Consider the following 57,671-nt stretch of genomic DNA (forward strand, 5'->3'; position numbering starts at 1 on the left):
CGTGCGGACACAAGCGGACGCTTGCGCCATGGCTCTTTATAGATAGTAGAACTAGCGCCATGACTATGGCTGACTAGGAGTAATTGCTTGGAGTCTGGAGACTCCAAGCATCCATAGACACGAGTCATAAGACTCGCGCCATATAAAAGAGGTAATTACTGCTCTGGGCTAAACTGACTCATGTCCAAATTAGGCGAGGAAATGACTTTTCCGCCATCCGTAATCATGATGCAACTGTATTGCGGGTATTTTTTCAAGAGCTTCAGGCCTTTCTTTTGCCCCAGCACCATGATGGAGGTACTGAAGCCGTTGGCCATCTCAGCGCTGGGTCCGAAGACCGTCACGCTGGTCAGGCCGGTAGACGGATAGCCGGTGGCAGGATTGATGATGTGGGAATAGCGCTTTCCGTCAAACTCTACAAACTTTTCATAGCTCCCAGACGTCACTACAGCGCTTTGCTTCAGCGGGACCACGGCAAACAGACTGTCTTTCTGGACGGGATTGGTGATGCCAATTATCCAGTCGGTACCATCTGGTTGCTTGCCCCAGGTGCTCATATCTCCTGAGCCGTTCACAATGCCTGCTGGTATGTCACGGGCCAGCATTAAGTCGCGGCAACGGTCAGTGGCGTAGCCTTCGCCCAGCGCCCCGAAGCCAATCTTCATGCCCTTCTTTTTCAGGAAAATGGTGGAGTTTTTCTTGTCTAACACAATGTTTTTGTAGCCTACCTTCTCTACAGATTTCTTCACGGCCTCGGGTGTGGGCATTTCTTCCATGGAGCCGTCAAACTTCCAGATGCGGTCCATGGCGGCAAAGCTGATGTCAAAGCCGCCTTTGGTTAATTTAGACAGGCACAAAGCACGTTGGGCTAAGGCGAAAACTTCTGGGTCTACTTTGACGGGCGCAATGCCGGCCATGCGGTTCACCTCTGAAATCTGCGTTTCTTCCTTCCAGTCTGAGATGAGGTATTCAATGCGGGTCACCTCTCCTATCACCGCGTCAATGCTTTTTTCTGCCGTCAGAGAATCCTTCGCCACGATGGTAATGTCAAACCGACTCCCCATTAACTTGACGGTTCGCTTTCTTAACACCTGGGCATTGACGGTGAAACTGAACACTACTAGAAATAGGAGGACAACTCTTTTCATGCTACAAATTTCGGCATTTTAAAAGAAGCCGACACGATTAGGCGGATGGAATGTATTACCACCCTTATAAATTGTAACGCTTCTCGTTTTTGGCTTATTTTCTGGAAATCAGATTAAAAACAATGTCCTTTTCGGGGGCTTTCAGCTTCTACCCACTGCTACTGCTTTTGTGCACGCAGTTGGTTATTCCTGAGAAGGTTCTTCCTTCCGGTGCCCTTATGCCGCGTTGTTTCATTTTTACCGCCAAGCGCTCGCGGCCGCGGGGCCCCGTCTTCCCGCCTCGCGCTGTACCAGTTTGCCTCCTTTGTATGGTCACCACCTTGCCGGTTTAACCAGTATAGCCTTGTCGTGACCGCTGTCAGGACAGAGGCGGCAACCTGCTTAGGCGGCTCGCCGGAAAGACTGGATTGGTTGCGTTTGGCAAGGACTGTTACCAATCGCTTCCATGTTCTGGGATTTATCTTCTTGTGACCTTCTAAGACACCTCTGCTTTCCAAAACTTTAACCATTCGCAGATTCCCCCCTTGAGGGTTGCCCAAACGAGAGTTTGAGGCACCGAGCGTAGCTCTAAGGGGGTGTCTATACCATCAGATGAAAAAGCTCCCCTCTCTATTGGAGAGGGGCTGGGGTGAGGTTTAACCTTATTCCCGCACAACACGCCAAAACAAAGTCCCTTGCCAATTGAACTTGACAAGGGACTTTACTAGAGTTGAAAATTATAGACTATCGCCTTTAGCTAACCAAGACTACTTCTTTGCCTTACTGCTCATGTAAAAGGTGAGTTTGCCGCCATTGGCCAAGTCAGCGTGATTCAGGAAGGGTTGCGTAAGGGCCTTGCCATTCAACTCTACTTTCTGCACGAAGACGTTTTTGTCGCTTTGGTTTTTGGCTTCAATAGTGAAGGTTTTTCCATTCTCCAAGGCTATGGTGGCTTCTTTCACGGAGGGGCTTCCTAACGCATATTGCGTAGAGCCGGGGGCTACGGGGTAGAACCCGAGGGAGCTGAACAAGTACCAGGCACTCATCTGGCCGCAGTCATCGTTTCCGCCCAGGCCGTCTACGGTGGCTTGGTACTGTTTCTTGAGGATCATGCGCACGCGTTCCTGGGTTTTCCAGGGCTGGTCGGTCCAGTTGTAGAGGTAGGCTACGTGGTGGGCAGGTTCGTTGCCGTGCACGTAGTTGCCAATGATGCCTTCGCGGGTAATATCCTCGGTGTCGGCAAAAAACTCATCTGGAAGGTGCATGGTGAAGAGCGAATCCAAGTGCGGTACAAATTTCTTGTTTCCGCCCATTACTTGAATCATCTCGGCGGGCGCATGCGGCACATACAAACTATAGTTCCAAGCGTTGCCTTCAATAAAGCCCTGGTTGTGGGTGCTCAAGACATCAAACTCCTTCTTGAAGGTGCCATCGCTCAGCTTAGGACGCATGTACCCAATGCGGGTGTCATACACGTTCTTCCAGTTCTGGGCGCGCTTGCTGAACTCCTGGTACACCTCTTGACGGCCTAGTTTTTGAGCTACCTGGGCAATGCACCAATCGTCATAGGCATATTCCAGCGTCTTGGACACCGAGGAGCCATTCTTGTCTTCGGGCACGTAGCCTAGTTGCATGTAGTATTGCAGGCCGTCATAATAGCCTTGGCGGGCCGTGGCCGCGCAGGCGTCCAGGGCGCGGTTGGCATCGCCAGTGTACGTGCCTTTCATAATAGCATCTGCAATCACCGACACACTGTGGTAGCCAATCATGCACCAGTTTTCATTGGCGTGGTGCGACCAAACCGGCAACATGTTGTGTACGCTCTGGTCATAGTGTGCCAGCATGGAGCTAACCATATCGGCGTTGCGTTTGGGCTGAACAATGTTAAACCACGGATGCAGGGCGCGATACGTATCCCAAAGCGAGAAGGTAGTATAGTTGGTGAAGCCGTTGGCTACGTGGTTGTTCTGGTCCAGGCCGCGGTACTGGTTGTCTACGTCCATGTAGGTGGTTGGCCCCAGAAAGGTGTGGTACAGCGCAGTGTAGAAGTTGATGTAGTCGTCCTTGGTTGGCAACACGGCGCGCACTTTCCCAAGCTCCCTATTCCATAGCGCTTGGCTTTCATTCTTCACGCGGTCAAAATCCCAATGCGGAATCTCAGCACGCATGTTCGCCAAAGCCCCTGCCGTACTCACCGGCGACAGCGCGAATTTGATTTTCAGCTTCTCTCCTTCCTCTGTCTTGAAATCGAAGTAAGCGCGCAACTGTTTGCCCGCCATCTCCGGGAAGTTCTTGGTCTGGTCAAACTTGCGCCAGAAGCCTTTGTACACCTGCGCTTTGCTGTAGTCTTTGTTGCCGTAGCTGGTGAAGGGCTTGGAGAAAGACATGGCAAAATACACGGTGCGCGTTCTGGCCCAGCCGTTGGTCATGCGGTAACCGGTAATCAAAGTATCATTTTCAATTCGCAAAAAGGTCCAGGTGTTCTTATCCTCATAGTTGTAAATGCCGTGCATCAAATCCAGGATGATGTGCGCCTCGTCTGACTTCGGGAAGGTGTATTGGTGCATGCCCACGCGGTTGGTGGCCGTGAGCTCTGCCTGAATGTTGTGGTCGTCCAGCTTAACGCTGTAATAGGCCGCCTCTGCGCGCTCATTGTTATGCGAGAACTTGGACCGAAAACCGCTCCCTGGTTTAGCCTCCGTGCCGGGATTCAATTGCAGTTTGCCGGTGGTGGGCATGATCAGGAAATCGCCTAAGTCTGAGTGGCCAGTCCCAGAAAAGTGCGTGTGGCTGAAGCCCACAATGGTAGGGTCATCATACTGGTAGCCGGCGCAGTATTTGTACACGTCCTTGTTGTACTTGCCGCCCATCTCATAGGGTATGGTATCTGTGTCTGGTGACAGTTGGACCATACCAAACGGGGCCGTGGCGCCGGGGTAGGTATGGCCCATTTTAGCGGTACCAATCATAGGATTCACCCAGCGCACCAAGTCAAAAGGCGGCTTCTGGGCAAAGGCTGAGAACTGCAAGAACAAGAAAGCGAGGAAGAAGAGTTTTCTCATGGCGGGGAAAATATGATGCAGGAAAAGTCCCGCCTAAAGATAGAAGGATGCCGCTAAAAAAAGGATTCGTTTTTAGCCTGATTTCTAGGAAAGAGGCCAAAAACGAATCCGTCTGTAGTTTACTCTAAGTAAGCGCATTCTCTGCGTTTGATTTCAGCTAAGGCACAATCACAATCTTACCGGTGGTATGATGGGTTTCTATCTGGCGCATGGCCTCGGCGGCTTGGTCCAAGGTGTAAGTACCGCTCACATGGACCTTGAGTTCCCCTGCTTCGGCTAGCTGGCACAAATGCTCCAATTGAGTGGAGTTGGGCTCCACAAACACGTACTGGAAGTTGAGGCTCTTGTCCAGGTCCTGGCCTTGGTTTAAAATGGAGACTAGCTTTCCCCTGGGCTTGAGCGCTTCCAGACTTTGGGTGAGGGTTTCGCCGCTGGCCGCGTCAAAAATCAGGTCCACGCCTTCTGGGCAGATCGCTTTCACGGCCTGGCCCACTTGGTTGTCTTTGTAATCAAGGGTATGGTCGGCGCCCAGGTCTTGCATGAATTTGTGGTTTTTCTGGCTGGCCACACCAATGACGGTGGCGCCTTTGTCTTTGGCCAACTGGATGCCCAGACTACCCACGCCGCCTGAGGCGCCCAGAATCAAGACCGTCTGCCCAGCTTGTAGATGGCCTGCATCAAACAGAGACTGGTACGCTGTCAAACCCACCAATGGAATACCGGCGGCTTCCTCAAACCTCAGGTTCTTAGGCTTAAGCGCCAGGTAACTTTCGGGCAGGACGATGTATTCGGCAAAGGTACCGTGTTGTACGGTGGGTCTTCGGGCATAGGCGTACACTTCGTCGCCGGGCTTGAAGCGGCGGGCACTAAAACCACATTCTTCTACCACGCCCGCCATGTCCCAACCCGGTATCACCGGAAAGTTCAGAGGCAGAAAATCCTTGAGCCAACCTTCGCGCACGGCAGCGTCTACGGGGTTGACGCCGGCGGCTTTTATGCGCACCAAGACCTCGCCCTCCAGGACGGCCTGCTGGTTAAGCTCTCCTATTTTTATCTGGCCGGCATCTCCATAGCATTCATAATAAGCGGCTTTATTTTTCTTAGACATAGTATTATTGAGTGAGTGAGTGAGTGAGTGAGTAATTACAATTAGTTGGAGGCCTTGCTATAAAATCCCTCTTGGTTTTACCTCTAATTCTCATGAGGGTTTTGGTTAAAAGCTGCGGACTTGTCTATATGAGCCGGCCGTTTTTGGCCTTATTTCCAGAAAAAAGGCCAAAAACGAGGACTCCATCTAGAGTAAATTGCCTTTTGGAGTCAGAACCGTTTACTACCTTTACCCCCGAAACAGAATCCCTTCTTCCAGAAGAATTTGTCTCTGGGCGGCAGGGCTAACCAAAAGAAACAGTATGAGCAGTCAGATAGAATCTTTAGAACCAAAAGCCCTGTGGCAACATTTTTCGGCCTTGAACGCCGTTCCAAGACCCTCTAAAAAAGAAGAGCGCGTGATCCAGTTCATGCAGGAGTTCGGGAAGAGCCTGGGCCTGGAAACCATCACGGATGAAGTGGGCAACGTCATCATCAAGAAGCCTGCCACCGCCGGCATGGAAGACCGCCCAACCCTGGTATTGCAAAGCCACCTGGACATGGTGCACCAGAAAAACGCCGACACGGAGTTCGATTTCAATACCCAAGGCATACAGATGGAAGTGGACGGTGACTGGGTAAAAGCCAAAGGCACCACCTTGGGCGCCGACAACGGCATTGGCGTAGCCACCATCATGGCTTTACTCTCCTCCACAGACGTTGCGCACCCCGCTTTAGAGGCTTTGTTCACCATTGACGAGGAAACCGGCATGACCGGTGCCATGGGCTTGAAAGGCGGTTTGCTGGACGGCTCCATTCTCTTGAACCTAGACACCGAAAACGACCAGGAACTGACCATTGGCTGTGCGGGTGGTATTGACGTAACAGCCACGGGCAACTACCACTCAGAAAGCATTCCGTTTGACTTCACGGGTTTTAAATTGAGCATTACCGGTTTGACCGGCGGCCACTCGGGCATGGACATTCACCTGGGCCGCGGCAACGCCAACAAGCTCATGAACCGCCTTTTGTACCAAGCTGCTGATAAGTTCAACGTGCGCGTGTACAGCATTGACGGTGGTAGCCTGCGCAACGCCATCCCAAGAGAATCCTTCGCGGAGGTGGCCGTACCCGAAGAGAAAGCTGAGGCGTTTGAGCAATTCATTCAAACGCAGGCTGACATCCTGAAAGCCGAATATGCTATCACCGACGCTCACTTAGAGGTGAAAGGCGAACACATTGACCTGCCATCTCTGGCTATTTCACAGGAGTTCCAGAGCCTACTGTTGCGCGTTTTGTACGCCTGCCCGAACGGCATTTACCGCATGAGCCCGGCTATTGAAGGCTTGGTGCAAACGTCCAACAACCTGGCCCGCGTGCTGGTAAAAGACGGCGAATACTCCTTGCAGTGCCTTACCCGTAGTTCGGTAGACTCTGAAAAATTAGACCTAGCCGATGCCATCAAGTCTACCTTTGAACTGGCCGGCGCCAACGTAACCTTTAAAGGCGCCTACCCGGGCTGGACGCCTAAGCCAGACGCAACCATCGTGAAACTGATGAGCGGCCTGTACCAAGAGTTGTTCAAAAGCGCCCCGCACGTGAATGCCTGCCACGCTGGCTTGGAGTGCGGCATCCTGGGCACCAACTACCCAGACATGGAGATGATCTCCTTCGGACCGAACATCACGGGCGCCCACTCACCAGACGAGAAAGTGCAGATTAGCTCTGTCCAGAAATTCTGGGGCTTCTTGTTAGAGACCTTGCAAAAACTGCCAAAAAAAGCAGCATAAACAATTTATATTATGTAATGGAAGCGCCTTGCTCAACTTGGTAGTTGAGCAAGGCGCTTCCATTTTCAGCCTGTTTTCTGGGAAATAGGTTAAAAATGGAATGAGCCAAGCAATGCGTTAGAGACAAGGCGGTGCCGTTGTCCCTACAATACCGCGCCAGCGCATACAGGCATTGCCACGTCTCCACCAGCAGTCCGCCCGCCGACCGACCTTGCGCAGGGCAGCCCTGGCTGTGCGCCCGGAGCATGGGCAGGGACCGGGCAGTGGCCTATCAACCAGCAAAGGCGTAAGCCCACTATGAAACGAATCACACCAGCCAGGTGCAGAGAGAATGAAGAAAAGACTGTCTGAGCGGCAGCGAGTTTCTTTTCTTCTTGATTCTTTTGGTTACTTTTCTCATCAAGGAGAAAAGTAACAAACGCCAATAGAAAAGTTAAGAGTTGAAAGTTTAGAATTAAGAGTTAGGAGGCAGAGGCTTGGACGGCAATCTTAGTCGTTGGTGAGAACACCAACAACGGCGGGCTGTTAAATGGCGATGAATCGAATTATCTTAGGACTCAGGATTCAGAACTCGTACGTCATCCCCCTACCCCCTCCCGGAACAAGTCCGGGATCTTCGACTTCAAAAGGGGACGAAGCAGATTGAGTTGCTGGTGCTAACACCAACAACACCAGTCCTGATGATAATGCTTCAGCAATTGACAATCAGCCATCAATCAAAACCGTTTTCAGCCTCCTTTCTAGAAAACAGCCTAAAAACGAACCTTACAAACCAGTACCTTTGCATCTCAGTAAACCTAGCAACCACCCAACGCTCTTCCCCCATGGCCAAACGCAAAGCCTCTGCCCCAGAACACTTACCCTCGGTGACGGGTTTGCGCACCAGCGGCGGCACGGCCAAGCAACAAGAGTTCAACCAGTACGTGGCCAGAATCAACTTCTTAAAAGAGCAGTTGGCCAGTCAGCGGGCGGCCTTGTCGCAGGCCAGGGTGCGGGTGCAGAAAGAAGTACAGCCGCTCATTACGCAACTGGTTGAGAAACGCCGCGCCTTCGTGCATCTCCTGGATCGGGCCTATCATCTGGAGTTCTTCCAGAAGCAGGAGAAAGAAAAAATAGCCTTCCTGATCCAGAAACTGGCCTATGACCTGATTGACACCTACGGCGCCGAGGATCTGAAAGACCTGTATGCGCAGTATGCCCCCAACACATTCGCCCCAGACCCGCAGGAAGAACAAGTACCAGAGATCCCAGAAGAAGAACCTGCGCCCGACATAGAAGATTATGAGGCCTGGGAGGCCCAACAGCAACAGCACCGCGAAGCCCAGCAAAAAGCCCGTCAGAAAGCCAAGAAGCAGAAAGAAAAGGCCTCTGAGCTAAAGCTGGAGCTGAGTTCGCTCACCAAGGCCAGCCGTAAGATCTATACCACGCTGGTCAAACTCCTCCACCCCGACAAAGAACTGGACCCCGAGGCCAGAATCTGGAAGGAAGAGGCCATGAAGCGCATCACCATTGCCTATAACCAGGACGACTTTTTTGAGTTGCTCAGGCTGCAGATGGAATTCCTGCACCTGGAGGAAGAACACCTGGACCAGGTACCCGAAGACCAGCTCACCTACTACCTGAAACTGCTCACCGACCAGATCCAGGACCTGGAGCGTGAGTTACAGCATTTCCAGACGGGAACGCAGGCCAATTTCTTTCAGCGGTTTGCTGGCACAGAGCGGCAGATGGACCTCAAATTCAGGAAGGTGAAGAAAGAGTTAAAGGACGAGTTAAGCCAACTGGACCTGGAGCTGAGAGTTTTACAAGAACCCCTGCAACTGCGCGAATTCTTAAAACAAATGCGTAACTTCCAGTAGGCGAACACCTTCTGTTTTCGGTTTAGTACCATGCGCTGAATGGCAAGTAAGAACATGTAGAAACCTCGCAAAAATAAGAGGGTAGTTCTGCCCGCTGTCCTCAACTTCTATAACCGCGCCTGCGTATATTATTACATATCTATATGTAACCTTATAAATAGAGAAGCCATGCACGAACATGAATATAGAGCCCGCGGTAACTGGAACGAAATCAAGGGCAAAATGAAGCAAGCGTACGGGGACTTGTCTGATGACGATCTAACTTATGACGAAGGTCAGGAAGACGAATGGATCGGGAAACTACAGCAGAAGATAGGCAAGGGAAAACACGAAGTTAAATCCTGGATTGATTCTCTGTAAGACAATTCCTCTGGCAGATCCCAAGGCTTGGCCTGTCCGGTAGAGCGGGGATTTCTTCTGGGTCTGTTACGTTCTTATAGTGAGCGTGACTTTGGGACTCGGGATTGCGATGAAGGGCAAAAGCGTCATACCTTTTGCAGTTGTTAATTCAAAAAAAGGAAAGGCTCTCTTTACCAAGAGAGCCTTTCCTTTTTTTATGGACTGTTGGGTAGCTGTTTCTTATTTGGCCGGGCTGGTTTGTGCAACATCCACCAGGGTCTTCATGCCTATAAAGGCCTTCTGCTGGTTGGGCGTCAATATTTCTAAGACAGAGGCAGAGAAGGCAGACTCAATGGTCGTTAGCTGGGCTACCAGTTCCTGACCAGTCAACGCGGTTTCAGCGGCTTTGATGGCCTCTAGCTTCTTGGTTTCAAACCCTTTTAGTTTTAGGTACTGCAACTCGTTCAACTGCAAGGTGTTGGCCAGCTCGCGGGCCAAAGTACCGGCAGACGCGCTAGATACCGCCGTAGGCAGCGTGCCCGCCATAGAAGAAGTAGCTATAGAAAGGGTCAAAACAAGGGCAAGAGCAAGGCTATTCATAAAGCAGAAGATAGTTTGTTGGTGTATCTGCTGCAAAGATGCACGTATATAGCACTTGCCTATTATTTATTAGGCGAACAGTCTCCTTTGCCAGATGAACACCCTTAAATCTCCGCTCAGTTATATGCTTTTCTAAAGGGAGTACTACTAGAACGCTATTTGCTCGGCTAGCCTACTTATTAAACGCTAGACCCGTCCTTACTTATTTCCTCTATCTGCTCATACCATGGGCACGTACAAACTCTTCAAAATGCCGTTCTTCCTGCTGTTCTGCTGCGCTAAGTTCTTCCAGATAGAGGTCACTCTGCCCTCTGGGGGAATAGAATGTCCATTTAAACGTGGGCCGATGTTTAATGAACAAATAACTGTCTATGAACTCGTCATGGTGGTACACGCCCAACCAGAGCCTCCCACATAGTCCTATCGCGCTTAGCATCCCTGCCGCCAGTACCTTTCTTTTCATCTGTACCTCCTGCCCTACAGGATGGTCAGCACATTCTGGGGCGGACGGCCAATCACGGCTTTGTCTCCGTTCACCACAATGGGGCGCTCCAGTAAGATGGGGTTTTCTACCAGTACTTGAATCCATTCGTCCTGCGTGAGGTGTTTGCCGGCGTACTGCTCTTTGTAAAGCATCTCTCCTTTCCTGATGATGTCTTCGGGGGCTAGTTGCAGTTTGGCCAATACGTCTTTTAACTCTTGCGCCGTGGGCGGATTAGTCAGGTAAGACACTACTTCAACGTCTTGTCCCGCGTTCTGGAGCAAGTCCAACGTCTCGCGGCTTTTACTGCATCTGTTGTTGTGGTAAATGGTGACCATGGCGGGATGGGTTTGGATGAAGGTCAAAGATAAGGATTGTGTTGGATTCTCGTTTTTGGCGTGTTTTCTGGGAAACAGGCGGAAAACGCCGTTTTGATAGATGGCTGATTGTCAATTGCTGATTGTTAAAGCATTCCCATCAGGACCGCCGTTGTTGGTGTTCTCACCAACTACCCGAACTGCTTCTCCAGTTGCCATTACTCTCTGGAAAAGACTTGGTGCACTTGCTTTGGCTGTTCCCTCGGTAATACCGTTTGTTCCGGTGCGAACTCACAGCTTTGTTGCATGGTCTCCGCTAAGCGCTCACGGCCGCGGGGCCTCGTCCTGGCCCTTCGCACTGCTGTTGTACTCTGGGCCTTTGGCCCCGCCTTTCAGGCGACGAAACAACAGAGGCGCTCAGGACCAAGACTGGTTCTGGTTCCAATGCTGCTTAAGCCTGTTGGTTGGAGGTAAAGTCCGTCCCTGTCGCTGCAGAGTCATTCGTGCTGGCGCACGGCTGTAACTATCTGCTGTCCCGTGGGCATGGTTCAAGTCTTGGACTTGGACCCATGATGCAGGCAGTTTTCAACTGCCGTTGGCCTTCTGCCTAGTGATGCACATTGCTACTTTACCACGCATTGCGTCCCCCTCCGGAGGGGGTAGGGGGAGGACAAGTACTCCTTCAGACTCAGGACTCAGAACTCAGGACTAAACAAGTATCTTCTGCGCCAAGGACGGCTCCAACCGCAGACTACCCCCTTGAGGGTTGCCCAAACGGGAGTTTGAGGCACCGAGCGTAGCTCTAAGGGGGGTGTTTACACCAGCAGATAAAACTGACAGAAAGAGGCAATGGGCCCAAGACAAGGCAGTGCCGTTGTCTCTACAAAAAAGGCTCCCCTCCTGTTTTAGGAGAAGTTGGAGGTGGTAAAATCTCGATGTTGCATGCCAAAGACAAGGCAGCGCTTGGTCTCTACTTACTCAGCAATGCCTACCCCCTCATCCTAACCTTCTCCCTCAGGGAGAAGGGACTTGGGTCATTGCGTTTTTGGCCCGTTTTTCAGAAAATAAGCCAAAAACGTAATAGTAGGCTGTTCATAAGATCCATAACCCAGTACTCAAAACTCAAGACTCAGGACTCAAAACTATTCCACCCGTTTGCTGGTCACGTAGAAGTTGGGGTCAACGGTTAGTTCGGCGGCGTTGCGGGAGACGGTGGCTTTCTTCCAGGTGCCGGCCACGGGTTTGAGCCATTTGGTTTTGCCACTTACTAGCACTTTGACGGGCATAGAGAAGGTGTCCAGGCAGTTGGTCCAGCGATATTCCAGGGTCTTGCCGTTGAGCTTGTATTCCAGCACGGGGATGCGGGTGTCACGTAGGTACTGGTCAAAGAAGCCTTTTAAGTTATGGCCGCTTTTCTGGGCCAGGTAGTTCTCAATCTGGGCGCCGGTCACGGTCTGGTGGTAGAAGTCCTGGTTGAGGCCGCGCAGAATCAGGCGCCATTTCATGTCATTGCCCACCAACTGCCTGATCATGTGGAGCATATTGGCGCCTTTGGGGTACATGTCACCGGAGCCGGCGTAGTTGACATCATATTTGCCTACAATGGGACGGTCGTTTCTGATGCCTTTCCGGACGCCAATAATGTAGGCGCTGCTGGCTTCTTTGCCGTAATGGTAGTCTAAAAACAGGTTCTCTGAGTAAGACGTGAAGGCCTCGTGCACCCACATATCAGCTATGTCTTTATAGGTGATGTTGTTGGCGAACCACTCATGCCCGCTCTCATGGATGATGATGAAGTCAAACTTGAGTCCCCAGCCGGTTCCGCTTAAGTCACGACCCAGGTAGCCGTTCTGGTATTGGTTGCCGTACGTCACCGAACTCTGGTGCTCCATGCCCAGATACGGCACTTCTACCAGCTTGTAACTGTCTTCATAAAACGGATACGGCCCAAACCAATGCTCAAAGGCCTGCAACATGCGCGGCACGTCCTTGAACTGGGCTTTGGCCTTTTCCAGGTTCTCTGGCAAGACGTAGTAAATGCAATCCAAGGGGCCTTTCTCGCCGGGGTAGACTTCAGAGAAGGACACGTAATTGCCAATGTTAAAGTTGACGCCGTAGTTGTTGATGGGGTTGGTGACGGCCCAATGGAAGGTTCTGGTGCTGTCTGCGTGTTCTTCAACCTTGCGCAGCCTTCCGTTAGAGACGTCTACCAGCGGCATGGGCACGTTCACCCGTATCATCATGCTGTCTGGTTCATCATACATGTGGTCTTTGTTGGGCCAGAAGAGGCTGGCGCCGTCGCCCTGCACCGAGGTGGCGATGAACGGATTTCCCTGCGTGTCTTGCTTCCAGGTGACGCCGCCGCTCCAGGGCGGGTTTACGCTCACCTGCGGTCTGCCGCTGTAATATACGTCTATGCAGTGCTGGGCGCCGGCCACCTGCGGCTGTTGCAGTTGAATAAACCAGGCGTTGCTGTCCTGGCGTACCACCAGGTTCTGGCCGTTCTGCGTGACGCGGTCAATGCGCATGGGCGCCTGCAAATCTATCTGCATAGTTTGGTGCGGTTGCAAGACTTTGTAGCTGATCTTGTTTTGGCCCTGCAGGGTGCTGTCCTTAAGACTTACCTTGATGGACAAGTCATAGTGGGTCAAGTCCCACCAGGCGCGCTCTGGCGTGATGGAGCCGCGCAACGTGTCTTGCCGCGTGAAGGTGGGCGTGGTCTGGGCCTGGGCGCTAGGGACGGTGCCTGCCAGAAGCAAGAACAGCGCAAGACCTACGTGCCAAAATTGAGGGGTTTTCATAACAGTGATTTGGTTGAGAATAGAACGCGCGAAGCAGAAAGCGGTTGACGTGGTTTTCCGTTTTCGGGCTGAATTCTGGAAAACTGGCCGAAAACGCATGAACCCCGGTTGTTTAGGCTTCTGGAACCACGGCGGCCTTTCTGGTTTTCTTGGGTTTCTCTTTGGCAAACAGACCGGCGGTGTACTGGGCATACAACTCAAACAGGAACTCCATGCGCTTGGCCTCGCTCACAAACGCCTGCGGACGGTAACACAAATCTACGGCCTTGTCCAGGTCTTGGTGCGCCTTGACCAGTTTGGGCGGCATGGTGAGCGGGTCATACAAGTCTGCCAATGAACTGCCGGTAAACTCTGCCCGTACGTCCAGCACCTTCTGCGCGGCCACTTCTACGGCTTTGACCTGCTTCTCCGAAGGATTTTCTGGCCAAGGGAAGTTGTTGTAGACGATGTCATTTGAATAACGGAAGCGACTTTCTAATCTTCCACAAACATTTTTTACCCAAGCCATATGCATTTTGGATGATAATATTCCAAAATGAAAAAATGAATCAGTTTTAATAAAAGAGCAAAGATTGCTTGGAATCGTTTCTTTGTTTATAAATCCGATTGGAATATATCTTCGATTTTCAGAAGAAACTAAAGGGATAATTATAGCATGCTCTGGATTATGCTTATCCCGAAAGGTAGTAGGAAAATTGGCCAAATTACGAGCCTGTGAATCAGGACTTTTTTCTCTTAGCTCTTTGACTTTTTTTACCCGGTCTAGAACATAAGGTAAATTCTTTAATTTAATTGGGTCTACATCAACTAGCCACAAGCACCATCTCGACTTACCATTTATAAATTCTTCAGAACCTATAAATCTTCTAAAGTAATTTTCAGATAATGGCTCCTTTTGGATAAAATCTTCCTTTTCCTCATCATTAAAAATTAGATTTCCTCCATCTATTGCTTTATTTCCTGCTTGCATTGGAAACACATTGCAAATTGGCTTCCCTCGTTTTGAGATTATAGTATCTTTCCCTTCGGTTAAGTAGGGGGTAATATTCATGGCTACATATTCATGAGGCTCTGAGTTGTAACTTTCATATTCATAAATAAACTTCTCATTCACATCGAAGTTGGCAAAACCAATAATCACCACATGAACCGCGGCATTTCCTTTTGCTTCGTTCTTCCAGTTGAAGGTGCGGTGCGCGAAATGAATTTTAATCTTGTACCGATTAAATAACTCGTTCCAGAGAATACCCACTTGCTCGCCTTGGGCAATAGAATTGGTAGACACAAAAGCAGTTTTAATCTTGGTGTCTTGCATGTACTGCGCGGCTTTTAAATACCAGGCGGCTACATAGTCTAAAACGCCAGCACCGTTCACGCCCGCAAAAACTTTCTCCATATCAGCTTTCTGCCCAGCGTTTTGGTTTGATTTGCCAATAAACGGCGGGTTGCCCAGAATGTAGGTGAGTTGGTTTTTGGGGATGACGGTTTCCCAGTCTAGTTGCAGGGCGTTTCCGTGGGTGATGTTGGCAGATTTCTTGAGCGGTAGGCGCGCAAAATACTGCCCGAACTCCTGACTGATGGCCATGTTCATCTGGTGGTCAATGAGCCACATGGCCACCTCGGCAATGCGCGCCGGAAACTCTTCGTACTCAATGCCATAGACCATGTCCACGTCCAGCCAGATAATTTCGCGCACATCCAGAATCATCTGCCCAGACTTGTTCATGGCCCGTAAAATCTCAATCTCCAGCAAACGGAGTTCGCGGTAGGTGATGATGAGGAAGTTGCCGCACCCGCAGGCCGGGTCCAGGAACTTGAGCGTGCTCAGCTTCTTATGGAATTCGGGGAGGCGGTTCTTATTGGTCTTTACGCTTTCAAACTCGCGCCAGAGCTCATCCAGAAACAGCGGCTTTATGAGCTTGAGGATGTTCTTCTCTGAAGTGTAGTGCGCGCCCAGGTTTCTACGCTCCTTGGGGTTCATGACGCTCTGGAACAGACTACCAAAAATTGCCGGCGAAATCTTGCTCCAGTCCAGGGCACAGCAGTTTAGCAGTTGCGTGCGCATTTTGCTGTCAAAGGCGGCCGGCGGCAAAGGCTCTTCAAACAGCTTTCCGTTCACGTAGGGGAACTGGTTCAGGTGCTCGTCTATGTTCTTGAGGCGCTTGTCTACGGGCGTGTTTAAGATGTAGAACAGCTGACTTAAATGCGCGGCCAGGTCAGAGCCGTCCTCACTGGTTTTCTGCTCAATGTAATCCTGGAAAAGGCGCTTGTCAAAGATGCTGGTGTCTTCAGAGAAGAGGCAGAAGAGAATGCGCACCAGGTACACCTCCAGCACGTGGCCCTCATAGCCAATCTCCTGCAGGCGGTCATGCAGCTTGCCCATGCGTTCGGCGGCCAGAATGTTGACGGGGTCCTCAGACTTATAATGCTTGGTCTGGTAGCCCAGCAAAAACCCGAACAGCTTTACGTTCTTATACAGGTCCTGCAACAGAAACTCCTGCTGAGTGCCGTCCTCCAGATCATACAGCCTGAAGCGCTCAAAGTCACTCACCAGAATGCACTTGGGCAGGTCATATTCCTTGAGTCCGGCAAAATAGTCTTTGGCCTGCGTGTAAGCCTTGTCCAGGTCCTTGCCCTTAGATTTCATCTCTACCAGCAGCACGCCCTTCCAGAGCAGATCAATGAACCCGTCCCGTTCGCCCAGCTTCTTGACCTTGTGCTCAAACGTAGAAACGCGCTTACTGCTTATGCCAAACACGTTGAAGAACTCCACCAGAAAGGGCTTGGCGTCTGCCTCTTCACGGGCGGTGTCTTGCCATTCTTTGGAGAACCTGATGGCGCGGTCCTTTATCTCATTCCAGCTTAAAGCCATGGTGTGTTGCGTCTAGAAAGGGAAGGTAGGAAAATTCTATATACCCCGCCTACGTAGTTCCCGCAAGCCCATCGTTTTTGGCCTGTTTTCTGGATTTCAGGCTGAAAACGGGGGGTATAGTTAAGAGTTAAGAGTTATGAGTTAAGAGTTGGATGATGGTAGAGACCAGGCACTGCCTTGTCTTGGGCGCATTGCCTTCTTCTGCTAGTTTTATCTGCTGGTGTAAACACCCCCCTTAGAGCTACGCTCGGTGCCTCAAACTTCCGTTTGGGCAACCCTCAAGGGGGAAGTCTGCGGTTATGAAAGGCTCATGGCGCAGACGCAACTTGTTTAGTCCTGAGTCATGAGTCATGAGTCTGAAGGCGCTCCTGTCCTCCCCCTACCCCCTCCGAAGGGGGACGGAATGCGTGTTAAAGTAGCAATGCCCGGGCAGTTGCAGACTGCGCTCGTCATGGATCCAAGTCAAAGACTTGAACCATGGCTACGGGAAAGGAGATAGTTACAGCCGTGCGCAGCACGCGTGACTCTGCAGCGACAGAGACCGCCATTATCTTCCATCAGCCAATCAACCATCAAGCCCTTACAGGATTGGGACCAAAACCAGTCTTGGCTCTGAGCGCCTCTGTTGTTTCGTCGCCTGAAAGGCGGGGCCAAAGGCCCAGAGTACAACAGCAGTGCGAAGGGCCAGGACGAGGCCCCGCGGCCTTGAGCGCTTAGCAGACATAATGCAACAAGACTGGTAGTACGCACCGGAAAGAGCGGTCTTACTCAGGGAACTGCCAAATGCGTGCACCAAGGCATTGGCAAAAGTTATAATAGCTAGAGAAGCAGTTTGGGTCGTTGGTGAGAACACCAACAACGGCGTAAGTTGGTCCTATGCAACAACAACAACAACAACAACAACAACAACGGCGACAGACGGTAGCATAGACCATGCATACGCAAGGTGAGGCACATGCCTCAGGGGATTGGAAATCCCCGACAGAGTAGTTCGGGATTAGAAATCCCGAACAGCGTAGATCTCGAACAGCATAGCAGCGTAGCAGCAGAGACCAACCACGGCGGCGCAGCAGAGGCAAGTAGTATAGCAACTGGAGAGGCAATCTTAATCGTTGGTGAGGGCGCCAACCAAGGCAGGCTAGAATTGAGAACAGAGAAGAAGCAGACCCACCAACTGGGATTCAGGCAGAGAGATAGTCAACCTAAATCGGAAGCAACAGAACTAATTTGCTTGCGGACCCAAGCGGACGCTGGCGCCATGTCAAACGCCTCAGGCAAGGCTTCCTCGCTTTTAGCCTGATTCCCAGAAAACAAGCTAAAAACGCAGACGCTAAGCAACTGCCACAAGGGAGGTAGAAGCAGCAACAAGTCCCTCCGGCACCAACGGCACCTCTACAAAGAAACTCACGCCAGAAACAGGGTGGCTTTCAAACCAGATGCGGCCGTTCTGGGCTTCTACAAACTCCCGGCAGAGCACCAAGCCTAAGCCCACGCCCTTCTCTTGTTGGGTGCCATAGGTGGTGCCGCTGTTAAGCAAGAAAATGTCTGGCGAAAGAAGCGCGGGTTGGCCGTTGCCGCTGTCGGTGACGGTTAAGAGCAGAGAGCCGTCCTGCTTTTGGGCGCTCACCTGCACGGTGCCGCCAGAGTTGGTGAACTTAACGGCGTTGTTGACCAGGTTCCTGACAATTAACTGCAGAAACTCTACTTCAGCGATGATGTGGACCGCTTGGTCTAGCGCATACGTCAAGGTAATGTCTTTGCGGCGCGCAATGTCCTTGAACAGCTCCAGGGTAGAAGACAGCGCCTGGTGGACGTTGATAGACGTCAAGGCCTTCTTGCTCCCGTCCATCTGACTTTTAGACCAAGCCAGTACGTTGGTGAGCATGTCCAGGGTGGTCTGGGTATTCTGCAGGAGCTGCGTTTTAATCTGCAGGCGTTGCTCAGGGGGCATTTCGGCCTTGGTCAAGAACTGAAGGTAGCCTTGAATGTTCGCCAAGGGCGCGTGCAGGTCATGTGATATGATGGACAACAGCTTGGTCTTCTCCTGGTTTAGCTTTAGCAAGGCTTTGTTGGCTTGTTCGGTGGCCAGGCGGGCGTTGTTGTAGTGGTTGAGCAAGAAGACGGTACACACCCGTATGAGCACAATTACAATGAGGTAGGTGGTGACCATGTCAATAAAACGGGTCTCCCGGCTGAGGTAGCGCCCAAGGATGACTTCTGGGTACAAGTACTCCACCAAAGCCAGACTTAAAATTAGCCCTACGTTGACGCTGGTCCAAACCCAGTAGCGGCCTTTGGTAGCCACCACCAGAATAGGAAAGAAAAACAAGGACAGCAGCACCAGCGTGGGGCCGGTAATGCCGTCATTGAAAAAGTAATTAATGCCCAAACCCGCATGCACGGACAAAGACAGGATTAAAAAACTGCGGTGGTACCTGCCTTTGAACCTGGACAGATAAAACGCATAGGTCACCAGTCCCAGCAAAAAAATAGTAACGAAGAATGGGCCGTACAGCGCAGAGATGATGTTGAACGGAATGTTATACCCCACGCCTATGATGGTGATGAGACAGAAGGTGTTGTAAACACGTTGCTCCATGGAGAATTCCTTAGCCGAACCCACCAAATGTACCCATGTCTGCTTTATCTTCTCCCGTACTCCCGTCACGCTACGTATCATTCTTAAGCGGCCTTAAACCGGCACAAAGATACTAGGTATAGATATAAGTTAATTGCACTATAAAAAGAATGTAGCAACATGAAATAGCATCGTATAAACAATTTTTAAAGGCTATTTTAAGTCATATACTCAATGTTATCAACCTTAAAAGAATCCCACCCAGGTTAGACTGGTTTAAACAATTGTCTATTTCAAAATTTAACAATATCAATATAGATTAAAATTATCTAGGCTAGATACAAATCATTTATAACCGTGGCAAAAATAACAAGGGCACCTTCTGTGCAGATGGTCTGCCGTAGAAGGTGCCCTTGTTCAATTAGGTTAACAGCGCTCTATTAATCAGAATGCCATTACTGGTTACACTTAATCCAAACCGCCTTTACGGGTGGGTTTGTTCTGCGTAGGCCAAGTGCCCGGCTGCCCTGTTCTAGGGTTTACCGGCAAGACAATGCGCTCTCTGGATGTTTTGGCTGGATCTTCGCTGGCCATGTAGGCTAAGATGGCGGTTAAGATGGCATTGCTGCGCACATCATCAAACACAATCTTGTCATAGGTGTCGCGGTTGGTATGCCAGGTGTAGGTGCCGTATGACCAGTTCAAAGAGCTCAGGGAAAATGCCGGGGCGCCCGCCGCTACAAATGAGGCATGGTCTGACCCGCCCCCGCCCGGCGTACCCGGGAAGTTGGTTTCAATAGGCTGACGGATAGACGCCGGTACCGCAGACAGCCAGCGGCCAATGTAATCATACGAGTGCAGAAAGCCCTGACCCGAGATGTTCACCACGCGGCCCGTACCGTTGTCCTGGTTGAAGACCGCCTGGATGTTCTTCACAATCTCTGGGTGATCTTCTACAAACGCGCGTGAGCCGTTCAAGCCCTGCTCCTCACTGCCCCAGTGGCCTACCAGGATGGTGCGCTTAGGGTTAGGATAGAGTTTCTTTAAGATGCGCATGGCCTCCATCATGACAATGGTACCAGTCCCGTTGTCTGTAGCGCCAGAACCGCCGTCCCAAGAGTCAAAGTGCGCTGACAGGATCACGTACTCATCAGGCTTCTCAGAGCCTTTGATTTCTGCAATGGTGTTGAAGGCCGGCACTACGCCTAATTCCTTCGCATTCACCTTGATGTTGATTTTAGGCTTGTCGCCGGCTTCTACCATGCGGTACAGCATGCCGTAGTCTTCCAGGGCAATGTCTACCGTAGGGATTTTCTTGGTAAAGGCATTGAAAATCTTGTTCACGCCAAACCCCGCTGACCAGTTGGACATGACAATACCTGCGGCGCCGGCTTTCTCCAGCACCGCGGGCAAGGTGCGGGTGGTATAACCAGTTTTGGCCAGTTTGTTGCGCCAGGCTTCGGTTTGCGCCGTGCGTTGGGCTTTCATTTTGTCAAAAGAGGCTGCGGTGGCAAATTCCTGCCAGTTATAGTCTGGTCTACCAGTGGGCTGGTACATAGAGATCATGACCAGTTTGCCTTTCACATTTGGCAACCATTGTAAGAAAGAAACGGAGTCGGTGATTTCTGCCGGCAGGGTAATCAGTTCGGCGGTGACGCCTTTGCCTTTGGTGGCCGGGCTCCAGGCCAGCTGCATGCCCTCTAAGGATTTTACCCTAGGTGCTACCATCTCTATTTGTGACGTGCCTCTTTCCCAGCCACGCCATTCGCCCCATTTCTCGTTGCGGGCCATGATGCCCCAGCCTTTGTACTTCTCAATGGCCCAGTCGTTGGCCTGCTTCATTTGGGGCGAGCCCACCAGACGCGGGCCAATTTTATCCAAAAGTTCATAGGCCAGGCGCTCTAGCTGCGAATTCTCGGTGGCTTCCTTCACAATGGCTTCCACCATCGGGTTTTTAGGTGCTTGCGTCTGCGCGTTGTTGGGCGTTTGGGCCTGCCCTACCTGGGCAGACAAGAGCAAGGCCGCCAGCAGGGCCTTGGGCAGGTGATGGGTATAGCGTTTCATCATAGTTTTCATGTTTGCTAATTTAGGAAAGGATTACCGTCTGGCAACAGATAAATCTTACGCACAGGCGTTTGGCCGCTTTCCTTTATGAAAGCAGCCTCTCTTCCTAGAAACTTATTTGCCTTATATTTACTTTATAGGGTACCCCCATACCATAGACGCACATGCTAGAATATTCTATTTTTAGAAAGCTGCCGCCTTGGATGCAAGTGCAAGAGTTGGCCCAGAAAGGCGCTTTCCTAGCTTTAAGACACCATAAGGACTGGACCGTCCAACTCTATTACATTGACAACCGCTTTGTAGAAGTCTGGGGCCGGGGCGGCTTGCACATCGTCAGTACGTTTTATGAACCTGCTAATGCCTTGCACGTGGTGGAGCCATATTTAGGGACGATGGAGGTGCAGGATTTGTATCTGTAGTTTGGTTTTTTTGTTAGGAATTTCTGAGGTGGAGGGCAAGATTATTTTTAGCTGTTGTTGGTGTTCTCACCAACGACCAAGATTGCCTCTCTAACTGCTGTAGTGCATTTGTGCACTTCCGTTGGCTAATCCCTAGGTAATACCTTGTGCTCCGGTGCGTACTATCTTTCTTGTTGCATTTTGTCCGCTAAGCGCTCACGGCCGCGGGGCCTCGTCTTGGCCCTTCGCACTGCTGTTGTACTCTGGGCCTTTGGCCCCGCCTTTCAGGCGACGAAACAACAGAGGCGCTCAGAACCAAGACTGGTTTCGGTCCCTTTCTGCTGAGACTAGATGATAGATTCAGGTTTTTGCATGTAAGTTCAGCTGCTGTCGCTGCAGAGTCACTCGTGCTGCGCACGGTTTGCTTTATCTTGGTTCACGAGAGCGGCCGACTGCCGGTTGTAGCGTCGCTCCGCGGAACGACGTGGTCCAACGCAGCATTGGCCGCGCTATCCCGGTTGGCACTGTTCTCTGAAACAGAAGATTCATTCATTCCCAGAAAGAGGTTTCTATTCTGCCAGAGGCGTTCCCGTTACATGGGGGCACGTCGTTCCGCGGAACGACGTTACGTTAACAGGTGTCGTTTTTAGCTCCATTCCCGGAAATCAGCCCGAAAATGACTCAAAGGATACAAGCCGTTTTAAGAGAAAGACAATTGTCCTTGGGTACCGGTGTGCAAGCCTGTAAGTTTGTGGCATGGAAGAGCAATTTTTCACTGACTACCGGAGCCGCATCGTGCAGTTCTTGCAGGCAAACGCTATGTTGCTGGCCCAGTACCACAGTACGCAAGTTCAGGTAAATGCCCAAGAAGTGCTTCTACAACAAGGAGCCCATCCCAAAGGCATTTATGTATTGGCTTCGGGTCTGGTAAAGGTTACGCGCACTACCGCCAACGGACAACTTTTTACCTTGGGCGTATTTGGTCCCGGCGAGATGGAGGGTGACGTAGAAGCCATTTTGGGCATGCCTTACATCTGCACAGTGCATACCCTCACACACTGCTCATTCCATTACCTGGAGCAGGCACAATTCCTTCAGATGCTGGCTCAGGAACCTGACTTCAATTTGCTGGTGCACAAGGCCATAGCGTCTAAACTGGCTAATACCTCTTTGCAAACTTCCATCCAGAGCACCAACCGGCTCTACTACACGCTTTTGATAGTTTTGCGCGAACTCTCCCAAGTCCAGGACCTCCACGTCACCAAAAGCCTGCTCACTGAGTTCTTAGGCACCTCGCAGCGCAACCTAAACCGCCTGCTGGGCCAGATGGAGGACGAAGGAATTTTACATGTAAAAGGAAGCCAAATACAGCACATCCATAAACCTCTAGTTGAGAAAAGAATCACCACGTATGACCACGAAATACACTAAACACCCTATCACCGTGCAGGGCTGGGACCGCGAAGAGCAGTTCAATTTTTTCAAAAGCTTCACCCAGCCGTTTTTCAATGTGCACACAGAGATAGACATCACGCCGCTCTATACTTATTGTAAGCGCACCCAGACGTCTGTGTTTATGGCCTATTTGTACGTGACCTTGCAGGCCGCCAGAACCGCTGACAATTTCTTGTACCGCCTGGACAACGGACAACCGGTCAAGTATGAGGGGCTGGACATTTCCACCACGTTGCTTAAAGACAATCAGACCATAGCCTTCGCACATTTTCCTTTCCAGGATTCTTTAGCCGAATTCTGCGCTTCTGCCCAAGCCATTAGTCAGGAGGTAAAATCCAGCCCCAAACTATTTCACGGCTACCAAGGCCCCGACAACCTGCATGTCACCACCCTGCCCTGGTTTCCCTTTAAAGGGATGGAGCACGCGTTTATGATCAATGACCAAGAAGCTGGTATTCCTAAAATAGCGTTCGGGCAGTTGGAAAAGCGTGAGCATGGCGTTTTCCTGCCGTTGAGCATTGCCCTGCACCACGCGCTGGCAGACGGCTTTCACATACACCTGTTCCTTCAGCAAATGAGCGGCTACATCAACGCATTTGACTTTGCTGGTTAAGTGATTGATGTGGAGATTTGGAGATTTGAAAATGTGGAGATGCCTAAATTGAACCTTTCACTTTGTCACCCTGAAAGTGGCACATCCTGCGGGCTTGGTTTGGGAGACTTGTGGGTTGGCTAGACAGTTCATAGTCTCTGATGGCATTCTCTTCCATATTTTGAAAACAATCCCCATGGACACATCTTCAAATTTCCACATCTCCACATAAATCCGTTTTTAGTCTCTTTTGGCCAAAACATGCTAAAAACGCATTCTATCATTCTCCTTCTTCGTCGCATTCCCGTTAAACCAATTTCTAATTTTTAACTTCTAATTTCTAATTACAAAAAGAACATGGTTCAACGCGAAGTAACCGATAAAGACAACCTTACCTGGACGTGCGTGCAAGCCTATGCGGGCCTAGAGGGAGATGCCGCTGAAAAAGCCACTGAGCTCAGTGAGACGGACGCTGGCAAAGTGACCGTAGTCTGCACTCCCAGCGGCCAGGCCCAAACCGTACGGCTAGAAGTTGCCAAAGACTGGCTAGACACTTTATCAGACGATGAACTGGTGCAACAGATTGAGCAGAATAGGTAACAGCATCGTTCCCTGAGATATCCAGCGTAGCTTGCACACTACTCATATGCAGTGGAAACTCCCATAATCGTTTTTGGCCTCTTTTGATTAAAAGAGGCCAAAAACGATTATGGGAGTTTTTTGAATGGTCTAAATCTAAACGGACTTCTATTAAAACCATTCAAAAAAACTGATGTTCCTCCCGAAGGAGATATGCCCTCATCACCTTAACTCATTGCTCAGGCGCCAATCATTGTAATTCCAGGACTGCCACTCTTTTTGCGCTTCTCCCCTCAAATACTCCAGCTCCCATTCCGCCAAAGATTTTTTTTGATTGTCAGTGAAGGCGTGCCTGGATAAGGCAATATCCTCTTTCAAGAGAGAGAGGTTAGAATTAGACAAAGTGAATAGATATGCAAGGTCTGGCGACTTGGCATAGGTCAGGTTGAATCTAGTAAGCACTCTGTCCCAGTTCACGGTAGAGAAGACCACCAGAAGTACGTACACTGCCCAGCCATTCATTCTAAACAGATACCAGTTGGTCTTAACCTTGGACACTTTTATGTAACTAAAGATCAATCCTATTCCAGTTAAGATGAGGTAGGTGTACACCCCAATGCGTTTATAAGTCAGACCAGTACCTGTTATGTAAATGCTATTCTTGGTGAGCGTAAGGAGTACCAACACCATGTTTAGTCCCAGCCACACGTAGGCTAACTTTTTTAAAGATTGGTTCTTGCTGTAGAAGTTCAGGTTTTCTCTGAATAAATATAAAAGAATGGCAATGGCTAAAAGGATAGTGAAGATGAGAGTATATACGCCTTGATGTAAATACTCTGAATAGGGTATGCCCTCAGGAAGGTCACCTATGAAGAGATAATACGCGTCGGACAGTATAAATACAAAAAGGAGTCCATTCAGCAGGGCCAGTAGCAGCACGCCCGTTTTCAATTCATTCTTCAATGCCATGGTATTAAAAACCCTTTGAGCATATTTTTTGACCCGGCAAAGATGATTAGGTGCCAACTCATCCACCTTAGCCAATTTTGTTAGGATCAAGGGCCTGAAAAAACAAACTAACAACCACGCTCCAAACAAAGTAAACCACACCCATGGCCAGGAAATAAAGTCAAAGTTTATAAAACTTAGTACATGCTCAAATCCCATGCTGGAGTTCTTGTAAAGCCACAGGAAAAGAAAGAATATCACCAAAGGAAGCCCAACCACGGAAATCCGATGTTTACTGGTTGGAACAAACGACAAAGTGGCAAGCTGTTGCTCTTGGGTAGAATCCTTAGAAACCATCAATGCTTTAACAGGTGCCGCTATCAAGGACCAGATAGCATATAGGGCCGCATAAAAGATGGAAGCAGAAGGCGCGGTGCTAAACACGGCTAAAAGTGCAAGGGAAATAACATTAGCCAAAATAGACAAGCCAGAATTTACTACAACAACGCTGAAGGCAGAGATAAGGCAGGCAAAAGCAGTGATCAGCCAATTTCTGTTAAGCATTTCCCTCCTTTCCTTCTGGAAAGTGAGTAAGGCAATCAAAAGCACTGTAAACAGCAGGTAATTAACTCCCGCAGTCTGGCTATAGAATAGATAACTGTAGGCAATGGTGGCAACGGGGAGGTTCCAATTTTTCTTTTTCATATAGGTGAGAATAGTAAGGTGCACGACACTATTATATTGCATAGTACTTTGTGTTACAAAGTTAATTTTCATTAAAAAAGGCCATAGTTGACCTTATCTTCTATCACTTTACATAGTACTTTGCGTTACAAAGTTAATCTCACCAAAAAGAAATCAAAACTTTTATCCGTGTTTATTTACAACGCAGTCCTGCTTCGTGAATAAACAATAGCTATCATAGGCCTAATGAAGTCTATACAGCTGACTCTCTAAAAGGATTGTGCAAAGAATTATCCTACCTGAGTTATTATTGGTTGAATTACGCCAACATGCTCATCTTTCCACAAGAAGAGATAGGTGGTTACTAAAGTTATTTTTCTAGATTTAAAGAATGGCTTATAGAAAGCCGGCTGTACTCCAACCTCCACACACCAACCTGACATGAACAAAAAATGTATGGCTTTCCTGCTTTTCTGGTGGGTGAGCTTTTCCTATGGCTACGCGCAGCAACAGAATGGCAACCTGGTCCAGATCACAGACATGCTCAAGATCAAGCAGATGGGATCGGTAGCTTTGTCGCCGGATGGCAAGCAGGTGGCCTTTACCGTGACCAGTATTGAGCCAGACGCTGCCCAGAAAAACGAGTTCAAGTACGTGACGCAGCTGTACCTGCAACCCACCAATGGCAGTGCACCAGCACGTCAGCTTACCTACGGCACCAGCAATTCTACCCAGCCCACCTGGAGCCCAGACGGTAAGCAACTAGCTTTTGTGCGCGTGGCAGAAGGTAAGGCTCAGATCTTTTTGCTTTCCTTTGCCGGTGGCGAGCCTGTCCAGTTGACCAAATTCAAATACGGCGCCAGCCAACCGCGCTGGAGCCCCAACGGACAGCAGATTCTGTTCACCTCGGGCTTTGCGTTAAGGGAGTTGTTGGCAGACTCGCTGTTGAACCCTGGCCGTGATGTGCCAAGATGGTCGTATGAGAAACCGGGTTTCTTTCAGAACGAGCATTTAAAGCCTACTACCTCCAAAGCCAACCCAGACGGATCGCTGGCCGAGATAAGAACCTACTTGGACCAGAACGAAAAGGATAACAAGGCCAAGGTCATCAACCAGTTGTCTTTTCAGGAGGAGTCTACCACGTCCTCATCCATCAACCTGTCGCATGTGTTCATCATGGATGCCAAACCTGGGGCCACACCAAAGGATTTGACGCCCGGCTTCGTGTCCAGTTCCAACGCCCAGTTTGTGAACAACGGCCAGCAGGTGGTCTTTGAAGGCGATGCTTCTGCCGAAGAAAATCCTACCCGGGCACTGGAGAATTCCATCTATATCATTAATGCTAATGGGTCAAATCTAAAGACCCTGGTGTCTAAAAAAGGCTTCTCTTACAACGGTGTGAGTGTATCCCCGTCTGGTAAGATGTTGGCCTTCCAGTACAGCCCGGTCATGCAAGTGGCCAATCCTGTGCTGGCAGTGATGCCCGTGAACGGTTCAGCTGCCAACATGACCTCCATAGCCTATGACCGTACCAAGAGCAACCTTACCTGGGACGAGAAAGACCGCACCGTGTATTTTGTCTCTCCGTCCAATGGCGGGTTTGTCTTGAACCGTGCCGATGTAAAAAGCAAGAAAGTCGCCCAGCTCACTGACTTTAACAGCGGCGTGAACAGCTTTGATGTAGAGAAGGGGCAGTTGGTGTTTGTAAAGACCGAAGTTGCCAACCCTAATGAGTTGTATAGCGCTAACACGGATGCCAAAAATACCAAGCGCCTTACCTCTTTCAACCATGACTGGGTGAAGGACAAGAAACTAAGCCAACCCGAAAAGCACACCTTCACCAACAGCAAAGGCCAGACCGTAGAGTACTGGGTCATGAAGCCCACCAACTACGTAGCTGGTCAGAAATATCCGTTGCTGCTGGAGATTCACGGCGGGCCAACGGCTATGTGGGGACCCGGCGAAGGCAGCATGTGGCACGAGTACCAGTATTTTGCCGCCAAAGGCTACGGCGTAGTCTATGCCAACCCACGCGGTTCTGGGGGTTACGGCGAAGAATTCATGCGCGCCAACATCAAGGACTGGGGCGCTGGTCCGGCCAGTGACGTTTTAACGGCGCTGGACAAAACCGTGGCAGAAGGCTGGGCTGATACGTCCAAACTTGCCATCACGGGTGGCTCATATGGCGGCTACCTGGTGTCCTGGATCTTGGGTCATGACAAACGGTTCAAGGCGGCCTGCTCGCAGCGCGGCGTCTACGACTTGACTACCTTTTTTGGCGAAGGAAATGCCTGGCGCCTAGTACCCAACTATTTTGGCGGCTACCCTTGGGAGGCCGAGCACAAAGCCATCATCCAGAGTGAATCGCCGTTCACCTACGTGCAGAACATCACCACGCCGCTCATCATCTTCCATGGGGAGAATGATCTGCGCACCGGCGTCATCCAAAGTGAAATGCTCTACAAGGCCCTCAAAATCCTGAACCGCCCAGTAGAATATGTTCGGCACCCGGGCGCTACCCATGAGATCACGCGCACGGGCAATAACCGCCAGCGCATTGACCAGATGCTAAGAACTTATGAGTTCTTTGAACGATACCTTAGATAATGATTAATGACTAGTGATGAATGATTAATAAGTAGAGTTAGCAAGGCCGTTCCCATGGGAGCGGCTTTGCTGTTTTTGGCCTATATTCTGAAAAACAGGCCAAAAACGCAAGAGCCCGATCCCTTCTCCCTGAGGGAGAAGGTTAGGATGAGGGGGTTGACGGTAATAATGTAGAGACCAGACACGGCCTTGTCTCCCACGCATTGTCTTTATCTGCTTTCTTCTACTCTTAATGCGTTAATCATTCCGGGCCTTCATAGGGGGACGATATGCGTGATTTAATTGTAGAGACAAGGCACTGCCTTGTCTCACGCGCATTGCTTTCTGCTGCTGACTTTACCATCCCATCTCCTCCTAAATAAGGAGAGATGCTTTTTCATCTTCTGGTGTACCCCCCCTTCGCCCCCCTCAAGGGGAGAATCACCGGCTTGAGGCGTTCTTGGTATAAATACTCTCAGGTTTTCTAGACGCTAAGAGGTCTCTTGAGTAATCGCGGTAGTAAAGGAATACATAGTGTTTTTGGCTTATTTTCTGGAAAACAGCCTAAAAACGGCAAGGCCTGAATCTGGTAGATTCAGGCCTTGCCGTTTTTGTCGTTAGGTTCAGGTATGGGAGCTTATGCAGCTTTGGCCAGGTATCTCAAGTGTGAAATGTGAGAAGCAATGGCCGTTCTTGTTTTTTCGTACTCAATATACGGAATCTTATACTCTGCGCAAGTCTGTTTGATGATTTTGCTAATCTCAGGGTAATGCACGTGTGAGATTTTTGGGAACAGATGGTGCTCAATCTGGAAGTTCAACCCGCCCGTCAACCAAGAAACCACTTTGTTTTTAGTGGCAAAATTGGCCGTGGTGCGCAGTTGGTGAATGGCCCATTCATCTTCAATTTTGTTGGTTTCAACAGTGGCCACCGGGAAATGCGCGTCTTCTACGGTATGCGCCAACTGGAACACAATGCTCAAGACTAAGCCGGTAAACATGCCATACACCAAGAAACCTACCAGCCAAGGCAAGAACCCAACCATGTAAATAGGCACCACCACAAACATGATAAAGTGTTGTACTTTGAACGCCCAAAACGAGATATGGTCGGCGCGCTTCATTTTCTTTAGTGGAATGTCGCCCACTTTCTGAGTAAAGTACTTCACATAGTCTGTGAAGAAGATCCAGTAGATGTACAGCATGGCATACGCACCCCAGAAGTAAAAATGCTGGTATTTGTGGATGCCCAAATGCTTTTGATTCTCACAAAGACGCAAGAACGGACGTGCGTCCAGGTCATCGTCTACGCCGTCAATGTTGGTGTACGTGTGGTGAATGACGTTGTGCTTGGTGGTCCACATGAAAATGTTGGCACCCATCACGTTCAAGGAAAGCCCGGCCAACTCGTTCAGCCATTTCTTCTTGCTGAAGCTACCATGACCACCGTCATGCATCACGTTAAAACCAATGGCGGCCGTTACGCCGCCCAGCAACACGCACTCTAATAGCGCCACCCACACGTTTGGGGTGAAGAACACCAGGTGCACGTACAATAAGATTAAGCTGGAGATGAGGATGATCGCTTTGGTGTAAAGCTTATAGTTACCAGTGGGAGAAGTACCACGATCGGTGAAATACTGGTTAATTCTGTTTTTCAGCTCTGCGTGAAAGCCAGTGGGTTGCAAAAATCTTGGCGTAGCCATAAATAATAATTAGGTGATGGGAAGGCTACAGAATGAATAAAGGCCTTCGGCACAAATTTATATCTATAACTGACTTTAAAGGTAACGCTTTCTACGCAAGTTTTAATTCAACAGCCATTTGAATGGGGTAACTTTTTAATTTAGAAGCGCACCGTTTTTAGCCTATTTCTCTTAAAACAGGCCAAAAACGCCTTTTAATGTCATAGTAGAAATACGGATTATAGAGGCAGTTGGACTTAGCTGAAGCGATGAAATTTTATAAATATTTTTCTTGTAAGTGACTGGTTCAAGAATAAATACGATTCTTCTTGGCGAGTGCTATACATGCATAATCCGTTTTAGGGCTGTTTTCTGGAAAACGGCCCTAAAACGGATCATTGAAAAAGATTTTAGAGATTACCCTTTCTGCACGTCATCTGCGGTGGGGCCGTACATGCCCGGCACCGGAACGTCCAACAGCCTCAAATATACAGACAGCTGCCCCCGGTGATGAATGAGGTGGTTCATGGCTACGCTTCTTATTACGTCGGCTTTGGGCCGCGTGAAGATAGTGTGCATTCCATGGCGCAAGGTCCAGGTTTGGGCAAAGTCATCTGTGCTGGCACTGGTAAGCGCCTGCGTCACGCTGGCCACAACTTGGTCATGGTAGGCCAGCAATTCTTGCGTGGACGAAGGCACAAACGGAGTATACTTTTGCTGGACAAAGTCCATCTCCTGGGTACGCAACACGGTGGCTACAAACATCTCCGGAATCTCTGCCACGTGTGCCGCTAATTTACCCAAGGGCATGCTCTTGGTATGCGGTTTCCAATCAAACTTATCTGCCGGAATCCGTTCCAGCATCCGGCGCGTGCTTTTGGCTTCCTGGGTAAATTCTTTGAGTAGAACCTGGTTTAATTCCATAAGTGCAGAGGTTAGAAATAGGGTAGCTGATAAGTAGTTTTGGTGCGTTTTTAACAAAACCCTCTTGAGCTTCCTGTAATAATTAAGTCTATTTTATTCTTTCATCTAGGTACGCATCATCCCCATTGACGAAGGCTTCTAGAAGTTGTGCTGCCTGTTCTTTGGTCTGGTCAAGTAGTTCTGTGGTGTATTTCTCATCATGCTTTTTGACCAAGCCAAACAGACTCTTCACTATTTTTGGACGTCTGTAAAAGACATAGAATATGGTTTGTCCCTTGTCAATTAATGCAGACAAAAGCATTTCCCTTTTCTGGTCTCTTTGGGATATGTTTAACGTGGGAGAAGAATGGAAATCATCAGTTGCCGCCACTTCCATTTTATGAAGCCATTTTTCCCATGGCCATTCCAAGAACGTCTGTTTTAGTTTATAACCTTCTATGTAGCCCAAATCTACCTCTTCAGGTTGGAATGGATCTGAAAATGCATGGTGGAAAACGGCCATAGTATTTAGATTAAATGACTAGTCTTATAATAAACAAAATTGCTGTTTTAATTCTCTCCTATCATCAACTTGCTCTCTGCTTTCTTTTCTCCCAGCACTTGCTTTATTCCTTCGAGCCCCTCAGAAATGTTCTCCATCTGCGCCAGTACCTGCCCTACCTGGTTGCCCGCTCCGCCAAAACCGTTGAGCTTGTTGTTGCGCACAAAGGTGACTTTGATGTCTTCCCAGCGCTGGATTTCCTCTGGTGTGGCAATGTTAATGAGCTGTTTGAACTTGAGCATGTTGGCCTCGGCGCCGGTGGTCAAGGTCTGGGACTCTGACTGGTAATGGGACAAGATAAGCGTGTGCAGTTCCTGGTCGTTCATGATGGGCATCACCTTCTCGGCGAGCTTGTTCATGTTGCGATACGAGCCCTGCATCTTGAACGGCGGCTCAGTGCGGTACTCGTCTGCCTGGGCGGCAGATTTAATGTACTCCAGGTTCACCTTCAGGATCACGTCCCGTATGGTCAGCAGTTTCTTGAGCACCGACACGTACTCGTTGATTTCTTCGGCGGTGTGGCTGGCTTCCAGTTCCAAGCCTTCGCCGTTGCCCGTTTCCGCTAGCTTCACCAGTGCATACACGTCTTTCTGGCTCTTGGCAGAGAGTTTAGCCAGCACGGTGTTAGACGTCATGGCATTCTCCAGATAGCTTAGCTTGAACACGTCTTCGGTGTCGCCCAGAATGTCACCCAGGTTGTAAATATCGGCGCGGTTGGCCAGCATGTCAGGGATTCTGAACTTGTCGCCGGTCTCAGTGTACGGGTTACCAGCCATGACTACGCACACTTTCTTGCCTCTGAAGTCATACGTCTTGCTTCGGCCTTTGTACACGCCCTCAATCTTGCGCTGGGCATCACACAGGGAGATGAACTTCTGCAAGAACTCAGGATTACAGTGCTGGATGTCGTCCAGGTAAATCATGACATTGTCGCCCATCTCAAAGGACAGGTTCAGCTTTTCCAGCTCCTCGCGGGCGGCGGCATTGGGGGCTTCGGTTGGGTCAAGCGCCGTGACCTGGTGCCCGATAGCCGGTCCGTTGATCTTCATGAAGATGATGCCCAGACGGTTGGCAATGTACTCCATGAGCGTGGTCTTGCCGTATCCCGGAGGCGACAAGAGCAAGAGCATGCCCATGAGGTCGGTGCGCTTGGTTTCGCCGGCTGTGCCCATCTGCTTGGCCAGGTTGGCGCCAATAAGCGGCAGGTACACCTGGTCAATGAGTTTGTTGCGTACAAACGAAGACATGACCCGAGGCTTGAACTCCTGCAGGCGCAGTTCCTCTTCAAACGTGACGGTCATCTGGTGCTTGAGCGCATGGAATTCTTTAAACTGGCTCACCACCTGCGTCTCATACTGGCCCAACTTCTGCTGGAAGCCATGGAAATGCAACGGGTATTGCTGTTCCTGCAACAACGGGTGACTGCCTTGCATGCCTGCTAAGGTCTCGCGCAGATTTGCGTGCACCACTTGCTTGGGCTTTAACTCCTGCAAGAGCAACAACACCGCCGCCTCGGGCACATATTCTTCTGCGTCTGCTTGATTAGTTTGAGTGGCAAAGGCTTTCAGCCAATGTGCCATCAGTTCATATTGCTCTACTTTGTTCTCTTCTAAGGCCCCGGCAGATGCCTCAAACATGGCCCAGGCCTTTTTCTCTGTGAGGTACTGATGGAAGTTCTGCACCAGCTCGGCGGCCAGTGCACTCGTCACAAACTGGTCACCGCGGGTAAGCTCAAAGAAAAGATACTCGCCGGCCGCGGTGGCATTGGCTTCTGGTAATAAACCGGTCTCCTGCTGTAAAGCCTGTAGCTCACGTTGTAAATCTGCCTTGATGTTGTCAAACTGATGCGTTTCTGGGAACACCTGCAAAATGGCGCCCACGCCTTTGAGCTGATGATGGAACAGTTGTTTTTGGCCTTCTTTCATGAAAACAGCCCAAAAACAACGGGCGGCGGCGCGGTCAACGGCTGTGTAGCGGAGCAAGTCTGCGGTTTTAAACAAACGCACCAAGGTACTTAAAATTAGCACCGCGTCATGGTCGTGCACGCCTTTCAAATACCCTTCATTAAAGCGCACGGACATGAATTTCTGCACGTATTCCGTCAGCTCCTCCGCTTTAAGTTTATGCAGTTCATCCAGGGTGAATAGACGTAGACTTCCTTCTGCGGCCTCTCCCGTAGCAGACGAATTTTTAGCTAGTTGCGCGGCTTGCAGAATCTGGAAGGCCAAGTATTCGGCACGATAGACTTGGTTGTTCTCTGAGATAAGCGACTGCTCCCAAACGGGTCTGTAACTCAGGAAACGCTCATCGGTGATTTTCTCAAAGAAGCTGGTGCCGGTGAGGTGGTAGTACATGGCGTCCTCGCGGTGCACAATGCTCAGTTCCAGCGGCTGGGTATTCACCGTGAAATGGTGCGTCCCGAACTTGAGCACGTTCTGCCCGTCCACGAACAGCTCGCTTTTGTCTTTGAGCTGGCGTACGGCGTCTTCGCGTAACGTTTTCAGGCGGCTCTGGATGGCATCTGCCTTCACGGTATCGCCCATGGCCAAGAGCTCGTCTACGGTGGTGCGCACCTTCTCCAGCATTAAGTCAGACGCGAAGTAGCCGTTAATCTCAGCCACGGTGTCTAGCTTGCTGATGCGGCTTTGTACGGCTTTGAGAATGCGGTCGGCGGCTTGTTGCAGGGTGGTGGCGCGTTTGTTGCGGGCTTCCTGCAGGGCTACTTTCTTGCTTTCAAACGCAGAGTAAATCTCTTCGCGCTTGTCTGCAATGATTTCTAAAAAGGCGTCAAACTCAGAGAAGCGCCCTTCCAGCTCCTCCAACTGCACCATGAGCTTGGTCAGGTACTCTTCGCACTTCTGAGGCGTGTCACAGACGTCCAAAAAGTTGATGACGCTCTGACTGATGAGCTTGATTTGGGCATTAAATTCGGCCTGACCTTCAGAGCTCAGCAACTCTTGGCGTTTGCGTTTAAGGGTAGCTTTGGTTTTGTTAAAGGAGGCGTAGATGGTAGAAATGGCGTCTACAATGCGCGTGGTTTGGGTAGCGTCCTCAATCTTGAGGTTGCTTACAATCTCAATGAGCATTTCCAGCTCACTGCTCACGCCCGCAATCTCTTTCTCGGTGGCATCTGCTTCTACCACTTTGGCAATCTTGTCAATGCCCTGCGTGATCTCCCCTACCCGTTTTTCATAGGGCACCAGGGCATCTGGCTTGAGCAAGAAGGCCACCGTCTGGTTGGCAATCTCCTGACTGAAGCCCTGCAACTGCGCCTCATAGTCTTCAATGCGCGTCAAGTCTGCGTAGCGCAGTTCCTTTAAAGAAATGACCTCGCCGCGCACGGCACGCAGATCAGCCAGGGACTTGACAAAGTCATTGATGTGCCCGTTGCTCTGGACCTTCAGCTTGGATATCAAGTCACCAGCCAGGCCCAACACCTGGTCTACCTGCGCTTGTGTGCTTTTGCGTATGCTGATGACTTTCTCAAACTCCTCCACCGCGGCGGTGGCCGTCTGCCGGATGGCACCTACTGGTTCTGCCAAACCGAACGTCTCTTTCTGGTTCAGCCAGTGATACGAGTCCAGCAGGTCTGTAGTAATTTTAATGAGGTCCAGGTACAGGTTGTCATAGGAATCCTCTTTGTTGACCAGCGTCAGAATCTCGGTGCACTCGGCCATGGCCTGCACAATCTCCTTGTTGCCTATCTTATATAGGTAAGAGTCCTTGGTAACTGGTATGCTGAAGTTAGAGCCAATGTACGGCGTCTGCCAGATCTGGAGCGCATGGTGCTTTTTGGGTTCTTCGTCTGCCCTGAAATAGCATAACTCGCCGTTCTCATAAATGGCGTAGCCGTGGCAGATGATGGGGCTTTCAATCTTCTGGGTGATCAGGTTGTAGCTCAACAGCAGGTACACGCCCGAATCCTTGTTGTAGAAGACGTACAGGAAATCTTCGCCGTTGGGCGAGGTTATGCGCTTCTCAAACAACATCTCCTGCAAGCCGTTGTCAAAAGACTTGAACTCGCCGGTTTGCAGGTAATAGCCATACGCGTAAATGATGCCTTGGCTTTCTGGCAAAAACACGCAACAGTCCTGGATGGCGTCAATGCGGCGCGCTTCCTTCAGTTTGGCGTTGTAGACAATGTAGCGGTAGGCATTCTCGCGGTACGGCCTGATCTTGAGCAGAATGAGGTTACCGATGATGGAATAATACAGCTCTGAGTCGTCCAGGGTCTGGTCTTTGTCCTCCACCGGCTCTGAGTAAATGCCCTGGCCCGAGTCAGTGTTGTCCTCTACCTTGATGGTAAGGTCGCCGTTGATGGTTTCTACAAAGACTTTGTCCTCAATGGAGATGTGCGGGTGCTTGCCTTTGCGCTGGGCCTCGCGGGGTACGCGCTTCCAGGCGAAGTCGTGCTGATTGGGGAACTGGTACTCATGGTCTGAGCGGTTGTCCAGATAGGTGAGCGTACCGCCCTGAATGGCCCATTTAAAGGTCTTGATGTCATTAACGCCTTTGCCAATCCTGAACACCATGAACAGGTGCACGCCCATGACGGCAAACTTGACAAACTGCGTGTTCTTGTAGTATTTGTACAGCTTCTGGAATTCGTCCTGAAAGGCGGCGTTCTGGATGAGGTCCAGTGGCTGGTGATGGAACTGGTGCCCTTCATAAGAATAGACACTGAACACGTCGCTCAGCTCTATTTCTGTTTTTAAGCCCAGGTGCACGTTGTAGCCAAACAGCAGGAAATTTCCCACCGGCACCATGTCATAGGGCACGCAGTTGTGCTCCGTAGTGACACGCTCGGTGGCCAGCAACTTGGTCTCAATCGCTCCGAAGACCTCTTTCCGTTCCTGGTTTAGCTGGTCCAGCAGACCGCGCAACTCCCCGCCACTTTTGGCCAGACGGTTACGCAGAATCTCATAGGTGCCGCCTTCTAGTTGAACTGGATTGGTTGTGGAAGAGGTATTATTTTCAGAAGTAATAGTGCTCATGGTGGTAAAGGTTGTACCTCACCCCCAGTCCTCTCTTAGATGAGAGTATACTAATTTATTTGGGTGAAGTAGAATTTGGTACAAGTCCGTTTTTGGCTTGTTTCTGAGAAATCAGGCTAAAAACGACTGTTTAATTAAGAATTCAATATTCAATTTTACTTTATCCTGAGGCTCAATATCGAGTCAATGGAATAAGGCGCGTAGCCTCTACCTACTTTCTCGTTTTATAAGAGATGAGTGAAAATATTTCAGGATTCTGGCTTGAGCATTTTATCGTCACACTATCACCTATTGAGAGGTTTTTATCATTCCAAATTTCCTGATGATACTGTTTTCCAGATAATGTATATTGAAATACTGCGTACTCCCTGCTGTTTCGACCCGTCTTCATGTAAATAGTTTCTACTTTTCCAGATACCACCTCGCCATATTTCTCCAATTGTCCATTTTGGTAAAAGGTAGAAATTGCAAAAAGTGAGAAAAACATTAGGAAAAGGAGTATAACGCCCAACAATACATTACTAATTCTACCCCATCTACTATCAGGAAAAACTTGAAGGCGCCATACACCGAACCCTATAGTACTTATCATCACTAGACCAATGGCCATTTTTGGAAGGACACTGTCGTATGTATGAGAATAAAATACATGTAAGAGAACACCAATAACAAACGCCAAAGCTAATCCCCACGCAATCAATCGGTTTTGAGAAGCCTCGCGGGCTTTTATCATTTCTCTTACTCGCCTAATTTGGTCAGCGGATGGTCGCTTAGTTTGTGGGCTCACTTTAATGATCAGTTTTTAACTTATTGTTTAAAACTTCCTAGCATATGGCTTGAACTAAAAGTTTAATACAGATTATTCTCTTGAGGGAAGACCATAGTAAACAATTCAGGATCTTGACTTGAGCACCTCAATTGGATTCTTTCGCCAATTTTGAGATGGTATTTCTCATTATTCACTTCCTGCACATACCTTTTAGTATTTATATAGTAGTGAATCACAGCTGTTTCAGTGGTGGATTTATAACCTCGTTTCAAATAGATCAAATCTACTTCCCCATTGGCAGAAACACCATATTTCTCTAACTGATAGCTTTCATAAGCATCTTGCCCCTGGATCAACCCAAAGAAAAAAACTGCATAAATCAGAAGACCTATCCAATAATTAGCAAACCTATTCCACTTTGATTTGGGAATGACATAAAACCAAGAGTAATGCACAGCAGCAATACTCCCAATCGGAAACCAAATACCCAAGTCAGTTATATAACTGTCATAATGGTAAGCATGAAAAACAAACAAGTAGACACCAACAAAAAACGATGGAATGGCTACCCACGTGGCAACTACTCGTCCATCTATTGATCTACTTCTGGGTTTGCTTCTCAATCTGTTTAATTACCGTTACTACCTACTGCAACGCCCCCCTTAGTTCTTCAACTGGGCAAGTTGTTGTTTCAGTTCTTCTACCTTATTGGCCTCAGACTGCTGGTCACGTTTAAGTTTGATTTCTTTCTCGCGGGCGGCCTGCTTGTAGTTTTTGAATTCTTCGCTTACTTCTTCAAAGGCGTCTATCTTCTCCTGGGCCTCGGCGTTGCTTTTCTTGTACATGACAGCAAAAACCGCCGCTAATACGCCTAAACCTAGAATGATGCCCAAGCTCAGCCACACGTACACTTGCTTGTCCATGTCAAGGCCCAGCACAGAAAGGCTGGCTACGTCATGGGCGCCTTGCTGAATCTGCTGCTCTTTCTTGGCGTTCTCCTGCTGTAAGGCCACTACCTTCGCTTTCTGGTCGGCTAGCTCTTGTTGCGTTTTGGCCAGGGCCACGGCGGTTTCTTTGCCTGCATTCTTGATGCTCTGTTCCCTTACCCGTAAAGTGTCCTGAACGCTTTTAGATAAGGCATCAAAACTGCTTTCCCGCACTACTCTATAGGCCTGGCCGTTTTCTGAGTAAGAAGAAGACCTGAACTTTAAGGAGTTGAACTGTTGTGGCAAGGTATAGGCGGCCCGGTTTTTGGCCGGCGCGGCAGGTTTGGCTGGAGCTTGCGCCATGGCAGATGTCAAGACCGAAGCACTAAACAAAAGGGAAAGGGTAAGAGCTTTCATGGGGATAAAATCAAAGTCAAAAAATATTACCTCTGAAAATAAAGCTACTGATTTCCGGTGAAGGGTAAAAGCATACGCCCACTCTTCTCAGGTTTTTCAAATTTTTTTCCAGGGTAATACCATTCACAACGACCGCTCCCCCGCTTTTAGCCTCTTTTCCTGAAAATAAGCCAAAAACGATTCTTCCCTCAAGCCTCCTTCCTGCGCCTCCTCTCACTTGGAGAAGAGGCGCTTAGAAAGAGTTTTCTTTAGTTTAAGGTATACACCGGCTTGTCACCAAGACCCAGGGCCGTGGCCGTAGACGTCAGTTCCTTGAGCGTGTTGGCCGTGGCGTCATCCAGGGTCTTCTGTTGCATCATCTTCAAGAGCAGGGCAGAAACGCTTAGGTTACGCACATCTTCGGTGTCCATGCCAAACTGCGTGATGAAGCGCTGTAGGTTGGCTTTGAAGTCAATGTGGCCGTTGCCGTCCTTCTGGAAGAAGGCTTCTTTCACGGTACCCAGCACTTCGCTGTTGGTCACCAGGCGGTCTACCTGCTTGCCCTTGGTGATGGAGCCTACTATCTGATCAAAGAACATGGTCTCACCGCCTACAATGTCAATCTTGGCAGCTTTGAGGGCCTCAGAAATCACGCTGGCCTGGGCCGCGGCAATCTCTTTCTGGATGTCAATGTGGGCCAGTTCAATGGCTTTGTCTTTCTCCAGGCGTAGCTTGAACTCTTCGTGCTCTTTGCCTACGCCGTCCAGTTTCTTCATGGCGTCTGCCTTCTCTTCAATGCCTTTGGCTTCTACGGTGAACTTCTCTCCGCTTACACGGGCTTCCGCTAAACCGCGCTTCTCCTCGGCAGAGGCCAGGTTGGCGATGATAGAAGCGTCTGCCAAGCCTTTCTCCTGGGTTACTTTGGCGGCTACCATTCCTAGTTTCTCGTCGGCTTCGGCTTGGGCCTCTGCTTGAACTTTGGTGGCTTTAGCGGTGGCTATGGCCTGGCGCTCGGTTACGTTGGCTTCGGCCTCGCCTTCTTTCTGACGGGCGGCGGCTTTGGCTTCCATTACCTGGGCTTCAGACAAACCAACGGCGGCGGCTTGCGTGGCCTCGGCTTCAGCCATTACTTTGATGGCTTGGGCGCGGTTGATGGAAGAGGTCTTCTCGGCTTCGGCGTCAATCAACAACTGCTCAGCTCTAAACTCAGCGGCGGCTTTGGCAGCCTCAGCACCTTTGATCTCTTTCACCAGGGCTTCTTCGGCTTCCATAGTGGCCGTCGTGATGGCGACAGATTTGATACGCTCGGCTTCGGCGAAGGCTTTGGTGTCTTTGATTTTCTCTTCTTCCTCTACCACCGCTTTCTCTACTACCACGCGCTCTTTGATGATGGCCTGGATGTTCTTACGCTCTTCTTCTACGGCTTTATCTTTCTCAATCTGAGCCAGAGCCACAATGCGTTGCATTTCGTTTTCTTCTAACAGCTTAGCTTGCTCTACGCGTACCGTTTCAATGGCATCTGTACGTTGCTTGCTACGCTCGGCCACCAAAATCTGGCGGTCACGGTTCTGTTCTGATATCTGCACTTCTTCATCGGTGGCAATGCGGGCTCTTTCTGAGATCATGCGTTGCTCCTGGGTTACTTTCTCAATCTCGGCAGATTCTCTGGCTTTGATGGAGGCAATCTCGCGGCGTTGCTTTTCCTGGTTCTCGGCTAGTTGCTTTTCCAGCTCCAGAATAGTCTCTTGCGCTTCTACGTTTTGCTTTTTGATGGTCTTCTCGCGCTCGCGTTCAATCAGGTTGGCCTGTACTTTCTGCTTGGCAGTCAGGTCAATGATCTTCTTGATACCTTCGGCGTCCAGGATGTTGTTCTCATTGAGGCTAGAAAGCGGCGTCTGCTCTAAGTAATCAATGGCACAGTCATCCAAAATATAACCGTTCAAGTCTGTTCCAATGGTGGCCAAGATCTGGCGCTTGAACTCGTCGCGGCTTTGGTACAGGTCCACGAAGTCAAAATGCTTGCCCACGGTCTTCAAGGCTTCTGAGAACTTGGCATCAAAAAGGCTCTCTAAGGCCATTGGGTCTGAGGCGCGCTTACAGCCAATGGACTGCGCCACGTTCACCACGTCCTCGGCGGTTTTATTCACGCGCACAAAGAAGTTCACTTTGATGTCGGCGCGCAGGTTGTCTTTACAGATCAAGCCTTCTGTGCCGGTGCGGGCAATGACAATGGTTTTGAGGGTGATGTCCATCATTTCCAGCTTGTGGATGATGGGCACCACGAAGATGCCGGAGAAGGATACTTTGGTATCGCCCATACCGGTACGCACCATGGCTTCGCCCTGAATGGCCTTGCGGTACATCTTTATGATGACAATAAAGAGCCCGAAGACAATCACCGCCAGCATGATGGTGGTGGCTAGAGTAAGAGATTGAAACATAAGCTTGATTAATTAAAGGGATTCAAAAGGTTCTATTAAATACAGTTGGTTTTCGGGGAGGTAATCTATGACCAAGGCGGTTTCGCCTTTCTTGGCAAGATGGCCTTGGGTAGTTTTGACGTTGAGCAACAGCGGCGAGCCTTTGGTTTTGACCGAGGCCTGCCCTACCTGGTCTTCATTGGCAGGTAATAGAATGGTGCACAGTTGGCCAATCACGTTCATTTTGGGCGCTTCCTCGGTTTCCATGACCGTGAACAACTTCACGAAAGGCCAGGTAAGCAACTTAGCCAGAAACAAGCACACAAACCCAATGGGAAATAGTAGCAATACTCCCAACCAGCTGTCCTGTGTGCCCAAGGTATGGTTCACGCCCACGCTCAAGGCCCAAAACGGCAGCGCGAAGAATGACAGAAAAAACATGAGCGGCAGGCGGCCCAGGTTAAAGAAGGCCAGAGCCGAGTTCAACCAGGCAATGGAGGCAATTCCGTCAGCGTCCGCGTCTAAGTCAATGTCCAGAGAGCTAATGTCCAGCAGGCCTACAATCACAATGACCCAATAGATAAGGACAAAAAGAAGCAAGCCAGAGGCAAAGGCGTTTGCGCTGGAAAAAGAGGCTTGTAAAAGTTCAATCATACGCGGGTGGAATCTCTCCTATAAATCTACACATTCTCCTTTGATTCTTCTGGCATTTGAAGCCGACGGACAGAAATAATTCCTGCCGCCTGCCCTCACAACGCGTTCTGCCCCTTGCGTCTACCTTTATATCAGCAGAACGCCAAAGGTTAGTCAGCATGCTCCTTTTTCTATTTGCACCGGCGGTACCTTGGCCATCATTTGCATTTCTGCGGGAGTGGTCAACAGCCAAATGCCCATGGCCGCGAAAAACATAAACCCAAGTTTGCCCACCGTTTCTAGAGTTAAAAGTTAAGAGGAATGAGTTTAGGGTTGGTGGTCGTTTTTGGGCTGTTTTCTGGAAAACAGCCCAAAAACGCTCCTTATTCTGCTGGCGTGGCAGTGGTGGACTGCGGTTCTGACGGCGTGGCAAAGCCTAGCTTGGCTTTAAGAGCCTCTACTTCTTTGGCAGACTTCTGCGCCGAACTGCTTTCCAGCGCCTTCTCAATCTCCTGGTCAATGGAACGGCTCTCGTTGGCAATCTCTCCATACGACTCGGCCAAGGCTTCTTCTACCGCCACTTTCTCCTTCATGCGCTCCAGCAGGGCTACCGTACCAGATGAGTCTATCTGCGCCAGTTGCTTGTTGATGGTCTTGGTGGCGTTGCTCACGGTCACCCTGGACTTTAACACGCGCAGTTCATTCTCCCATTTGCTGATGGTAGACCTAAGCGTCTTAATGTTGGTGTCCATCTGGGCCACAGATTTCTCAAACTTAGCCTGGTCTTCTTGCGCAGAAGCGGCCAACGCCGTGTTCTCTTCTTTCTTCACCAGCGCCTCGCCGGCCAGACGATCCGCGTCTGCAGAGCTTAATTCGCCTTTGTGGGCCCGTTGCAAGAGTTGTACCGCCTTGTTTTCATAATCCTGCGCCTTGGCGCGGTAGGTTTCCACGTCGTTGCGCGACCGGATGGCCATGGACTTAACCTCGGCTAGGCCTCTCAGGCTTTTGTCCAGGTCTTCTTTCATGTCCCGGATGCCCTGCTCGGTTAACTTGATGGGGTTCTCCAGTTGGTCTACCGCTGAGTGGGCCTCGGCCTGGCCTATCTTAAAGATGCGTTTTAAAATATTCATGTGCGTGGTCTTTAGTTTTTTGAGAATTGAATGAGTTGGTCTGAGTATTCGCTCAGTAAAAGCGCAAGCGAGTTGAGGGAGGCCTCAATCTCATGAAGGTCCAATCGGGCCATTTGCAGGGTGTCCCTGAAGATGAGCTTCTGCCCGGTCTCATCCAGCACGAAGGCGCCATGAATGATGTCCCGGTTTTTCTGGAGCAGGCTTTGGCAGATTTCCACGGTCAGCTGGGGCAGGTCCATCAGGTACTGCTCCATAATAAGGAGCGGGTCTGTACAGCCAATAACCAGGTTGGTGATGCCCAAGCTTTCCTTGTCTACCACAAACACGCAGTCTCTGGAGTCTTCCAGCTTAATCTGGAAGTCCAGTTCCAGCAGGTAATCTTTCACTTTCAGGAAGTAGTTGTTTTCCATAGTATGTCTTTATGCTATTGCTCTGTTTCTGAATAGGTAGCAGGCCTTAGATTGTATATCTTTTGAAATAAAAAATGCACCAGGTAATAGATGAAGCCCCAGATAAGTAAGTCTACCAGAAACTTACCCGTGATAATGCCTTCTTTAAAAACATGATAGTCAAACCCCAGGGCTGCCTTCACCACTGTCACCAAAATGAAGGTGATGAAAAGCTTGAGTGTATACACTACTTATTTTACACTCATGTTTTTCTATTTGGGGCATTCCCCTACTGCAATCTACACTTTTAACAACTTTTCTCTGGCTGGTCTGTGCTCCTTTTTCCTTGTTTCCTTTTCTGCTCAAAATCCTGACAATGGTTATACTTCTCTATTCAATCTCCTAAAAGTGGCTAGTTTCTTAAATTTTGGGGCATTGCTCATATATGTAGCAGCATTTTCAATTATACTCCCTATATTGTCCCTGTTTGTAGGGCAATTATACTACAAAAAATAGATACGCTCAAAATTGTAGCAGGTTTATTTTTAAAAATATTTTTTATGTCGTGCATCGGGAAGAACATAAAGAAAATTAGGACGGTCAAGAATTTGAGCCAGGCCGGTTTCGCGCAACTCTTTGATCTGGCGCGCCCTAGCGTGGGTGCCTATGAAGAAGGCCGCTCTGAACCTAAGATTGAGACGCTGGTACAGATTGCCCGGCATTTTGGGGTGAGCCTGGACTTAATGATCACAAAGGAACTCACCATCAATGACTTGTATGGGTTTGACATCTTCAAGCGAGATCTACCCCAAAGCCAACTGCTCAAAAAAGTAGCAGAGCCATCAATCTCTGCTTCCTCTACCGTGTTAGTGACGGCCCAAGCTTTGCCCGCCTATCTTTCACAGGGACAGGACGCCACGTTTCTCCAATCCCTGCCCGTTATTCAGTTACCTAGCCAGGTGCAGACGCTTCATAGAGCGTTTGAGCATACCGGTCTAGAGATGGAATACCAGCAGCAAGGCATTTTAGAAGGTGATGTTCTATACGCGGCCTCTGTGCCCTTGAATGCGCATCTTTTACAACCGCAAGCCGTGTACGTGGTGGTGACGGCCACCCAAATCGTGACCCGGCGCTACCAGGGGCTGAGCCACCATAACGAGCTGTTTTTAAAGGCGGATAATCCAGCGTACGAGGTTGCGTTGGTACCCATGGGAGACGTGAAAGAGCTTTGGCAGGTGCAGGGCGTGTATAGTACTCGCTTAACTTTACCCACTCCTATAGAAACACGTTTAGCCAAGCTGGAGCACCAGGTACAGGAACTGCAACTGCAAAAGAAAGCAGAGCAGGCAAAGTAAAAGAAACTCATCTCTCTTTCCGTTTTTGGCCTGTTTCCTGGAAAAGAGGCCAAAAACGAGTTGGAGTTGCACTTAAATCCCACTTCAACTCTTATCTTCACTTTTCAACTTATCAGCCTTTAGGCCTACGCCATGTCTCTGAACTCCTTCTTCTCTCCCTCTTCTACTAAAATAAAGAACGGCGTCTATTTCAGTCCCGGTGAAGAGTGCCTGAACGCCATCATCTCTTTTATTCTGGCGGCCAACGCCTCCTTGAAAATCTGCGTGTTCACCATTTCTGATGACCGCATTACCCGGGCTATTTTGCAGGCCTACCAGAGAGGCATTGCCGTAGAACTGCTCACGGACAATGAGAAGCTGTTTGACAAGGGCTCAGACATCAGGGAGCTGGCCATGGCGGGGATTGAGATTAGAGTAGACAATACGCCCAACCACATGCACCATAAATATGCGGTCATTGACCAGAAGCACGTGCTCACGGGCAGTTACAACTGGACCAGAAGCGCCGCGCTCTACAACCATGAGAACGTGCTGGTCTCCTCAGACCCGCAACTGGTAAAGCCTTACTTAATAGAGTTTGACACGCTATGGGCAGAGATGGTGGCCTTTGAAGGCTAAACCTCAGCCATAAACCCAACCTGACTTTTTTCCTCTTCTTTAGACAGAAACCGTAATCGCCGGTCACTTACCCCAGCCCATGCTCACTCTGCTTGACTGCGTCTACCTCATTTCCTGTGACTTTTACAAGTCAAGAGAAGCAGATTCTTTTAAGGCGATCGGTGCCGTTATGATGGGTGCCCTTTTCTTGTTTAACCTGTTGTTGCTGGTATTTGTGTTTGAGCCATACTATACCAGTAGATGGGGAGAAAACTTTATTTATGCGGCAGCTTTATACAGCACGGCGCTATATGTCTTGGTGCTAATGCCGGCGCTGTATGTGCGGTATTTTAGAGTCACCAATTATGAAGCGGTGCTGAGAAAACTGCAAGAGATGGCAGAAGGCAAAAAGATACTTTACCTGGTTTTAGCCCATGGCTATGCGGTCTCTTCGGTGCTCATGTTTTTCACCTATGTTTTCTATAAAGGCGGGCAGGTAAACGGCTGGTGGTAATGCCATACATGTTCTAACCAGTCTGCCTCTTGGCTTAGGGCCTCTTCTAGTATACTGTCCAGCGGTTGCAACCAATAGAGGCAACCGCGTTTTTGGGCTGTTTCCTGGAAAACAGGTCAAAAACAGAAAACCCTTCCGGTTTAAGGGAAGGGCTCTGGTTCATAGTTTTATTTTGGATAGGAACAGGATGCGTTACGCTCTCTTGTAAGAGCTGGGGAGCACATGGTACATGCCAAGTTTTACCGGACCATTCTTAAGCTCAGCAATGGCGGCTTTGGTAATATAGTAACTGGTAAAACTAGCCATGTTGCAACTGGTCAGGTACCCATGGCACTCCAATACTTTGCAACAGGCTATTACCCGCTCCAGGGGTACGCCAGACATGACACTGATGGTGTCTGGTGACAAGGGTAAATGAACCGGTGACGGATCTCCCTTCACTAACCTGTATATAGCTTTCAGCACGATATCTTCTTCTCTCATACGGGGGAGGCTCAACTTATATTTGCCTAGTCTAAAACGAAACAGAAATCAGGATGTTGCTTAAAAATAGTATTTATACGGATAATTTAAATTCAAAAAACCCTATTTAATGCGTTTCAGGCCCGTTTACGTGTTTCTCACAAGCCTGACTTTCTTTAAAAATTCATAAAACTAATGGTTCGTTTTTGCCCTGATTTCCAGAAAACGGGCCAAAAACGAATACATCTCAAACAGGGGCTGGCCACTTCTATTAAGGTTAGAATTGCTAAGTTTACCGTAAGTATCTTATCCGGGCTTTATATCGTTTTGATAAAAGCCACACAAGCATTCTGTATTTGCCTATGTTTCAAGTTAACTTAAGACCCTACCGCGATTTCTTCAGGTCAGCCTCTGCTGGCGGCATCATCTTGATGGTTTGTTTAGTTGTTTCTTTGGTCATCGCCAACTCGCCGTTGGGAGATGAGCTGGAGGCGCTTCTGGCTACCGAGATTGGCTATGCATCATCTGGTTTAGACCTGCGCTACTCAGTGCTGCTCTGGATCAATGACGGCCTCATGGCCATATTCTTTTTGCTGGTAGGTCTTGAGATTAAGCGTGAACTGGTGGAGGGAGAGCTTTCTTCTTTGAAAAAGGCATCCTTCCCGGTGTTTGCGGCGGTGGGTGGCATGTTAATACCGGCAGCCATTTACGGTCTCTTAAACCAAGGCACGGATACGGCCAGCGGCTGGGGCATTCCCATGGCCACAGACATTGCCTTCGCCATTGGCATCTTGTCCTTGCTGGGCAGACGCGTACCGCTCACGCTCAAGGTATTTTTGACGGCCCTGGCCATTGTTGATGATTTGGGTGCCATTCTGGTCATTGCTATTTTCTATTCCAAAGAGATGCAATTGACTTACCTACTGTATGCGGCGGGGGTGTTTGCCTTGCTGTTTGCCTTTAACAAGCTGGGCGTAAAAAGCATCATCTTCTATCTGGTGCCGGGCGTGTTCATGTGGTATTTCATTCACCACTCAGGCGTGCACGCCACCATTGCCGGCGTACTTACGGCCTTTACCCTGCCTACTACGCCGGGCAAAGAAGAGTCGCCGCTGGAGAAATTGGAACATGCGCTCACCAAGCCCGTCAACTTTCTCATCATGCCCATTTTTGCGCTGGCCAACACCAACATAGCCTTAGAGCTAAACATGGTAGACGGCTTGTACAGCTCACTAGGCCTGGGCATTATTCTGGGTCTCTTCTTGGGTAAGCCGGTTGGCATCTTTGCTCTATCCTGGCTTTCTGTAAAACTTGGCATTAGTGATTTACCAAAAGGTGTCACCTGGACGCAGGTGCTGGCCTTGAGTTTTCTGGCGGGCATTGGCTTTACCATGTCCATCTTTGTGGCCTTGCTGTCCTTTAGCAACCCAGAGTTCCAGACAGAAGCCAAGTTCTCAATTCTGGTGGCCTCCTTTATCTCTGGCTTAACCGGGTACCTGCTCTTGCGTCGGTATGCCACCCGCCATCCAGAGATTGCTCTGGCCAACCAAGCCCAGCAATCGTAAATCTAAATAGACTTATCAAACTAAGCGCCTGCCCTCAATTTCAACCAGGGGCACCCACTTAGTTTGACTGAGTGGTTTTTGGCCTGTTTTCCGGAAAACAGGCCAAAAATGGCTAGGCGCGTTCTTCTTCCTGCCCGTCTTTCTTATGGTATTTAGAATTGGCGTTGGCCAAAAGCAGCTGCCGGATGCGGGCTATGTGCAGTTTGAGCTCGTCTGCCCGCTCCTGTTGGCTTTCTGACCAGTAGTGGTGGCCTCTGCGCCGGTCTTGTTGAGCCATGGCTTGGAGCATGGTGCGGCGCTCCTCTAGCATGCGCATGGCAATCCAAAGTGTCTCTTCCAGTGCTTCTACATTGGCATTCAGGAAAGAATCTTGCGTGAAGGCGTGCCCCACGTGGCACCGGTAGTGCTTTACATGCCCGGTGCTTACCTCCCATAAGGCGCCGCCGCAGTCTGGGCAGGAAAAAGCCGAGCGGGGTCCCATCAGTTCTGTGTCTGTTATTCCCCCCGAGTCCAGCATGAGGCGTTCGGCTATCTGGGCTTCATAGGCAATGTCTTCGGGAATGACTTCTTGTGAGGAAGCCGGCACATACACCAGTTCCTTCAACAGCTCGCCCATCTCTGCCACTTTCACCACATAGTCCACCTCCATCATGTCCAGCACGCTCTGGGGCATGTCTGGGTATTCTGCCTCTGCGGGGCTTTGCACCATGGTGATGCCACCGCTGCGCTTGATCATCTCCATGCCCACGGTGCCGTCCTGCAACATGCCGGTGAGCACAATGCCAATGACCCTGCTGTCATAGGCTGCGGCGGCAGACCTGAACAAGGGATCAATGGCGGGCCTGAACAGGTTTTCCCTAGGCCCTTTGGTCACCAGCATCCTTCCCTTTTGCAGCAGCAGGTGGTTGTCTTGGGGCACAAAATACACATTACCGTGCTCTATGGCCTGCTCATGCTGGGCCACCTGGCACTGCAACGGCGTGCATTTACTTAAGCGCTCCACCAGAATCTGGGAGTTGGATTCTCTGGCCAGGTGCTGGACTATGAAAATGGACGCAGGCAGGTTGGCAGGCAACTGGGACAGCAGGCTGGTGAGCACGCTCATACCGCCGGCAGAGGTGCCAATGACAATGATATCATGGTGCAAAAATTTCATCTTGTGGCGGTGGTGGCTTGTCCTGTTCATACGAGCAATGGGTACCAAGAGGTAATGCAAGGAAGGCAATTAACCGCCTGCCCCTGTAGGACCAAATCACGGCCCGGGCCTCCGTATTAATCCGTATTCTTGTTTGGAACGACCTCTTTTTAGTGGAGTGTGAGGGGTAATTTGTACCTTGTAGGATTCAAAAACACAGGCTTGGTGTGTGGTTTAAGACAGGTCCTCTCCTGCTTTTCTGACGCCCCGGCGCAAGACCCATGCCTGCCTGCTACGTACACCAATTCAATGGAGAGAGAAGAGATAGAACAACCTGCCATTACAGAGGATTTTTCTAGAAAAGGGGCCTCTGCCAAAAGCCCCGAAGAAAGCCGCCCGGCAGACAAGCACCATAACACTTTTCAGGTGGTGGGCTTGGGCGGTTCTGCGGGTTCTTTAGAGGGGTTTGAACAATTCTTCCAGCATGTGGGTACTAGTACAGGCATGGCCTTTGTGGTGGTGCCGCACCTGGACCCTACCCAAAAAGGCCTGATGACCGAAATCATCCAGCGCTATACCTCCATGCCCGTAGTAGAGGTTACGGATGGCTTGACTATTGAGGCAGACCATGTCTATGTAGTACCCTCCAACAAAGAGACCTCACTAGAGAAAAACGTCTTTCAGCTACACCAGCCCGCCCAGCCCAACGGCCAACGCATGCCCATAGACTTCTTCTTTGAGAGCCTGGCCATGAACCGCCGCGAGCACGCCATTGGCATCATCTTCTCCGGCATGGGCTCAGACGGGGCGGTGGGCGTTAAGATGATCATGGAGAACTTTGGGATGGTGATGGTGCAAGACCCCAATACCGCCCGCTTTGACAGCATGCCCCGCAACGCCATTAAGACCGAGTTTGTTGACCATGTGTTACGGGTAGAGGATATGCCCGAAAAGCTTCTCTCCTACGCCCAGATGCCGCCTATCAAAGGCAAGTATGTGGAGGAAGCGCACAAGTCCACCCAGATGCTGCAGAAAATCTTCTCGCTCATCCGCAACAAGACGGGCCATGACTTCTCACTATACAAACGCAATACCATCTTCAGGCGCATAGAGCGGCGCATGAACAGCCACCAGATAGTCCAGTTCTCTGAGTACGTGCACTTTTTACGGGAACACCCTCAGGAGGTGGAGCTCCTGTTTAAAGAGTTGTTGATTGGCGTGACCAAGTTCTTCAGAGACGCAGAGGCCTTTTCTCTTCTGCAGGACAAATACCTGCCAGAACTGCTTCAGGACAAGCAGGAGGGTGACACGGTGCGGGTGTGGGTGGCCGGCTGCTCTACCGGTGAAGAGGCTTATTCTGTTGCCATGCTGCTGCAGGAAACCATGGACAAGCTCAACCTGCACTTAAAAACCCAGATTTTTGCCACCGACATTGACCCAGACGCCATTGAGAAGGCCCGTGATGCCTGCTACCTGGAGAACATTGTGGCAGACGTGAGCCCAGAGCGCCTGAGGCGGTTCTTCAACAAGATGGACGGCTACTACCACGTCAAGAAAGAACTGCGCGAAATGGTGGTGTTTGCCGTGCACAACGTAAACCGCGATGCGCCTTTCACCAAGCTGGACATGCTCACCTGCCGCAACCTGCTCATCTATCTCTCCGCAGATTTGCAAAAGAAGCTGTTCCCGGTGTTCCATTACTCCTTAAAACCAAACGGGCTGTTGTTTTTGGGTTCGTCTGAGACTTTGTCTGGCTTCCCAGACATGTTCAACACCCTGGACACCAAATGGAAAATCTCACGCCGCTCAGACAACAACATCCCACTCGCGCGGCTGGTAGAATTCCCGTTCACCTTCAACTCCTTTGAAACCATTAAAACGCAACCAGAACCGCCTATTGCCGTGAAGAAAGAATCTAACATGAACGGTGTCATCCAGCGCGTTCTCTTACAGCAGTTTGCCCCGCCCACCGTCATCATCAACCCCAAAGGGGATATTTTTTATGTACACGGGCGCACCGGGCGGTACTTAGAGCCTGCCCAGGGCCAAGCCACCCTCAACATCTTTGACATGGCGCGCGAAGGCCTCCATTTTGAACTGGACAATCTGGTCACCAGAGCCTGCGTGCTCAATGAGTCTGTGCGCACCGAGGATGTACAGGTAAAGACAGATGCCGGCCCCAAGTACATTAACCTGACGGTGACGCCGCTCCAGGAGCCAGACGCGCTCACGGGCATGCTCATGGTGGTCTTGGAAGACAAGCCCGCCCCCAAGGTGCGCAAAAACCGCAAAGACAGTCCAGAAGAAGCCTCTGCCAAGGATGCGCGCATACAGGAGCTGGAAAAAGACTTGCTGTACACCAAACAACGCCTGCAAACGGTCATAGAAGAAATGAACTCCTCTCTGGAAGAACTCAAGTCTACCAATGAAGAACTGCAGAGCGCCAATGAGGAGTTGCAGAGCACCAATGAGGAGGCCATGACCAACAAAGAAGAGATGCAGTCTCTCAATGAAGAGCTCATGACCATCAACCTGCAGTTCCAGACCAAGGCAGAAGAGCTTACCAACTCAAACAATGACATGCGCAACCTCCTGGACAGCACAGAGGTGGCCACCATCTTCCTGGACAATGCACTCAACGTCAAAAACTTCACGCCGCAGGCCACCAAGGTATTCAATTTGATACGGGCAGACATTGGCCGCTCCATCACACACATTGTCTCTAACCTTAAATACAAGCACATAGCAGAAGACGTGCAAGAAGTCTTGGAGCGCCTGCGTAGTAAAGAGGTGCATCTGCAAACCGTAGATGAACAGAACTGGTTCTCCATGCGCATTCTGCCCTACCGCACCCTGGACAACTTCATTGACGGCGCCGTGGTCACGTTTACCAACATCACCAGCTTTAAAAACCTGGAGGCCAGCGTAGCCGCTACCAGCCAGTATGCCGCCAACATCATTGACATCATTCAACAACCGCTCCTGGTCCTGGATGGAGACCTGCGCGTGGAGTGCGCCAGCAATGCCTTCATGGACACGTTCCAGTTAATACCAGAGCAGCTGACAGGGCAACTGCTGTTCCATCTGGGCAATGGCCAGTGGGATATTCCGGCCTTGCGGCGGTTGATGGCCAAAGTGATACAAGAACACCAGGAAATCAAGAACGAGGTAATAGAGCATGAGTTTCCGGTGCTGGGGTACCGTAGAATGATTTTAAACTCGCGCCGGGTAGAGCAAACAGAAAGCAAACCGTTCAAGATTCTTCTGGCCATGGAGGTCTTTGAGAAATAAAGGCAAAGGAGGCGGTCTCCCCGCTTTTACAGGTTCTGAACGCAGGTAACATGAGTAAAGAGAGAAAAACACCTATGAGCATGACGCAGAACTTCTCCCTGCTTCGGCAAGAGGCCGAGAAACTTCAGAAACCTGTAAGCGAGGAAGATGTCCAAAACATGTCTCCGCATGAGGTGCGCCAGCTCATACAGGAACTGCAGATACACCAGGTAGAGCTAGAAATGCAGAACCATCAGATGCACCTGGCCACGCAAGAACTAGAAGCCGCCACCCGCAAATACCAGGACCTCTACCACCATGCCCCCTTTGGGTACGTGACCCTGGATGAACACGGCATCATTGAAGAGGTAAATGCCAAAGGCAATCAGTTGCTGGAAGCTACCAGAGACCGGTTGGTAGCCCGCCGCTTTAGTCAGTTCATCCACCCAGACAGCTTGGACGCCTATTATGGCTTCTTCCGGAACGTGCTGCTATCAGACAAGCCCCAGACCATTGAACTGCAGTTATTGGCAGGCAACACCCGTACCTTTTATGCCCAGGTAGAAGGCCTGTTGTTGCGGCGCCCCAATGACACGGACCAATGCCGCCTGGCATTTGTAGACGTGACCGAACGCAAGGAAGCGCACCAAGAACTGTTTAACAAAGAGACTCTGCTGTCTGCCGTCATCAACAACTCGCTCAACGCCATTCAGGTATTAAAAGCCGTGCGCAATGCCCAAGGCCAACTCATAGACTTTGAATGGGTGTTGCTCAACAGAACGGCAGAGGTCTTTCTGGATTACACCCAGCAACAATTAGGCAAAAAACGCCTTTCTGAGGTTTTGCCCGGCCTCATGGCAGAGCCGGTCTTCTCCAGACTGGTAGAGGTAGTAGAAAGAGAACAGCCCACCACGTTTGCGGCCCACCTGCCCTGGCAAAAGCAAGACCGCTGGATTAACTGCGTGGCCGTGAAACTGGAGGATGGCCTGGTGCTCACCTCTGAGGACGTCACCCAGCAGCGCATAGCCAATGAACGATTGCAGGAAAGCCAACTTCTGGTCAAGAAGATGGCAGAGGCCATGCCAGATTTTCTTTATGTAGAAGATTTACAGCTGGGCCGCAACGTCTACAACAACCGCAATTTCCTGCATTTTCTGGGCTACACAGACCAGGACATCACCGGCCACCCGCGCCAGTTGCTGGACACCCTCTATCATCAAGAAGACGCACACCTGTTGTTTGGCAGACATAACCGGTATAAAGAAGTGCCAGATGGGCAGTTTTTGGAATACATGGTGCGCATTAAAGACAAGCAAGGCGACTGGCGAAGCATCCACTTTAGGGAGACGGTGTTCAAGCGCGGAGCCAATGGCATTCCCATTCAACTGGTGGGCACCGCCCAGGACCTCACTGAAAAACTGCGCGCAGAGCAGAAACTACGCCAGATGCACAAGACCATCAGTGCCATTCTGGAAAGTTTGCCCATCATCATCTGGCGCATTGACGCAAAGGGTTGCATTTTAGAATCCATGGGTTCTGGCTTGCAGCGGCTAGGCTACCAGGACCATGAGCTGGAAGGCAAGTTTATTACAGACGTCAACCCCAGCATTGTTCCCAACATCGCCTCTGTGCTGGCGGGCAACTCAGACATTTTTTTAGGCGAGTCTGAGGTGAACGGCCAGAAAGTATATAAGCAAAACTACTTCGTCTATGACCCAGAAACCAAGGACGGCATAGGCTTCTGCCTGGATGTGACTGAACAGAAAACCGCCGAAGCCGAAGTCCTTCACCGCAACATGGTGCTGGACCAGCTGTTGCAACACCTGCCCCTGGTACTGGCGGTCCTAGATCTGCAAGGAAACTACCAGGAGATTAGAGGAGCCGGCCTGCGCGCCGTGGGCATAGAGGACAATGCCTTAAAGGGGAAGAGCCTTTATGAGGTCTTCCCTCACCTTAAAGCCAACATACAGGATATACTGGACGGCCAGGTGAAAACCTTTACCGCTTCATTTACACATCAAGGCAAAGAAGTCTATTTTCAAAACTTTGGATTCCTGGATAAGGAAAAGCAACTGGGCATTGCGTTTGGCATAGACATCACAAACGTACATGAGACGCAGGAGAAGCTGGTCATGGAAAAGGAATTCTCTGAAAACCTTCTGGAGACGCACATCAATGGCATAGTAGCCTTTGATAAAGACTTGAACGTGACGGCCTGGAACAAGGCGATGGAAGAGATTACCGGTTACCCTAAGGCTAAGGTGCTAGGCAAGTCGGCCCAGTCTTTTCTGGCCAAAGGGAAACAGTCAGGCCTTAAGCAGAATTTAAAACGCGTCTTAAAAGGCTCATTGGTGACCATGCGGCACCTGCCCTTCCTTCCGCAGGACAAGTCCTTTGAGGTAAACCTGGCACCGCTCTTTGGACCCAACAAAGAGGTAGCGGGCGTCTTGGGCGTGGTATGGGATGTGACTGCCCAAAAAGCGAAACAGAAGGCAGAAACCCAGTTTGAGCTGTCCCAACAGAAAGCCGTAATGGAGGCTGTCCTGGCCACCCAGAATGAGGAGCGCAAGCGCATTGCCGAGGCCCTCCACAACAGCCTGGCCCAGCTGCTATATGCCGCCAAACTCAACCTGGAAGAACTACAGACCGAAGTATCTGACGGCTCCACCTTCCTTAAGCCTCTATCAAGGGTCTCTGGTTTTTTAGAGGACGCCATCAAAGAAACCCGTACTCTGGCCCATGAGCTTATACCCAGGGCGCTGCAGGACTTGGGCCTTAAGTCTGCCCTCAAGGACCTGGCTACCCGGCTTACCTCAAGATCGTTGTCCATTCAATGCATTGTCACTGGCTTTGACGCGCCTACAGACTATGCCCTTGAGACGCACATCTTCAGGTTTGTGCAGGAACTCCTGAACAATATCATGAAACACGCGCAAGCCACCGAAGCACTGGTGCAAGTGGTAGACCAGGGCAGAAAAGTGCGCATACGGGTAGAGGACAATGGCAAAGGCATGACTACCCAGCAAATAAAGGATAGCAACGCAAAAGGCATGGGCTTGAAAACACTCAAGAGCCGGGTTCATCTGCTGCAAGGCCATTTAACCATTGACTCTTCGGGCACAGAGGGCACCACGGTCACCATTGAGATCCCCACTAAATAAGACCGCCTTCGTTTTTGGCTTGTTTTAGGGAAAACAGGCCAAAAACGAAGGCGCCAAAGGCAAGCTTGCCTCTTTCTATTTCAGTTGTAGGGCCGCTTCTTCTTTAGAAGGCACTATGGTCATGATCATATGTAGACCAAGCAGTTCAAATACGTTGCGCACCTGGTCACTCATGCCATAAAGCACCATGGGAATGTGCAGACTATCCAGGGTGCCTAAGTGCGAGATAAAAACGCCCAAGCCCGCAGAAGATATGTATTGAAGCTTCTGGCAGTCAATCCAGAGTTGGGAGATAGGCCGAATGAGCGCATCTTCTATGGCGCGGTCCACCTCCAGGCACGTGGATGCATCCATCTCTCCTTCTAAGCGCAGGATGTAGGCCTGTTGCTCTTGTTCTATTTCAATCTTCATGGCCTCATGGGTTTTGTTTTTGAAAATAAGAAAAAGTATTCTCTTTTTCAACGGGCAGGTGCCTTATGTTTGTTTATCAGGCTGTTGCACGTACTGGAGAGCATTTTGCAGCGTAGGTTTTATGGTGACCAGAGAGTCAAAGCCAGAGCTGCTCACCGTTGCTTGAATGTCTTTGCGCATGTTATAGAGCACCAGCTCTTTCTTTTGCGCCTGTAAATTTGAGAGGTAGGGTAATAAAAGCCTAAGGCCTGAGGGGGTTACCTGCGTGATGCTTCCAAAATCCACCAGAACAAAGGAGCTCTTGAAGGGCGCGGCCTCCCGCAAGGCGTTTAAGAGGGTTTCGGCGTACTTTTCATCCAGGCTCCCGTGAAGAATAACCAATGGCGTATGCCCCGCCAATAGGGTTGCCTGCACGCTTTTTTCATTTCTGCTTTCCATACCTGTCGCCTCTTTATACCCTAGCAGTCAACTATTTACAAATATAAATTTAACATTGAAACTTTACAGATGGGTAAATACTATAAAAACTAGTACAAATACGCATTCTTCACCCGGGGGCATATTTTACGTATGAGAAGTGATGCTTGAGAAGATGCTAAGCTGTATTTTTAATTATTGATTGTGGTTGTACCTCAAGAACGCCCACATAACGTAAAGGCTTACCCCCAAATACTATGATAAAAGTTATTTTAGCAGATGACCATACCTTGATTAGAGATGGATTGAAGTCACTTCTAAAGTCTGACAGGTCCATTCAGGTCATTGGCGAGGCAGAGAATGGCGCTAAGCTACTAGAACTGCTAGAAACCCACACCCCAGACGTGGTCATGCTTGATTTGAACATGCCGGTCATGGATGGTTTTGAGGCGCTCACGCACCTGCAGGCCAAACATCCGCATGTAAAAGTCTTGGTCTTAACCATGCTAGACCAGGATAGTTATGTGACCAAAGTACGCACCGCCGGCGCCATGGGCTACGTACTCAAGTCGGCGGGCCGTACCGAGCTCATCCACGCCATTAAAACCGTAGCCGACAACAACTCCTACATTTGCTCTGAGGTGGCTTTAAACCTTTTGAACCGCGTCAACAACGGCCCGGCTGTACCTTCTGAGGGGTCTGGCAAGACACCATCTGATTTGTCTAAGCGGGAAATGGAAGTACTACGGCTTATAGCAGAAGGATACACCAACGCAGAGATTGCAGACAAGCTCTTCGCCAGCAAGCGCACCATAGAATCACACCGGCAGCACTTGATTGAGAAGACCAAAGCCAAAAACACGGCTACGCTTATCAAATACGCCATCCAGCAGGGCTTGATTGACTAAGCGTTAAACCAAAACCTCCCTTGCAAGCAGAAGCCAGCGCCTAAAGACGCTGGCTTCTGCTTGCAAGGGAGGTTTTACACGGGCTTGGAAACCAAGCTCCTCTAGATGTTATTTTTTATTGAGGGCTGAGAGTCTTAAGACATTGTTACCCACTTCTGTCTGTTGGATGTAGGCCTGCTTTAATTCTTTTAGCCTGCAAACAGCGTCTTTGATGGTAGATGGATCTGTAGCAAGAAGCATGTTGTTCTTTAATAGCTTCTCTATAGGCTGCATAGCCGCTTTTTTCTTTGCTGTGATACTCATAGGAGTGTAATCAAAAGAATTTGGGAAACCACATACTAGGGGGAACAACGAAGCTACGGTTACTTTTTTATTTTCACAACCTTTTATTATATGAATAATTTAAGGGTTTGTTGCATCATTAATTTTAACTACCTTTACTTTGAACGTTAAAGAGATTGACATGCAACCATTTCTGGGATTCCTATTTTTCTTTCTAGGCTTACTGGCATCGTTGGTGACTTGGTTGTTGAACCTCATCTTCGGGTAGTCTTTTCCTTCCTTCGCTCCTTTTCTTTCCTGCACAGGATTCTACGCTTGTGTGCCTTATTTTCTTTTCCCTGCCCCGCTAGGGGTTGCTAAAAATCAGCGTACTTTTGTACCCCCATTTGCCTGCGTTCGTTTGATAGGTTGGAATGGCTTGCCCAACAGATTCTATGGCTACACCTTCGTCCTCCTCTCCTATTAGGTTAATGGCGCTTATGTTAGGACTGGCCTTTGTGCTGCTCAGCATAAAGTTCATTGCCTTTTTCATCACCCACTCCAATGCCATCTTCACCGATGCCCTGGAGT

The 57,671-nt window shown here is 49.9% G+C and carries 45 protein-coding genes (1 of these 45 running past the window's edge); 16 read left to right on the plus strand and 29 right to left on the minus strand.

The window, feature by feature from the left end; translation table 11 throughout:
* Nucleotides 1-155: 155 nt before the first annotated feature.
* From ABD880_RS07215 to ABD880_RS07225, 3 genes are all read right to left on the minus strand, one after another.
* Nucleotides 156-1,148 (minus strand): FAD:protein FMN transferase, encoded by a 993-nt coding sequence (locus ABD880_RS07215; protein WP_345164149.1) that lies wholly within the window; start codon nucleotides 1,146-1,148, stop codon nucleotides 156-158.
* 746 nt (nucleotides 1,149-1,894) lie between these two features.
* On the minus strand, nucleotides 1,895-4,189 hold the full coding sequence (locus ABD880_RS07220; protein WP_345164152.1) for a GH92 family glycosyl hydrolase: 2,295 nt from the start codon (nucleotides 4,187-4,189) through the stop codon (nucleotides 1,895-1,897).
* A 157-nt stretch (nucleotides 4,190-4,346) separates the two neighbouring features.
* On the minus strand, nucleotides 4,347-5,297 hold the full coding sequence (locus ABD880_RS07225; RefSeq protein WP_345164154.1) for an NADP-dependent oxidoreductase: 951 nt from the start codon (nucleotides 5,295-5,297) through the stop codon (nucleotides 4,347-4,349).
* 301 nt (nucleotides 5,298-5,598) lie between these two features.
* Here ABD880_RS07225 and ABD880_RS07230 point away from each other — a divergent pair, with 301 nt between their 5' ends.
* Nucleotides 5,599-7,065, plus strand: coding sequence for an aminoacyl-histidine dipeptidase (locus ABD880_RS07230; protein WP_345164156.1), 1,467 nt, complete (start codon nucleotides 5,599-5,601; stop codon nucleotides 7,063-7,065).
* A 10-nt stretch (nucleotides 7,066-7,075) separates the two neighbouring features.
* Here the strand turns inward: ABD880_RS07230 and ABD880_RS07235 are convergent, their stop codons facing one another.
* Complete coding sequence (locus tag ABD880_RS07235; protein WP_345164158.1) at nucleotides 7,076-7,312, minus strand: hypothetical protein; 237 nt, start codon at nucleotides 7,310-7,312, stop codon at nucleotides 7,076-7,078.
* 577 nt (nucleotides 7,313-7,889) lie between these two features.
* On the opposite strand from ABD880_RS07235, the gene ABD880_RS07240 reads away from it, so the two are divergent.
* Nucleotides 7,890-8,924 carry a J domain-containing protein gene (locus tag ABD880_RS07240; protein WP_345164160.1) on the plus strand — a complete coding sequence of 345 codons (1,035 nt, stop codon included), beginning with the start codon at nucleotides 7,890-7,892 and terminating at the stop codon, nucleotides 8,922-8,924.
* A 168-nt stretch (nucleotides 8,925-9,092) separates the two neighbouring features.
* Nucleotides 9,093-9,284 (plus strand): CsbD family protein, encoded by a 192-nt coding sequence (locus ABD880_RS07245; RefSeq protein ID WP_066509709.1) that lies wholly within the window; start codon nucleotides 9,093-9,095, stop codon nucleotides 9,282-9,284.
* Nucleotides 9,285-9,503: 219 nt separating this feature from the next.
* Here the strand turns inward: ABD880_RS07245 and ABD880_RS07250 are convergent, their stop codons facing one another.
* The 7 genes from ABD880_RS07250 to ABD880_RS07280 form a co-directional block, all read right to left on the minus strand.
* Complete coding sequence (locus tag ABD880_RS07250) at nucleotides 9,504-9,863, minus strand: hypothetical protein (protein WP_345164165.1); 360 nt, start codon at nucleotides 9,861-9,863, stop codon at nucleotides 9,504-9,506.
* Nucleotides 9,864-10,074: 211 nt separating this feature from the next.
* Nucleotides 10,075-10,326, minus strand: a complete 252-nt coding sequence (locus ABD880_RS07255) for a hypothetical protein (RefSeq protein ID WP_345164167.1) — start codon at nucleotides 10,324-10,326, stop codon at nucleotides 10,075-10,077.
* A 14-nt stretch (nucleotides 10,327-10,340) separates the two neighbouring features.
* Nucleotides 10,341-10,709, minus strand: coding sequence for an arsenate reductase (glutaredoxin) (arsC, locus tag ABD880_RS07260; RefSeq protein WP_345164169.1), 369 nt, complete (start codon nucleotides 10,707-10,709; stop codon nucleotides 10,341-10,343).
* Nucleotides 10,710-11,803: 1,094 nt separating this feature from the next.
* Entirely contained in the window at nucleotides 11,804-13,462 is a 1,659-nt protein-coding gene (locus ABD880_RS07265; protein ID WP_345164171.1) for a M1 family metallopeptidase, read from the minus strand.
* A gap of 112 nt (nucleotides 13,463-13,574) precedes the next feature.
* Nucleotides 13,575-16,334, minus strand: a complete 2,760-nt coding sequence (locus ABD880_RS07270; protein WP_345164173.1) for a DNA methyltransferase — start codon at nucleotides 16,332-16,334, stop codon at nucleotides 13,575-13,577.
* Between the two features lie 1,330 nt (nucleotides 16,335-17,664).
* Entirely contained in the window at nucleotides 17,665-19,014 is a 1,350-nt protein-coding gene (locus tag ABD880_RS07275) for a sensor histidine kinase (protein WP_345164175.1), read from the minus strand.
* A gap of 366 nt (nucleotides 19,015-19,380) precedes the next feature.
* Complete coding sequence (locus ABD880_RS07280; RefSeq protein WP_345164177.1) at nucleotides 19,381-20,979, minus strand: M20/M25/M40 family metallo-hydrolase; 1,599 nt, start codon at nucleotides 20,977-20,979, stop codon at nucleotides 19,381-19,383.
* A 161-nt stretch (nucleotides 20,980-21,140) separates the two neighbouring features.
* Between ABD880_RS07280 and ABD880_RS07285 the strand changes: the two genes are divergently transcribed.
* The 4 genes from ABD880_RS07285 to ABD880_RS07300 all read left to right on the plus strand — a co-directional run bounded on the left by ABD880_RS07285 (nucleotide 21,141) and on the right by ABD880_RS07300 (nucleotide 24,021).
* Nucleotides 21,141-21,395, plus strand: coding sequence for a hypothetical protein (locus tag ABD880_RS07285; protein WP_345164179.1), 255 nt, complete (start codon nucleotides 21,141-21,143; stop codon nucleotides 21,393-21,395).
* 735 nt (nucleotides 21,396-22,130) lie between these two features.
* The gene (locus tag ABD880_RS07290; RefSeq protein WP_345164181.1) at nucleotides 22,131-22,805 is read left to right on the plus strand and encodes a Crp/Fnr family transcriptional regulator; all 675 of its coding nucleotides are present in this window, start codon (nucleotides 22,131-22,133) and stop codon (nucleotides 22,803-22,805) included.
* Entirely contained in the window at nucleotides 22,786-23,442 is a 657-nt protein-coding gene (locus ABD880_RS07295; protein ID WP_345164183.1) for a CatA-like O-acetyltransferase, read from the plus strand. Before ABD880_RS07290 ends, ABD880_RS07295 begins: the two co-directional genes overlap by 20 nt.
* 336 nt (nucleotides 23,443-23,778) lie before the next feature.
* Nucleotides 23,779-24,021 (plus strand): hypothetical protein, encoded by a 243-nt coding sequence (locus tag ABD880_RS07300; RefSeq protein WP_345164185.1) that lies wholly within the window; start codon nucleotides 23,779-23,781, stop codon nucleotides 24,019-24,021.
* A gap of 201 nt (nucleotides 24,022-24,222) precedes the next feature.
* Here the strand turns inward: ABD880_RS07300 and ABD880_RS07305 are convergent, their stop codons facing one another.
* Entirely contained in the window at nucleotides 24,223-25,725 is a 1,503-nt protein-coding gene (locus tag ABD880_RS07305; RefSeq protein ID WP_345164187.1) for a DUF4153 domain-containing protein, read from the minus strand.
* Between the two features lie 363 nt (nucleotides 25,726-26,088).
* Here ABD880_RS07305 and ABD880_RS07310 point away from each other — a divergent pair, with 363 nt between their 5' ends.
* Nucleotides 26,089-28,239, plus strand: coding sequence for a S9 family peptidase (locus ABD880_RS07310; RefSeq protein ID WP_345164189.1), 2,151 nt, complete (start codon nucleotides 26,089-26,091; stop codon nucleotides 28,237-28,239).
* A gap of 616 nt (nucleotides 28,240-28,855) precedes the next feature.
* Here ABD880_RS07310 and ABD880_RS07315 read toward each other — a convergent pair.
* From ABD880_RS07315 to ABD880_RS07370, 12 genes are all read right to left on the minus strand, one after another.
* A complete protein-coding gene (locus ABD880_RS07315; RefSeq protein WP_345164191.1) occupies nucleotides 28,856-29,923 on the minus strand; it encodes a fatty acid desaturase family protein in 1,068 nt (355 codons plus the stop codon).
* 396 nt (nucleotides 29,924-30,319) lie between these two features.
* A complete protein-coding gene (locus ABD880_RS07320; protein WP_345164193.1) occupies nucleotides 30,320-30,826 on the minus strand; it encodes a DinB family protein in 507 nt (168 codons plus the stop codon).
* A gap of 88 nt (nucleotides 30,827-30,914) precedes the next feature.
* A complete protein-coding gene (locus ABD880_RS07325; RefSeq protein WP_345164195.1) occupies nucleotides 30,915-31,328 on the minus strand; it encodes a hypothetical protein in 414 nt (137 codons plus the stop codon).
* 47 nt (nucleotides 31,329-31,375) lie between these two features.
* A complete protein-coding gene (locus ABD880_RS07330; protein WP_345164198.1) occupies nucleotides 31,376-36,361 on the minus strand; it encodes a DNA repair ATPase in 4,986 nt (1,661 codons plus the stop codon).
* Between the two features lie 211 nt (nucleotides 36,362-36,572).
* Nucleotides 36,573-37,094, minus strand: coding sequence for a hypothetical protein (locus ABD880_RS07335; RefSeq protein WP_345164200.1), 522 nt, complete (start codon nucleotides 37,092-37,094; stop codon nucleotides 36,573-36,575).
* A gap of 116 nt (nucleotides 37,095-37,210) precedes the next feature.
* Complete coding sequence (locus tag ABD880_RS07340; protein ID WP_345164202.1) at nucleotides 37,211-37,753, minus strand: hypothetical protein; 543 nt, start codon at nucleotides 37,751-37,753, stop codon at nucleotides 37,211-37,213.
* 39 nt (nucleotides 37,754-37,792) lie between these two features.
* A complete protein-coding gene (locus ABD880_RS07345; RefSeq protein WP_345164203.1) occupies nucleotides 37,793-38,473 on the minus strand; it encodes a hypothetical protein in 681 nt (226 codons plus the stop codon).
* Between the two features lie 248 nt (nucleotides 38,474-38,721).
* Nucleotides 38,722-40,893 (minus strand): flotillin family protein, encoded by a 2,172-nt coding sequence (locus tag ABD880_RS07350; RefSeq protein WP_345164205.1) that lies wholly within the window; start codon nucleotides 40,891-40,893, stop codon nucleotides 38,722-38,724.
* Between the two features lie 12 nt (nucleotides 40,894-40,905).
* Nucleotides 40,906-41,526 carry a hypothetical protein gene (locus ABD880_RS07355; RefSeq protein ID WP_345164207.1) on the minus strand — a complete coding sequence of 207 codons (621 nt, stop codon included), beginning with the start codon at nucleotides 41,524-41,526 and terminating at the stop codon, nucleotides 40,906-40,908.
* Between the two features lie 362 nt (nucleotides 41,527-41,888).
* Nucleotides 41,889-42,635, minus strand: a complete 747-nt coding sequence (locus tag ABD880_RS07360; protein ID WP_345164209.1) for a PspA/IM30 family protein — start codon at nucleotides 42,633-42,635, stop codon at nucleotides 41,889-41,891.
* An 11-nt stretch (nucleotides 42,636-42,646) separates the two neighbouring features.
* Nucleotides 42,647-43,045, minus strand: coding sequence for a YbjN domain-containing protein (locus tag ABD880_RS07365; RefSeq protein ID WP_345164211.1), 399 nt, complete (start codon nucleotides 43,043-43,045; stop codon nucleotides 42,647-42,649).
* Nucleotides 43,046-43,059: 14 nt separating this feature from the next.
* A complete protein-coding gene (locus tag ABD880_RS07370; RefSeq protein WP_345164213.1) occupies nucleotides 43,060-43,272 on the minus strand; it encodes a hypothetical protein in 213 nt (70 codons plus the stop codon).
* Nucleotides 43,273-43,584: 312 nt separating this feature from the next.
* Between ABD880_RS07370 and ABD880_RS07375 the strand changes: the two genes are divergently transcribed.
* The 3 genes from ABD880_RS07375 (at nucleotide 43,585) to ABD880_RS07385 (ending at nucleotide 45,490) form a co-directional block, all read left to right on the plus strand.
* Nucleotides 43,585-44,379: a helix-turn-helix domain-containing protein gene (locus tag ABD880_RS07375; RefSeq protein WP_345164215.1), complete on the plus strand. Its 795-nt coding sequence runs from the start codon at nucleotides 43,585-43,587 to the stop codon at nucleotides 44,377-44,379.
* A gap of 132 nt (nucleotides 44,380-44,511) precedes the next feature.
* Nucleotides 44,512-44,997: a phospholipase D-like domain-containing protein gene (locus ABD880_RS07380; protein ID WP_345164217.1), complete on the plus strand. Its 486-nt coding sequence runs from the start codon at nucleotides 44,512-44,514 to the stop codon at nucleotides 44,995-44,997.
* Between the two features lie 79 nt (nucleotides 44,998-45,076).
* Entirely contained in the window at nucleotides 45,077-45,490 is a 414-nt protein-coding gene (locus ABD880_RS07385) for a hypothetical protein (protein WP_345164219.1), read from the plus strand.
* Between the two features lie 192 nt (nucleotides 45,491-45,682).
* Here ABD880_RS07385 and ABD880_RS07390 read toward each other — a convergent pair whose 3' ends face one another.
* Nucleotides 45,683-45,973: a hypothetical protein gene (locus ABD880_RS07390; RefSeq protein WP_345164221.1), complete on the minus strand. Its 291-nt coding sequence runs from the start codon at nucleotides 45,971-45,973 to the stop codon at nucleotides 45,683-45,685.
* A gap of 341 nt (nucleotides 45,974-46,314) precedes the next feature.
* Between ABD880_RS07390 and nhaA the strand changes: the two genes are divergently transcribed.
* Nucleotides 46,315-47,517, plus strand: a complete 1,203-nt coding sequence (gene nhaA, locus ABD880_RS07395) for a Na+/H+ antiporter NhaA (protein WP_345164223.1) — start codon at nucleotides 46,315-46,317, stop codon at nucleotides 47,515-47,517.
* Nucleotides 47,518-47,629: 112 nt separating this feature from the next.
* Here nhaA and ABD880_RS07400 read toward each other — a convergent pair whose 3' ends face one another.
* Nucleotides 47,630-48,673, minus strand: coding sequence for a chemotaxis protein CheB (locus ABD880_RS07400; RefSeq protein ID WP_345164225.1), 1,044 nt, complete (start codon nucleotides 48,671-48,673; stop codon nucleotides 47,630-47,632).
* 288 nt (nucleotides 48,674-48,961) lie between these two features.
* Here ABD880_RS07400 and ABD880_RS07405 point away from each other — a divergent pair, with 288 nt between their 5' ends.
* Nucleotides 48,962-51,943, plus strand: coding sequence for a CheR family methyltransferase (locus ABD880_RS07405; protein WP_345164227.1), 2,982 nt, complete (start codon nucleotides 48,962-48,964; stop codon nucleotides 51,941-51,943).
* Nucleotides 51,944-51,993: 50 nt separating this feature from the next.
* Complete coding sequence (locus ABD880_RS07410) at nucleotides 51,994-55,083, plus strand: PAS domain-containing sensor histidine kinase (RefSeq protein ID WP_345164229.1); 3,090 nt, start codon at nucleotides 51,994-51,996, stop codon at nucleotides 55,081-55,083.
* Between the two features lie 75 nt (nucleotides 55,084-55,158).
* On the opposite strand, the gene ABD880_RS07415 is transcribed toward ABD880_RS07410, so the two are convergent.
* Nucleotides 55,159-55,494 carry an STAS domain-containing protein gene (locus ABD880_RS07415; protein WP_345164231.1) on the minus strand — a complete coding sequence of 112 codons (336 nt, stop codon included), beginning with the start codon at nucleotides 55,492-55,494 and terminating at the stop codon, nucleotides 55,159-55,161.
* Nucleotides 55,495-55,557: 63 nt separating this feature from the next.
* On the minus strand, nucleotides 55,558-55,932 hold the full coding sequence (locus tag ABD880_RS07420) for an STAS domain-containing protein (RefSeq protein WP_345164233.1): 375 nt from the start codon (nucleotides 55,930-55,932) through the stop codon (nucleotides 55,558-55,560).
* Nucleotides 55,933-56,168: 236 nt separating this feature from the next.
* On the opposite strand from ABD880_RS07420, the gene ABD880_RS07425 reads away from it, so the two are divergent.
* Nucleotides 56,169-56,819 (plus strand): response regulator, encoded by a 651-nt coding sequence (locus ABD880_RS07425; protein ID WP_345164235.1) that lies wholly within the window; start codon nucleotides 56,169-56,171, stop codon nucleotides 56,817-56,819.
* 108 nt (nucleotides 56,820-56,927) lie between these two features.
* On the opposite strand, the gene ABD880_RS07430 is transcribed toward ABD880_RS07425, so the two are convergent.
* On the minus strand, nucleotides 56,928-57,122 hold the full coding sequence (locus ABD880_RS07430) for a hypothetical protein (RefSeq protein WP_345164236.1): 195 nt from the start codon (nucleotides 57,120-57,122) through the stop codon (nucleotides 56,928-56,930).
* 413 nt (nucleotides 57,123-57,535) lie between these two features.
* Here ABD880_RS07430 and ABD880_RS07435 point away from each other — a divergent pair, with 413 nt between their 5' ends.
* Nucleotides 57,536-57,671 carry the start of a cation diffusion facilitator family transporter gene (locus tag ABD880_RS07435; protein ID WP_345164239.1) on the plus strand. The gene runs 860 nt beyond the window's last position, so only the first 136 of its 996 coding nucleotides appear in the window; its start codon is at nucleotides 57,536-57,538; its stop codon lies off the right edge, out of view.

This window comes from Nibribacter koreensis (assembly GCF_039541795.1).
Classification (GTDB): domain Bacteria; phylum Bacteroidota; class Bacteroidia; order Cytophagales; family Hymenobacteraceae; genus Nibribacter; species Nibribacter koreensis.

Excerpts from the sequence above, each read along its gene's own strand:
- ABD880_RS07290 (WP_345164181.1), top strand. The coding sequence starts at position 22,131 with ATGGAAGAGCAATTTTTCACTGACTACCGGAGCCGCATCGTGCAGTTC.
- nhaA (WP_345164223.1), top strand. The coding sequence starts at position 46,315 with ATGTTTCAAGTTAACTTAAGACCCTACCGCGATTTCTTCAGGTCAGCC.
- ABD880_RS07345 (WP_345164203.1), bottom strand. The coding sequence starts at position 38,473 with ATGAAAGCTCTTACCCTTTCCCTTTTGTTTAGTGCTTCGGTCTTGACA.
- ABD880_RS07265 (WP_345164171.1), bottom strand. The coding sequence starts at position 13,462 with ATGAAAACCCCTCAATTTTGGCACGTAGGTCTTGCGCTGTTCTTGCTT.
- ABD880_RS07410 (WP_345164229.1), top strand. The coding sequence starts at position 51,994 with ATGAGTAAAGAGAGAAAAACACCTATGAGCATGACGCAGAACTTCTCC.
- ABD880_RS07295 (WP_345164183.1), top strand. The coding sequence starts at position 22,786 with ATGACCACGAAATACACTAAACACCCTATCACCGTGCAGGGCTGGGAC.
- ABD880_RS07400 (WP_345164225.1), bottom strand. The coding sequence starts at position 48,673 with ATGAAATTTTTGCACCATGATATCATTGTCATTGGCACCTCTGCCGGC.
- ABD880_RS07380 (WP_345164217.1), top strand. The coding sequence starts at position 44,512 with ATGTCTCTGAACTCCTTCTTCTCTCCCTCTTCTACTAAAATAAAGAAC.
- ABD880_RS07245 (WP_066509709.1), top strand. The coding sequence starts at position 9,093 with ATGCACGAACATGAATATAGAGCCCGCGGTAACTGGAACGAAATCAAG.
- ABD880_RS07355 (WP_345164207.1), bottom strand. The coding sequence starts at position 41,526 with ATGATTGAACTTTTACAAGCCTCTTTTTCCAGCGCAAACGCCTTTGCC.
- ABD880_RS07230 (WP_345164156.1), top strand. The coding sequence starts at position 5,599 with ATGAGCAGTCAGATAGAATCTTTAGAACCAAAAGCCCTGTGGCAACAT.
- ABD880_RS07305 (WP_345164187.1), bottom strand. The coding sequence starts at position 25,725 with ATGAAAATTAACTTTGTAACACAAAGTACTATGCAATATAATAGTGTC.
- ABD880_RS07280 (WP_345164177.1), bottom strand. The coding sequence starts at position 20,979 with ATGATGAAACGCTATACCCATCACCTGCCCAAGGCCCTGCTGGCGGCC.
- ABD880_RS07240 (WP_345164160.1), top strand. The coding sequence starts at position 7,890 with ATGGCCAAACGCAAAGCCTCTGCCCCAGAACACTTACCCTCGGTGACG.
- ABD880_RS07285 (WP_345164179.1), top strand. The coding sequence starts at position 21,141 with ATGCTAGAATATTCTATTTTTAGAAAGCTGCCGCCTTGGATGCAAGTG.
- ABD880_RS07415 (WP_345164231.1), bottom strand. The coding sequence starts at position 55,494 with ATGAAGATTGAAATAGAACAAGAGCAACAGGCCTACATCCTGCGCTTA.
- ABD880_RS07405 (WP_345164227.1), top strand. The coding sequence starts at position 48,962 with ATGGAGAGAGAAGAGATAGAACAACCTGCCATTACAGAGGATTTTTCT.
- ABD880_RS07315 (WP_345164191.1), bottom strand. The coding sequence starts at position 29,923 with ATGGCTACGCCAAGATTTTTGCAACCCACTGGCTTTCACGCAGAGCTG.
- ABD880_RS07255 (WP_345164167.1), bottom strand. The coding sequence starts at position 10,326 with ATGAAAAGAAAGGTACTGGCGGCAGGGATGCTAAGCGCGATAGGACTA.
- ABD880_RS07385 (WP_345164219.1), top strand. The coding sequence starts at position 45,077 with ATGCTCACTCTGCTTGACTGCGTCTACCTCATTTCCTGTGACTTTTAC.
- ABD880_RS07335 (WP_345164200.1), bottom strand. The coding sequence starts at position 37,094 with ATGATAAAAGCCCGCGAGGCTTCTCAAAACCGATTGATTGCGTGGGGA.
- ABD880_RS07365 (WP_345164211.1), bottom strand. The coding sequence starts at position 43,045 with ATGGAAAACAACTACTTCCTGAAAGTGAAAGATTACCTGCTGGAACTG.
- ABD880_RS07300 (WP_345164185.1), top strand. The coding sequence starts at position 23,779 with ATGGTTCAACGCGAAGTAACCGATAAAGACAACCTTACCTGGACGTGC.
- ABD880_RS07310 (WP_345164189.1), top strand. The coding sequence starts at position 26,089 with ATGGCTTTCCTGCTTTTCTGGTGGGTGAGCTTTTCCTATGGCTACGCG.
- ABD880_RS07390 (WP_345164221.1), bottom strand. The coding sequence starts at position 45,973 with ATGAGAGAAGAAGATATCGTGCTGAAAGCTATATACAGGTTAGTGAAG.
- ABD880_RS07270 (WP_345164173.1), bottom strand. The coding sequence starts at position 16,334 with ATGGCTTTAAGCTGGAATGAGATAAAGGACCGCGCCATCAGGTTCTCC.
- ABD880_RS07360 (WP_345164209.1), bottom strand. The coding sequence starts at position 42,635 with ATGAATATTTTAAAACGCATCTTTAAGATAGGCCAGGCCGAGGCCCAC.
- ABD880_RS07430 (WP_345164236.1), bottom strand. The coding sequence starts at position 57,122 with ATGAGTATCACAGCAAAGAAAAAAGCGGCTATGCAGCCTATAGAGAAG.
- ABD880_RS07330 (WP_345164198.1), bottom strand. The coding sequence starts at position 36,361 with ATGAGCACTATTACTTCTGAAAATAATACCTCTTCCACAACCAATCCA.
- ABD880_RS07250 (WP_345164165.1), bottom strand. The coding sequence starts at position 9,863 with ATGAATAGCCTTGCTCTTGCCCTTGTTTTGACCCTTTCTATAGCTACT.
- ABD880_RS07425 (WP_345164235.1), top strand. The coding sequence starts at position 56,169 with ATGATAAAAGTTATTTTAGCAGATGACCATACCTTGATTAGAGATGGA.
- ABD880_RS07320 (WP_345164193.1), bottom strand. The coding sequence starts at position 30,826 with ATGGAATTAAACCAGGTTCTACTCAAAGAATTTACCCAGGAAGCCAAA.
- ABD880_RS07220 (WP_345164152.1), bottom strand. The coding sequence starts at position 4,189 with ATGAGAAAACTCTTCTTCCTCGCTTTCTTGTTCTTGCAGTTCTCAGCC.
- ABD880_RS07275 (WP_345164175.1), bottom strand. The coding sequence starts at position 19,014 with ATGATACGTAGCGTGACGGGAGTACGGGAGAAGATAAAGCAGACATGG.
- ABD880_RS07350 (WP_345164205.1), bottom strand. The coding sequence starts at position 40,893 with ATGTTTCAATCTCTTACTCTAGCCACCACCATCATGCTGGCGGTGATT.
- ABD880_RS07235 (WP_345164158.1), bottom strand. The coding sequence starts at position 7,312 with ATGCTCCGGGCGCACAGCCAGGGCTGCCCTGCGCAAGGTCGGTCGGCG.
- ABD880_RS07225 (WP_345164154.1), bottom strand. The coding sequence starts at position 5,297 with ATGTCTAAGAAAAATAAAGCCGCTTATTATGAATGCTATGGAGATGCC.
- ABD880_RS07375 (WP_345164215.1), top strand. The coding sequence starts at position 43,585 with ATGTCGTGCATCGGGAAGAACATAAAGAAAATTAGGACGGTCAAGAAT.
- ABD880_RS07215 (WP_345164149.1), bottom strand. The coding sequence starts at position 1,148 with ATGAAAAGAGTTGTCCTCCTATTTCTAGTAGTGTTCAGTTTCACCGTC.
- ABD880_RS07420 (WP_345164233.1), bottom strand. The coding sequence starts at position 55,932 with ATGGAAAGCAGAAATGAAAAAAGCGTGCAGGCAACCCTATTGGCGGGG.
- ABD880_RS07325 (WP_345164195.1), bottom strand. The coding sequence starts at position 31,328 with ATGGCCGTTTTCCACCATGCATTTTCAGATCCATTCCAACCTGAAGAG.